This window comes from Streptomyces tauricus (assembly GCF_014650955.1).
GTDB lineage: Bacteria > Actinomycetota > Actinomycetes > Streptomycetales > Streptomycetaceae > Streptomyces > Streptomyces tauricus.
Map to the genome: position 1 here is coordinate 114,427 of NZ_BMVY01000019.1, position 47,801 is coordinate 162,227.

General features: G+C 72.1%; 36 protein-coding genes (1 of these 36 running past the window's edge). 27 read left to right on the plus strand and 9 right to left on the minus strand.

Annotated features, from left to right (window positions below):
- The 5 genes from IE278_RS25980 to IE278_RS25995 all read right to left on the minus strand — a co-directional run.
- A protein-coding gene (locus tag IE278_RS25980) for a bifunctional serine/threonine-protein kinase/ABC transporter substrate-binding protein (protein ID WP_246570651.1) crosses the window boundary here: on the minus strand, positions 1–709 show its beginning. The gene continues 1,472 nt to the left of window position 1, outside the view; only the first 709 of its 2,181 coding nucleotides appear in the window; it begins with the start codon at positions 707–709; the stop codon falls past the left edge of the window.
- Between the two features lie 16 nt (positions 710–725).
- Positions 726–2,864: a bifunctional serine/threonine-protein kinase/ABC transporter substrate-binding protein gene (locus tag IE278_RS42465; protein WP_246570652.1), complete on the minus strand. Its 2,139-nt coding sequence runs from the start codon at positions 2,862–2,864 to the stop codon at positions 726–728.
- Positions 2,864–3,766, minus strand: coding sequence for a hypothetical protein (locus IE278_RS25985; protein ID WP_189775677.1), 903 nt, complete (start codon positions 3,764–3,766; stop codon positions 2,864–2,866). Before IE278_RS25985 ends, IE278_RS42465 begins: the two co-directional genes overlap by 1 nt.
- Before the next feature lie 238 nt (positions 3,767–4,004).
- The gene (locus IE278_RS25990) at positions 4,005–5,444 is read right to left on the minus strand and encodes a sensor histidine kinase (protein ID WP_189775678.1); all 1,440 of its coding nucleotides are present in this window, start codon (positions 5,442–5,444) and stop codon (positions 4,005–4,007) included.
- On the minus strand, positions 5,441–6,160 hold the full coding sequence (locus IE278_RS25995; RefSeq protein WP_189775679.1) for a response regulator transcription factor: 720 nt from the start codon (positions 6,158–6,160) through the stop codon (positions 5,441–5,443). Before IE278_RS25995 ends, IE278_RS25990 begins: the two co-directional genes overlap by 4 nt.
- A 228-nt stretch (positions 6,161–6,388) precedes the next feature.
- Here IE278_RS25995 and IE278_RS26000 point away from each other — a divergent pair, with 228 nt between their 5' ends.
- The 9 genes from IE278_RS26000 (at position 6,389) to IE278_RS26040 (ending at position 15,637) form a co-directional block, all read left to right on the plus strand.
- Positions 6,389–7,675, plus strand: coding sequence for a ferredoxin reductase family protein (locus IE278_RS26000; protein WP_189775714.1), 1,287 nt, complete (start codon positions 6,389–6,391; stop codon positions 7,673–7,675).
- Positions 7,676–7,772: 97 nt separating this feature from the next.
- On the plus strand, positions 7,773–8,477 hold the full coding sequence (locus IE278_RS26005; protein WP_189775680.1) for an FMN-binding protein: 705 nt from the start codon (positions 7,773–7,775) through the stop codon (positions 8,475–8,477).
- Between the two features lie 44 nt (positions 8,478–8,521).
- Positions 8,522–9,253: an FAD:protein FMN transferase gene (locus IE278_RS26010; protein WP_189775715.1), complete on the plus strand. Its 732-nt coding sequence runs from the start codon at positions 8,522–8,524 to the stop codon at positions 9,251–9,253.
- Between the two features lie 488 nt (positions 9,254–9,741).
- Positions 9,742–10,392 carry a GntR family transcriptional regulator gene (locus IE278_RS26015; RefSeq protein WP_189775681.1) on the plus strand — a complete coding sequence of 217 codons (651 nt, stop codon included), beginning with the start codon at positions 9,742–9,744 and terminating at the stop codon, positions 10,390–10,392.
- Between the two features lie 70 nt (positions 10,393–10,462).
- Positions 10,463–11,212, plus strand: coding sequence for a PIG-L deacetylase family protein (locus IE278_RS26020; RefSeq protein WP_189775682.1), 750 nt, complete (start codon positions 10,463–10,465; stop codon positions 11,210–11,212).
- Entirely contained in the window at positions 11,209–12,003 is a 795-nt protein-coding gene (locus IE278_RS26025) for a 4-carboxy-4-hydroxy-2-oxoadipate aldolase/oxaloacetate decarboxylase (RefSeq protein WP_189775683.1), read from the plus strand. Before IE278_RS26020 ends, IE278_RS26025 begins: the two co-directional genes overlap by 4 nt.
- A gap of 62 nt (positions 12,004–12,065) precedes the next feature.
- Positions 12,066–13,145: a 4-oxalomesaconate tautomerase gene (locus IE278_RS26030; protein ID WP_189775716.1), complete on the plus strand. Its 1,080-nt coding sequence runs from the start codon at positions 12,066–12,068 to the stop codon at positions 13,143–13,145.
- Positions 13,146–13,172: 27 nt separating this feature from the next.
- Positions 13,173–14,207, plus strand: coding sequence for a catechol 2,3-dioxygenase (locus tag IE278_RS26035; RefSeq protein WP_189775684.1), 1,035 nt, complete (start codon positions 13,173–13,175; stop codon positions 14,205–14,207).
- 95 nt (positions 14,208–14,302) lie between these two features.
- On the plus strand, positions 14,303–15,637 hold the full coding sequence (locus tag IE278_RS26040) for an MFS transporter (RefSeq protein ID WP_246570655.1): 1,335 nt from the start codon (positions 14,303–14,305) through the stop codon (positions 15,635–15,637).
- A gap of 32 nt (positions 15,638–15,669) precedes the next feature.
- On the opposite strand, the gene IE278_RS26045 is transcribed toward IE278_RS26040, so the two are convergent.
- From IE278_RS26045 to IE278_RS26060, 4 genes are all read right to left on the minus strand, one after another.
- Positions 15,670–17,229, minus strand: a complete 1,560-nt coding sequence (locus IE278_RS26045; protein ID WP_189775685.1) for an FGGY-family carbohydrate kinase — start codon at positions 17,227–17,229, stop codon at positions 15,670–15,672.
- Between the two features lie 55 nt (positions 17,230–17,284).
- Positions 17,285–18,358, minus strand: coding sequence for a mechanosensitive ion channel family protein (locus IE278_RS26050; RefSeq protein ID WP_189775686.1), 1,074 nt, complete (start codon positions 18,356–18,358; stop codon positions 17,285–17,287).
- A 353-nt stretch (positions 18,359–18,711) separates the two neighbouring features.
- A complete protein-coding gene (locus IE278_RS26055; RefSeq protein ID WP_189775687.1) occupies positions 18,712–19,476 on the minus strand; it encodes a crotonase/enoyl-CoA hydratase family protein in 765 nt (254 codons plus the stop codon).
- A 543-nt stretch (positions 19,477–20,019) separates the two neighbouring features.
- Positions 20,020–20,982 (minus strand): lysylphosphatidylglycerol synthase transmembrane domain-containing protein, encoded by a 963-nt coding sequence (locus tag IE278_RS26060; RefSeq protein ID WP_246570657.1) that lies wholly within the window; start codon positions 20,980–20,982, stop codon positions 20,020–20,022.
- Between the two features lie 195 nt (positions 20,983–21,177).
- Here IE278_RS26060 and IE278_RS26065 point away from each other — a divergent pair, with 195 nt between their 5' ends.
- The 18 genes from IE278_RS26065 to IE278_RS26150 form a co-directional block, all read left to right on the plus strand.
- Positions 21,178–23,160 carry an ABC transporter ATP-binding protein gene (locus IE278_RS26065; protein WP_246570675.1) on the plus strand — a complete coding sequence of 661 codons (1,983 nt, stop codon included), beginning with the start codon at positions 21,178–21,180 and terminating at the stop codon, positions 23,158–23,160.
- 969 nt (positions 23,161–24,129) lie between these two features.
- Positions 24,130–25,608, plus strand: a complete 1,479-nt coding sequence (locus IE278_RS26070) for a sugar transferase (protein ID WP_189775690.1) — start codon at positions 24,130–24,132, stop codon at positions 25,606–25,608.
- An 82-nt stretch (positions 25,609–25,690) separates the two neighbouring features.
- Complete coding sequence (locus tag IE278_RS26075; RefSeq protein WP_189775691.1) at positions 25,691–27,007, plus strand: nucleotide sugar dehydrogenase; 1,317 nt, start codon at positions 25,691–25,693, stop codon at positions 27,005–27,007.
- Positions 26,997–28,268 carry a glycosyltransferase family 4 protein gene (locus IE278_RS26080; RefSeq protein ID WP_189775692.1) on the plus strand — a complete coding sequence of 424 codons (1,272 nt, stop codon included), beginning with the start codon at positions 26,997–26,999 and terminating at the stop codon, positions 28,266–28,268. Before IE278_RS26075 ends, IE278_RS26080 begins: the two co-directional genes overlap by 11 nt.
- The gene (locus IE278_RS26085) at positions 28,265–29,632 is read left to right on the plus strand and encodes a Wzz/FepE/Etk N-terminal domain-containing protein (RefSeq protein ID WP_189775693.1); all 1,368 of its coding nucleotides are present in this window, start codon (positions 28,265–28,267) and stop codon (positions 29,630–29,632) included. Before IE278_RS26080 ends, IE278_RS26085 begins: the two co-directional genes overlap by 4 nt.
- The gene (locus IE278_RS26090) at positions 29,629–31,158 is read left to right on the plus strand and encodes a Wzz/FepE/Etk N-terminal domain-containing protein (RefSeq protein ID WP_189775694.1); all 1,530 of its coding nucleotides are present in this window, start codon (positions 29,629–29,631) and stop codon (positions 31,156–31,158) included. Before IE278_RS26085 ends, IE278_RS26090 begins: the two co-directional genes overlap by 4 nt.
- A 3-nt stretch (positions 31,159–31,161) precedes the next feature.
- Complete coding sequence (asnB, locus tag IE278_RS26095) at positions 31,162–33,090, plus strand: asparagine synthase (glutamine-hydrolyzing) (RefSeq protein ID WP_189775695.1); 1,929 nt, start codon at positions 31,162–31,164, stop codon at positions 33,088–33,090.
- 98 nt (positions 33,091–33,188) lie between these two features.
- The gene (locus tag IE278_RS26100) at positions 33,189–35,408 is read left to right on the plus strand and encodes a bi-domain-containing oxidoreductase (protein ID WP_189775696.1); all 2,220 of its coding nucleotides are present in this window, start codon (positions 33,189–33,191) and stop codon (positions 35,406–35,408) included.
- Positions 35,405–37,435, plus strand: coding sequence for an alginate lyase family protein (locus tag IE278_RS26105; RefSeq protein ID WP_189775697.1), 2,031 nt, complete (start codon positions 35,405–35,407; stop codon positions 37,433–37,435). Before IE278_RS26100 ends, IE278_RS26105 begins: the two co-directional genes overlap by 4 nt.
- A gap of 14 nt (positions 37,436–37,449) precedes the next feature.
- A complete protein-coding gene (locus IE278_RS26110) occupies positions 37,450–38,973 on the plus strand; it encodes a right-handed parallel beta-helix repeat-containing protein (protein WP_189775698.1) in 1,524 nt (507 codons plus the stop codon).
- Between the two features lies 1 nt (position 38,974).
- Complete coding sequence (locus IE278_RS26115; RefSeq protein ID WP_189775699.1) at positions 38,975–40,291, plus strand: O-antigen ligase family protein; 1,317 nt, start codon at positions 38,975–38,977, stop codon at positions 40,289–40,291.
- An 8-nt stretch (positions 40,292–40,299) separates the two neighbouring features.
- Positions 40,300–41,574, plus strand: a complete 1,275-nt coding sequence (locus IE278_RS26120) for a glycosyltransferase (protein WP_189775718.1) — start codon at positions 40,300–40,302, stop codon at positions 41,572–41,574.
- Positions 41,571–42,824: a class I SAM-dependent methyltransferase gene (locus tag IE278_RS26125; RefSeq protein ID WP_189775700.1), complete on the plus strand. Its 1,254-nt coding sequence runs from the start codon at positions 41,571–41,573 to the stop codon at positions 42,822–42,824. Before IE278_RS26120 ends, IE278_RS26125 begins: the two co-directional genes overlap by 4 nt.
- Positions 42,821–43,639: a glycosyltransferase family protein gene (locus IE278_RS26130; RefSeq protein WP_189775701.1), complete on the plus strand. Its 819-nt coding sequence runs from the start codon at positions 42,821–42,823 to the stop codon at positions 43,637–43,639. The genes IE278_RS26125 and IE278_RS26130 overlap by 4 nt, the downstream gene beginning before the upstream one ends.
- Positions 43,636–44,298 carry a PIG-L deacetylase family protein gene (locus tag IE278_RS26135; RefSeq protein ID WP_189775702.1) on the plus strand — a complete coding sequence of 221 codons (663 nt, stop codon included), beginning with the start codon at positions 43,636–43,638 and terminating at the stop codon, positions 44,296–44,298. The genes IE278_RS26130 and IE278_RS26135 overlap by 4 nt, the downstream gene beginning before the upstream one ends.
- Before the next feature lie 3 nt (positions 44,299–44,301).
- Positions 44,302–45,327 (plus strand): NAD-dependent epimerase/dehydratase family protein, encoded by a 1,026-nt coding sequence (locus tag IE278_RS26140; RefSeq protein ID WP_189775703.1) that lies wholly within the window; start codon positions 44,302–44,304, stop codon positions 45,325–45,327.
- A complete protein-coding gene (locus IE278_RS26145; RefSeq protein ID WP_189775704.1) occupies positions 45,324–46,646 on the plus strand; it encodes a DUF4910 domain-containing protein in 1,323 nt (440 codons plus the stop codon). The genes IE278_RS26140 and IE278_RS26145 overlap by 4 nt, the downstream gene beginning before the upstream one ends.
- A gap of 5 nt (positions 46,647–46,651) precedes the next feature.
- Positions 46,652–47,801: MATE family efflux transporter (locus IE278_RS26150; RefSeq protein ID WP_189775719.1), on the plus strand; the 1,150-nt coding region annotated here is incomplete at its 3' end.

The following is a 47,801-nucleotide window of genomic DNA, read 5'->3' on the forward strand; positions in this document are numbered from 1 at the left end:
CGAGGCCCGCGAGGTCGGGCTGCTCGTGCACGGTCCGGTACAGGACGGCCGCCGCGTCGCCGGTGCCGAACGGACGCCGCGCGGTCGTGGCGTAGGCCAGCACGCAGCCCAGCGAGAACACATCGCTCGGCGGGCCCGCCGGGTCACCGTGCGCCCGGGTCTGCTCGGGGGACAGATAGCCGGGGGTGCCGATCACCGCGTCCGGTGCGGTCAGCGCGGTGGCGAGCGCGCCGCCCGCGATGCCGAAGTCGATCAGCCGGGGGCCGTCGAGGGCGAGCAGGATGTTGCCGGGCTTGACGTCCCGGTGCACCAGACCGGCCGCCTGTATCCCGCTCAGCGCCTCCGCCATGCACGCGCCCAGGGTCAGGACGGTGGACGGGGGCAGGGCGCCGTGCGCGTCGACGGCCTCGGCGAGGGAGGGGCCGGGCACGAACGCGGTGGCCAGCCAGGGCGCGGGTGCCTCGGGGTCGGCAGCCGTCACCGGTACGACCCAGCGCGCGTCGAGCCCCGTCGCCAGCCGCGCCTCCCGGCGGAAGCGGGCACGGAAGGCGGGGTCGGCCGCGTGTTCCGCGCGGATCACCTTCACCGCCACGAGGGCCCCGGCGGGGCTCCGCGCCAGATACACCGTGCCCATGCCGCCGGAGCCGAGGCGGGCCAGCAGCCGGTGCCCGCCCAGCGCGTCGGGATCCTGCGCCGTGAGTGCCCGCATCACCCGGTGCTCGGGTTCAGCCGGACAGGCCGGCGGCACCGGCGTAGACGAACCGCCCGCCGTCGGCCCGGTAGCGGTGGACGCTGTTCGCCTGCACCTGGAGTTCCTTGTCGAAGGAGTAGGTGGTGAGCATGCCCTTGAACCGTGCCCGGGTGAGGGCCGCGGTGAGCTGGGCGCGGCTGGGCCGGGATCCCTTGGCGGCCAGTGCCGTGAGACGGTCGATGACCAGGCGCGCGGTGTCGTAGGCCTCGGCGGCCCAGACGTCCGGGGCGTTGCCGTAACGGCGCCGGTGCGCGGCGGCGAAGTCCCGGACGGGGGCCGCCTTGGGGGAGATGTACGGGGCCAGGACCTGCCAGCCGTCCGCGTGTTCGCCCGCCGCCGCGGTGAAGACCGTCGTCGCGGAGGACGGATCGAGGAAACACGGCCCCCGGAAGCCCTGTCGCGCCAGGGCCCGCGCCACCGAGCCGGCGCGTTCGGCGGTGCCCGTGTAGAACAGGCCGTCCACCTCGTGGTCGAGCATGTCGTCGACCACGACGGCGGGATCGGCCGCGGCGGCCGGTACGGCGCGGATGTACAGCTCGCCGCGCAGGCTCTCGGCCGCGCTCTGTGCGCTCGTGACCAGCTCCCAGCCCGCGATGCGGCCGGCCCGGTCGGCCAGCAGGCCCGGGCGGCGCACCCCTTGGGCACGCAGTCGGGCGATGGTGGCGAGCGCGGTGTACGCGGCGAGCGGCACGGTACGGAAGTAGCAGCGGGCCGGGGCGAGCAGGACGTCCTGGGCGGCGCTGAACGACAGCTCGGAGACGCTGAGCAGCGGCAGTCCCGCTCCCTCGTACACCTCCAGCGCGGCGGTGACGGACTCCGCGCCGGTGGGGCCGACGACGGCGAGCACATCGCGGTCACCGGTCAGGCGCTGGGCGCCGCGCAGGGCGTTCGCGCTCCGGCCGCGGTCGTCGACGACCTCCAGTTCGAGCGGGAACGGTCTCCTCCGGCGTGCCCGGTACTCCTCGACGGCCAGCCGCACGCCCCGCTCCTGGGCCCGCCCGGCCGTTCCGCGCGGCCCACTGAGGTCCGCGTGCAGGCCAAGGACCCAGGGGCGTCCCCCTCCGCCCGAGGCGGCCCCGCCGTCCTCGCGCAGCGCCGCCCACGCGGCGGTGCCACCGCCGGCGGCCAGCAGAGCGGCACCACCGGCCAGCAGGATCCGCCGCCGCGCGGGCGCCGGGCGTGCCTCGGCGGCGGACGCGGGGACCTGGGTCGGCTCGATGCCGGGCAGGGCCAGCATCTCGGCCGACCGGTCGGCGACCATCCGCACCACCGGGTCCGGCAGCCAGTCGACGGTTCCCGGGGGAGCGTCCTCCAGCAGGAGGGTGTCGACGTCGTCCGCCGAGGGCCGCGTCGTCGGGTCCTTGGCGAGGCAGCGCTCCAGCAGGTCCCGCAGCGCGGTGTCCTCGATGCCGTCCAGAGCGGGCCGGTCGTGCACCGTGCGGTACAGGACCGCGTCCACCGCGTCGCCGCCGAACGGCAGTTGGCCCGTGGCCGCGTACGCCAGGACACATCCCAGGGAGAACACGTCGCTCGCGGGGGTGACGGGCTGGGCCCGGGCCTGTTCGGGGGAGAGGAACCCGGGGGTGCCGATGACCATCAGTTCCGAGGTCAGCTCGGTCGCGTCGGCCGCGGTGGGGCGTGCGATACCGAAGTCGATCAGCCGAGGCCCGTCGGGGGCCAGCAGGATGTTGCCCGGTTTGACGTCCCGGTGCACGAGACCCGCGCGGTGCACCGCCCCGAGCGCCCGTGCCAGGACCTTGCCCAGGACCCGCGTCGCCCTGACCGGCAGGGGTCCGCAGTGGGCGACCGCCTCGGCCAGCGAGGGGCCCGGTACGAACGCCGTGGCCAGCCAGGGTGCCTCGGCCTCGACGTCGGCGCCCAGCACCGGCACCACCCAGGGGCTGCCCACCTGCCGGGCGGAGGCCGCCTCCCGGCGGAAGCGTGCCCGGAAGTCGGGCTCCTCGGCGTACTCGGGCTGGATCACCTTCACCGCGGCGAGGTCCCCGCCCGCGGCGCGGGCCAGGTAGACGACGCCCATGCCGCCGGCGCCCAGCCGTCCCAGCAGCCGGTACTCGTCCAGGTGCGCGGGGTCGGAGGCCGCCAACCGCTCCATCACGAACCACCCTTCGTACCGGGCTCGGTGTCCTGCCCCGTGTCGCTCCCGTCGCTCCCGATCTCCTTCTCCGCCCGCAGCATCACCCGTATCAGCGGGTCCTGGACGAGGGACTGGATCTCGTCCGCGGTGCGTCCTTCGCCGCCGCACGCGGACGCCGACATCACCACGGAACCGAGCGCGGCCTGCTGCCAGAAGTACGGGTACGGTCCGCCGCGGGTCTCGCTGCGGCACTCGCCGGTCTCCAGCAGGGAGTCGTCGAGATCGACGTTGCTGCCCTCGCCCTGCCCGAACGCGTACGAGCGCAGGTTCGTCAGCCGCTCACCGGGCCGCAGCACCTGTTCCCGGCAGCCGAGTGCCTCCTCCAGCATCCCGGCCTGCTCCCACGCGGCGTCCAGGGCGGTGCGGTGCACGGTGATCGTCGTGGAGAGCCGTACCGCCCCCTTGCCGCCGCTCTTCTCGGCGGGCAGCCAGAAGTACCGGGTCCGCGTGGCCAGCACGTCCTGCGGTGTCTCCTCAACCCGCCACACGCAGTTCTCCGCGAGGTCCGACCAGCGCCCCGGGGCGGCCTCGTAGGGGACGGCCGGTCGTACGTCCGCACCGAACAGGGCCGCGTCGGGGATCAGCCGGCCGATCACGGCCTGCCCCTGGGCGGCCGTCGTGGGGTACTTGGCCGGGTCGGTCAGCGCGTCGAGCGGTCCGGAGGCGGTGGCCGGGGCGTCCGTCCCCGTTCCGGGGGAGCCGTCGCCCCGTCCGCCCTCCTTTGCGTTCCCGCCCGCAGGGGACCGCGTGCCCGCAGGGGAGCGCTCGCCGGTGGAGGACCGCGTGCCCGGCCCGTCGTCGTGGTCGTTCTCGGTGGTGCACCCCGCGACGAGCACGGAGCCGACGAGTACGGAGTTCACCGCTGTAAGAATTCCGCACACCCGCAGTCCCCTCACCCGTGCCACATCCCCACCCCCATGCCCACGCCCCGAGGCCCGTACCTCGTACCCCTACCGATGCCGAGGCAGTGCCTTCCGGTTCCCGTCACCGGGACCGGGCAGCCGGGGGAGATCGTAGAGCCAGGAGGTGTCAACAGCCCATAGGGAAAGGGCAGTTGCCGAAGACTCGCGGGTCACCGGCAGTGGCCGGGTACGGCCCTCAAGGGGTGTCGCGGACCAACGGGATCGTCAGCGTGAACGTCGTCGTCCCCGGCCGGCTCCGTACGTCGATGGTGCCGCCGTGCGCCCGGACCAGGGAACGGGCCACCGCGAGGCCCAGGCCGCTGCCGCCGCGGTCCCTGCTGCGGGCCTTGTCGATACGGAAGAAGCGGTCGAAGACGCGCTCCTGGTCCGCGGCCGGGATGCCGGGGCCGGAGTCGGTGACCCGCACGACGGCCGCACCGGCCGTGACGGACACCTCCACGGCGACCTCCGTACCGGTCGGGGTGTGCACGGCGGCATTGGTGAGGAGGTTGTCGAGGACCTGCCGGACGCGCAGGACGTCGAGCCGCAGCCGCACCGGACCCGCGCCGGCCGTGACGGTCAGCGGATGGTCCGCGTGGGTCGCCCGGAACGCGTCCGCGGCCTGCCGGACCAGCTCCGCGAGGTCGGCGTCCTCCAGCCGCAGCGGCGCGTCCACCTCGGCCGCGTCCAGCCGGGCGAGCAGCAGCAGATCGTCGAGGAGCACCCCCATCCGGGCGGCCTCGGCCCGCAGTCTGGCCAGGTGTTTGTCCCGCTCGCCGGGCTCGTTGGCCGCCGCGTACTGGAAGAGGTCCGCGTAACCGCGTACCGACATCAGCGGCGTACGCAGCTCGTGCGAGGCGTCCGCGACGAAGCGGCGCAGCCGCTGCTCGGCCTCCGTACGGACGGCCAGCGAGTCGTCGATGTGCTCCAGCATGGTGTTGAACGCGGTACGCAGCTCCTCGACCTCCGGGCCGCCGTTGCCGCGGTCGGCGCGCACCGGCAGCCGGGCCGAGTCGGTGAAGTCGTGCGAGGTGATGCCACGGGCGGTGTGCGCCATGTCGCTGAGCGGCTGCAGACCCCGGCGCAGCACCGCGCGCCCGAACACCACGAGTCCGAGGAGCGCGAGGGCGAACGCGACGACCTGGACCGTGACCAGCTGGTCCATGGTGTCCTCGATGTCCTCCAGCGGCGCCGCGGTGACCAGGACGACACCCTGGCCGATCTTGCAGGCGCGCAGCCGGTACGCGCCCTCGTCCTCGATACGCGTGGTGTGGGACATCTCCGTCGCCCCGGCCCGGGCCAGTGACTCGGCGAAGGAGGTGAGCTCGACGGTGTCCTTCGGTACGTCACTTGGTCTGCGCAGGACGGCCGAGTCGCCCGAGACGTCGTACACCGCGGTGTACCAGCCGTAGTACGGCCGGCGCTCCACCGTGCCGTGTGCCTGGGCATCCTTGGACTGGGTGGTCTGGACGAGCTTCATCTGGTCGTTGAGCTGCCGTTCAAGGTAGTCCCGCATGTACGTCGACAGCGCGGTGCCGACCACGGCGAAGACGACCAGGGAGAGCACGCCCATGCCGAGCGCGAGCCGGGTGCCGAGGCGGAGCCTGCGGTAGGTGTCGCGGAGCCGGCCGATCACTCGGTGACCTGCCGGACGACGTAGCCGACGCCTCGGACGGTGTGGATCAGCTGCGGTTCGTCGCCCCTGTCGTCGCCGCTCACGTCGGTGTCGCCGTCGAGCTTGCGGCGCAGCCGGCTGACGACCAGCTCCACCACGTTCGAGCGGCCGCCGAAGCCGTACTCCCAGACATGGTCGAGGATCTGGGCCTTGGTGAGGACCGTCGGCGACTTGCGCATCAGATAGCGGAGCACCTCGTACTCGGTCGGGGTGAGCGTCAGCAGCCGCTCGCCCCGGCGCACCTCGCGGGTGTCCTCGTCCATCGTCAGATCCGCGACCGACAGCACGGACCGCTGGAAGGCGGGTCCCGCGCTGCGGCGCAGCACGGTCCGCAGCCGGGCCATCAGCTCCTCCACCGCGAACGGTTTGACGAGGTAGTCGTCACCGCCCCTGGTGAGACCCGCGACCCGGTCCGCCACGCCGTCCCGAGCGGTCAGGAAGACGACGGGCACCATCGTCCCGGACAGGCGCAGCCGGTCCAGCACGGCGAAACCGTCGAGCCCCGGCAGCATCAGGTCGAGCACCACGATGTCCGGGTGGAACTCGGCGGCGCGCCGCAGTGCCTCCTCGCCGGAGTTGGCGGTGACCGCCTCCCAGCCCTCGTAGCGGGCGACCGTCGCGACCAGGTCGGCGATGGGCGGGTCGTCGTCCACGACGAGAAGTCGTACTTTTTCCACGTGCCCATAGTGCTTCACGTGGCCGATCGCGCCATAGCCGAGGGCGGGCCGGGACCGGATCGATAAACACTTGAAAGTTCAGCGACAGGAAAACGACAGGGTTGCCGAGGCAGGCTCGGAGTCCCAGGACCCGCGTCAAGGGATCCGAGGACCCCGATCAAGGAGTTGCCGTCCGTGACGACTGTCCAGACGACCGTTCCGCCGCCGACCGCGGCGGTGCGTCCCAAAATGGTGGCCCGCGCCGGCCTGTACGGCGTGCTGGCCCTGAACGTGGTCGTGGTGACCGTGTTCTTCATCCAGGCCGGGTTCGCCTCGAACACCCTCATCGTGCTGGGCAGACTCGCCGGACTGTACGGCGCGCTGCTGATGGCCTTCCAGCTGCTGCTGGTCGCCCGGCTGCCGTGGTTCGACCGCCGCATCGGCATGGACCGGCTGACCTCCTGGCACCGCTGGGTCGGCTTCGGCCTGCTCTTCACCCTGCTCGGACACGCCGTGTTCATCACCTTCGGCTACGCCCAGTCGTCCTCGATGGACCCGGTGAACCAGCTGGTGGACCTCGGGCAGACCGTCGAGGGCGTGTTCCGCGCGATCGTCGCGCTCGGCCTGATCCTCGTGATCGGCGGCGTCTCGGCCCGCTTCGCCCGCCGCAGGCTCGCGTACGAGACCTGGCACTTCATCCACCTGTACACGTACGTCGCGGTGGTGCTGGCGTTCACGCACCAGGTCGCGGCCGGTACGACGTTCACCTCGTCGTCCGCCGCCACGACGTACTGGTACGTGCTGTGGGGCGTGGCGCTCGGCGCGGTGCTCCTGGGCCGGTTCGTCCTCCCGCTGTGGCGCAACCTGCGCCACCAGCTGCGGATCTCCGCCGTGGTGCCCGAGTCCGACAACGTCGTCTCCATCCACATCACGGGACGCGACCTCGACCGCCTGCCGGCCCGCGCGGGCCAGTTCTTCCTGTGGCGGTTCCTCACCAGGGACCGGTGGTGGCAGGCCAACCCGTTCTCCCTGTCGGCGGCCCCCGACGGCCGGTCACTGCGGCTCACCGCCAAGACGGCCGGTGACGGCACCGCCGCCCTCCGGCATCTCAAGGTGGGCACGCGGGTCTTCGCCGAGGGGCCGTACGGCGCCTTCACCGCGATGCACCGCACCCGCTCCGAGGCCGTACTCATCGCCGGCGGCGTCGGAGTCACCCCGATCCGGGCCCTGCTGGAGGAACTGCACGGGCACGCCGTGGTCATCTACCGGGTGGGCTCGGACCGGGACGCGGTGCTCTACGAGGAGCTGCGCGAACTCGCCCACGCCAAGGGCGCCGAACTGCACCTGGTGTCCGGTCCTGTCAGCCCCGACAAGCTCGCCCCGGCCGAGCTGGCCCGGCTCGTCCCGGACATCGGCGACCGTGACGTGTTCCTGTGCGGGCCGCCGCCGATGATGAACGCGGTGCTGGGCAGCCTGCGCGAGCTGGGCGTGCCCAAGCCGCAGATCCATTTCGAGCGCTTCAGCCTGGCGGGATGAGCGCCGTCGTGAGCGGGACCCGGATGACCGCGACCGCGACCGCGACCGGGACCCGGATGACCGTGCCCGTGTGCGGGACGAGGATGAGAGAGACATCGTGAAGCGAGCAATACCTGTCCTGGTGCTGAGTGTCGCGGGTCTGATCCCGGTGTGGCGCTACGCCCCCTCGGACGGCTCGACGACGACCACCGAGGCCTCGGCGCCCGCCGCGACGCCTTCCGCGCCCTCCTCCGGGAACGGCTCGTCCCAGGTGGTCAAGGGCACGACCGTGGACACCGAGAAGGGGCCCGTCCAGGTCGAGGTGACCTTCGACGGCGACAAGATCACGGCCGTGAAGCTGCTCCGGCAGCCGAACCATCCGCAGACCGAGGCGGCCGTGCCGAAGCTCGTCGCGTCGACGCTGCAGGCGCAGAGCGCCGACGTCGACACGGTGTCCGGCGCGACGATCACGAGCGACGGCTACCGGGAGTCGCTGCAGGCGGCCATCGACGCGCACGCCGAGTCCGCCTCGGCCTCCTCCTCGCCGTCCGCGTCGGCCGCCGCCTCCCAGGTCGTGGCGGGGTCCGCGGTGAACACCGAGAAGGGCACCGTCCAGGTCGAGGTCACCTTCGACGGCGACAGCATCGGTTCGGTACGCATGCTGCAGCAGCCGAACCATCCGCAGACCGAGGCCGCCGTACCGAAGCTCGTCGCGTCGACGCTCAAGGCGCAGAGCGCCGACATCGACGCGGTGTCCGGGGCCACGATCACGAGCGAGGGATACGTCGAGTCGCTGCAGGCGGCGCTCGACGCGAGGGGCTGATGACGATGGCCGTACCGAGCGTCGAGACCTCCGCGGCCGGCCTGGTGCACCGGGTCGAGCACATCATGGGGCTGCCCGTCTCCCTGCGGATCGAGGACGGTGTCCCGGCGCGGGACGCCGTCGACGCCGCGGACCGGGTGTTCGCCTGGCTGCGTGAGGTCGACGCGCGGTTCAGTCCCTTCCTGCCCGACAGCGAGGTGTCCCGGCTCGACCGGGGTGAACTGACGGACGACCGGCTGAGCCCGGACCTGGTCGAGGTCCTCGACCTGTGCGAGCGGTACCGGGTCGAGAGCGGCGGCGCGTTCCAGGTGCGGCTGCCCGGCCGGGGGCTCGACCCCTGCGCCATGGTCAAGGGCTGGGCGGTCCAGCGCGGCGCGGAGCTGCTGCGGGCGGCGGGGGTGACGACGTTCTGCCTCAACGCGGGCGGTGACGTCGTCGCGGCGGGGCGGCCCTGGCGGATCGGGGTACGGCATCCGGAGCGGGCCGACCGCGTGTGCGCGGTGGTGGAGGTCGCGGAGGGGGCGGTGGCCACGTCCGGACGGTACGAGCGGGGGGACCACATCTTCGACGGCCGTACGGGGCGGGCGGCGACCGGGCTGCTCAGCCTCACCGTGGTGGCGCCCTCGCTCACGGAGGCGGACGCGGTGGCCACGGCGGGGTTCGCGATGGGTGTGGAGGGGGTCGGCTGGGCGGCGGGGCGTGCGGGGTGCGAGGTGTTCGCGGTGGACGCGGGGCGGGGGGTGCTGTCCAGCCCCGGCTTCCCGAAGGCACCCTGAGGGCTCCGCCGGGGCGGACGCGGGTGTGGGGGTTGATGGGGGTTGCCCGCGCCGTTCCCCGCGCCCCTTAGGGGCGATGTGCGCTGGCCGGTCGATGGGTGCGGGTTGGTCGGGGCTGGCCGCGCCGTTCCCCGCGCCCCTTGAGGGGCGCGTGCTGGCTGCCCGCTGATGGGTGCGGGCCGTGGGGGTGGGCCGCGCCGTTCCCCGCGCCCCTTACGGGGGCGGGGAACGGTGTGACGCGCGGGCGCGGCTTTGGATGCGGGGGCGCCCCGTGTCTTTCAGGGGCGCGGGGAACTGCGCGCTCAGCTCTCACTGGGGTGCGGGGAAAGGTGACCCCCGCCGCCAGGCGCCCCCAGGGTGAAGGGCCCCATCTGCGGGCCCTTTTTCGTTGGCGTCGGGTAGGTGGTCGGGGGATCACGAACAAAATTGTTGACAATCTTGTTCGTCTAGATTTAGGTTCGACACGCACCCACTCAGGGAGGGCACACATGCCGAAAGAAGCCCGTCCGAGCACCGGAGAGCAAGCCAAGCAGCACGCCCTCACACAGCTGCGGCAAGCAATCCTGCAAGGCGAGATGGCACCGGCCCAACGCCTGGTGGAGAACGAACTCGCCGACCAGTTCGGTGTGACGCGAGCCAGCGTCCGGGCCGCTCTGATCGAGCTGGAGTCGGAAGGACTCGTCGAACGGATCCTCAACCGCGGATCCCGGGTGCGGGTGGTGACCGTGGAGGAAGCGGTCGCCATCACCGAGTGCCGCATGGTCCTGGAAGGACTGTGCGCGGGCAAGGCGGCCGTCGAGGCCAGCGACGAGCAGCTCGACCAGCTGGTCGCCCTGGGCGAGGCGATGTCCAAGGCCGTCGCCGACGGCGAACCGGTGACCTACTCCGACCTCAACCACGAACTGCACGCCCACATCAGGCAGTTCAGCGGCCAACAGGTGGCCGTGGGACTCCTTGAGCGGCTCAACGCGCAACTGGTGCGCCACCGTTTCCAGCTCGCGCTGCGACCGGGGCGCCCCCAGAAATCCCTGAGTGAGCACCTGGCCATGATCGACGCGATCAGGGCCCGGGACCCGCAGGCGGCCGAAGAGGCCGTCCGCTCCCACCTCGCGGGTGTGATCGACGCGCTGCGTGAATGACGCGGCACACGCGTGACGCATGACGCCGCGGGGTGGGTCAATCGGCCTGTCCAGCAAGGAGATCGCAGGTATGACCCACGGCAACGCGCCCGACACCCCACGGTCGACACTGGTCGTCACCGCCCACGCCGGGGACTTCGTTTGGCGGGCGGGAGGAGCCATCGCCCTGGCCGCCGCCCGCGGCGAGAAGGTCACCATCGCCTGCCTGACCTACGGCGAACGCGGTGAGTCCGCGAAAGCGTGGCGTGCGGGCAAGTCCCTGGAGGAGATCAAGGCGATCCGCCGCGGCGAGGCCGAGGCGGCAGCCGCCGCGCTCGGCGCCGAGGTGGTCTTCTTCGACGCCGGCGACTACCCCCTGACCGTCACACCGGAACTGACCGACCGTCTGGTGCGCGTCTACCGCGAGGCCCAGCCCGACGTCGTGCTCACCCACCCGCTCGACGACCCCTACAACGGCGACCACCCGGCCGCCGCGCGCATGGCCCTGGACGCGCGCGTCCTCGCGCAGGCCATCGGCTACCCGGCCGAGGGAGAGATCATCGGAGCCCCGCCGGTGTTCTTCTTCGAGCCGCACCAGCCCGAGATGTGCGGCTTCAAGCCGCAGGTCCTCCTCGACATATCCGAGGTCTGGGAGACCAAGCGCAAGGCGATGGAGTGCCTGGCCGCCCAGCAGCACCTGTGGGACTACTACACGGACCTCGCCGTCCGCCGCGGTGTCCAGCTCAAGCGCAACGCCGGACCCAACCTGGGCCTGGCCCACAAGACCATGGCCGAGGCGTACATGCGGCCCTACCCGCAGGTCACAGGGGAGCTGGCATGAGCGGCGTGATTATCACCGACCCGCCGAAGGCGGACGCGAAGGACGTCGAGGCGCTCGCCGCCTACGGAGTCGCCACCGTGCACGAGGCGATGGGCCGCACCGGCCTGCTCGGCACGCGTCTGCGCCCCGTCCAGCAGGACACCCGGGTCGCGGGCACCGCGGTCACCGTGCTCTCCTGGCCGGGCGACAACCTCATGATCCACGCGGCCGTCGAGCAGTGCGGCGAGGGCGACATCCTGGTCGTCACGACCACCTCACCCTCCACCGACGGCATGTTCGGCGAGCTGTTCGCCACCGCGCTCCAGCGGCGTGGAGTGCGCGGCCTGGTCATCGACGCGGGCATCCGGGACACCGTCGAGCTGCGCGAGATGGGCTTCCCCGCCTGGTCCGCGGCGGTCAGCCCGCAGGGCACCGTCAAGGCGACCGGCGGCAGCGTCAACGTGCCGGTGGTCATCGGCGGCCAGGTGATCCGGCCCGGTGACGTGATCGTCGCCGACGACGACGGCGTGGTGTGCGTGCCCCGCGAGCGGGCCCGCCGGACGGCCGAGGCCTCAGAGGCCCGCGAGGCCAAGGAGGCCGGGGCCCGCGCCGCCTTCCAGGAGGGCCAGCTCGGCCTCGACCGCTACGGCCTGCGCGAGACCCTCGAACGCCTCGGCGTCTCCTACCGGACGTACGACGAGCACGAGCGGGAGCGCGAGCAGGACCGCGAGAGGGAGTCCGGGCGGGGGGTCGAGCAGGAGTCCGGGCGGGGGTCCGGGCGGGGGCCCGAGCGGGACGGAGCGGGGTCGTGACCGGGCCCGCCGACGCCCGTACGCACGCCCCGGTGGAAGCCCGTACCGAAGAGGTGCGCTGCATGCTCATGCGCGGCGGCACCTCCAAGGGCGCCTACTTCCTCGCCGGGGACCTGCCCGCCGAACCCGCCCCGCGCGACGCCCTGTTGCTGCGGATCATGGGCAGCCCCGACCCGCGGCAGATCGACGGCCTGGGCGGCGCGCATCCCCTGACCAGCAAGGTGGCGGTGGTCTCCGTATCGGCCGACCCGGCGGCTGACGTCGACTACCTGTTCCTCCAAGTCGGCGTCGACAAGCCGGAGGTGAGTGACCGTCAGAACTGCGGCAACCTCCTCGCGGGCGTGGGCCCCTTCGCCGTGGAGCGCGGCCTGGTCGCCCCGGGCGGTGACCGCACCTCCGTACGGATCCGCATGGTGAACACCGGGGACCTCGCCGTCGCGCAGTTCCCCACCCCGGGCGGGAGCGTCGACTACTCCGGCTCGGCGGAACTCTCCGCCGAGATCTCCGGAGTACCGGGGTCCGCCGCGCCGGTGGTCATCGAGTTCCCGCCGGGGACCGGCCCGCTGCTGCCGACCGGCCGCGCGCGTGACATCGTCGCCGGCACCCCGGTGACCTGCGTGAACAACGGCATGCCGACCGTGCTGATCGAGGCGTCCTCGCTCGGTGTCACCGGGTACGAGGAGCCCGCCGAACTGGAGGCGGACCCACAACTCGCCGCACGGCTCCGGGAGATCAGGCTGGAGGCCGGAAAACTGATGGGGCTGGGCGACGTGGAGAACACCACCGTGCCCAAACTCAGCCTGCTCGCACCCCCGTCGGACGGCGGCGCGGTCATGACGCGCACCTTCATACCGGTGCGCTGCCACACCTCGATCGGGGTCCTGGGCGCGGCGAGCGTCGCGGCCGGACTGCGGATCGAGGGCGGCGTCGGAGCGGCCGTGGCCCGACTGCCGGAGCACGGGGACCGTATGCGCATCGAGCACCCCACCGGCTTCCTCGACATCGAGACGGCCCTCGCGTACGACACCCCGGGCGCCCCGGCAGGCGTGGGCGACGCCGCACTTCCGGTCGCCCGGCGCACCGCCGTCGTCCGTACCGCACGCAAGATCTTCGACGGCACGGTCTTCCCCCGCCCTGCCTGAGCCGCACACCACCCCTGAGGAGGCCTCATGGCCCCGCCGCTCGGCGACATCGCCCACCTCGGGCACGTCGAACTGCTCACCCCCGACCTGGACGCCAGCGTCCGGTTCTTCACCGAATACCTCGGCCTGACCGAGAACGGCCGCTCGGCGGACGATACTTCCGTCTACCTGCGGACCTGGGACGACTACGAGCACCACAGCCTGGTCCTGACCGCGCACACCACCTCCGGCATCCGCCGCACGGCCCTGCGCGCCTCCAGCGAGGAAGCCCTGCGGCGCCGGGTCAAGGAGGCCGAGAGCGCCGGTCGCACCGGCCGCTGGGTCGAGGACGAGCCGGGCCTCGGCCCGCTGTACGTCACCACCGACCCCGACGGCCACGAGATCGCCCTCTACTGGGAGAGCGAGTGGTACCAGGCGCCGGACGGGCTGAAGCCGGGCCTGAAGAACCAGCCGCAGGCCAAGCCCGGCCACGGCGTGGGCGTACGCCGGCTGGACCACGTCAACTTCCTCGCCGCCGACGTCGCGCCGAACGGCGGCTTCGTCCACGAGGTGCTCGGCGCCCGCCCGACCGAGCAGATCCAGCTCGACGACGGCAGGATCGCCGCCCAGTGGCTGACCTTCAGCAGCAAGTCGTACGACATCGTCTACACCGAGGACTGGACCGGCTCGACCGGGCGCCTGCACCACATCGCGTTCGCCACGGACACCCGTGAGGACATCCTGCGGGCCGCCGATCTCGCCCTGGACACCGGCGTGTTCATCGAGACCGGGCCGCACAAGCACGCCATCCAGCAGACGTTCTTCCTGTACGTCTACGAGCCCGGCGGCAACCGGATCGAGCTCTGCAACCCGCTCACCAGGCTCGTACTGGCCCCCGACTGGCCGCTGGTCACCTGGACCGAGAACGAGAGGAAGAAGGGGCAGGCGTGGGGTCTCAAGACCATCGAGTCCTTCCACACCCACGGCACTCCGCCTGTCACTGCGCCTGTCACGGCACCGGTCACACCGCCGGTTCCTGTGATTGTTGACAAAAACGTTGACAATCCTGGAGCGGATTCCTAGCGTCGAGCGCACCACGGGGTCAGCCGCACGAGTCGCGTGCGACCCACCTCCCGAATCCCCTCCAGGCACCCGACTCCTGGACGAGAGGAACAACGATGTCCCCCTCCTCTTCCTCCTTCGCCCTGTCCGCACGCGGCAGCAGAATGGCCCTCCTGGTCCTGGGGCTCTGCTGGCTGGCCGTGCTCTTCGACGGCCTCGACATGTTCATCTACGGCTCCGTACTGCCGCACATGCTGGCGGAGAAGTCCCTCGGCCTCACCCCGGACCGGGCGGGCGACCTCGGCAGCTACGCCACCTTCGGCATGCTGATCGGCGCGCTCACCGCGGGGACGATCGCCGACCGGGTGGGCCGCAAGAAACTGATGGTCGCCTGCGTGACGCTCTTCTCGCTGGCCTCCGGCCTCTGTGCCGTGTCGAACAGCGTGGCGGTCTTCGGCCTCGGCCGGACCCTCGCGGGCGTCGGCCTCGGCGGTCTGCTGCCCACCGCGATCAGCATGGTCTCCGACTACGCCCCGCGGGGCCGCGCCGCCCTCACCATCGGCCTGCTGATGACCGCCCACCACGCGGGCGGCATCCTCTCCGCCTATGTGGCCCTGTGGATCGTGGAACCCCTCGGCTGGCGCGCCGCGTTCTGGGTCTGCGTGGTGCCGCTGCTCTTCGTGCCGGTGCTCGCGAAGTTCATGCCCGAGTCGCTGAGCTTCCTCGTCGCCAAGGGTCGCACCGAGGAGGCCCGCGCGCTGGCCGGCCGCTTCGAGGTCGAACTGCCCGCCGAGGCCGGTAAGAAGGCCGCGGGCGAGCGCTGGAACGCCCTCCTCGACCTGTTCCGCGGCGGTGAGTGGACCCAGACCCTGCTGTACTGGCTGGCCTCCTTCGGCGGTCTGCTGCTGGTCTACGGAGTCGCCACCTGGCTGCCCACGCTGATGCGCGGCGAGGGCTACGAACTGGGCTCGGCCCTGACCTTCGTGGTCCTGTTCAACCTCGGCGGCATCGTGGGCATGCTGGTCGCCGGACGGGCCGCGGACCGCTTCGGCGCCCCGCGCATCTCGTCGCTCTGGTTCGCGCTGACCGCCGCCGGGGTCTTCCTGCTCAGCGTCCACATGCCGCTGGCGCTCACCTTCGCGGTCGTCTTCCTCACCGGGGTCTTCCTCAACAGCGCCCAGGTGATGATCTACGCGACGGTCTCGATCCGCTCCACCCCCGACAACCGCGCCACCGCCGTCGGCTGGACCTCGGGCATGGGCCGCTTCGGCGCCGTGTTCGGGCCGTGGCTCGGCGGCCAGCTGCTCGCCGCCGGGAACGGCGACTGGGGTTTCACCGCCTTCGCGATCGCGGGCCTGTCGTCGATGGTCTTCATCGGCATAGCGGCGCTGCGCAGCTCGAAGCAGACGTCCGGGAGCGACACGCCCAAGGGACTCGTCACCGCCCACTGAGCCGCCGGGAGCCCGGGTGCCGTGCGGGACGCTCAGCCGTGGGCGTCCGGCCGGTGGGCGTTCCGCCGGTGTGCGGCCACCTGGTGTCCGGCCAGCGCGTGGGAGATGTCCCGCGTCGCCGGATACAGCCCGAGGTACAGCGCGTACAGCTCGTCGTAGCGGGCGCGCAGGAGCGGGTCGGGAACGACCTGTTCGTGTACGGGGTTCCAGTCGTCGATGCGCGGTGCGCCGACCGCGCCGGCGGCCAGGAACGCGGCGCCGTAACTCGCGCCGAGCGACACGGCCCTGACCTCCTGCTCCAGGCCGGTCACCGAGGAGACGATCCGGGTCCACAGTCCGCCGCGGGTGCCGCCGCCCACGGCGACGACCCGGCGGACGTCCGCTCCGGCCGCGCGCATCGCCTCGACGTTGTGCCGGACACCGAAGGCCGTCGCCTCCAGAGCGGCACGGTAGAGGTCGCCGCGGGTGTGCTCCACCGTCAGCCCGGCGATCACACCCCGTGCGTACGGATCGGCCACGGGCGTCCGCTCGCCCGCGAAGTAGGGGAGCATCAGCAGCCCCCGCGCGCCGGGCCCGGAGGCCTCCGCCTCGGCGAGCAGGGTGGTGTGGTCGGGGACCGTGTGCTCGCGTGCCCCGAACAACTCCCGCAGCCAGTCCGTGATCACACCGGACGTGGCCATGCCGCCCGCGAGGCTGCGGGTGCCGGGCAGCGCGCCGACCGTGCTCCACAGCTCGGGCACCAGCAGACGGTCGGCCAGGGTGTGGATCAGGAACATGGTGCTGCCGTACATGAGCATGAGGCCACCGGTGTGTTGGGCCCCCACGCTCAGCGCCTCCGACCAGGCGTCGATCGTCCCGGCGATCACCGGGACGCCGACGGGCAGCCCCGTGGCGTCCGCGGCCTCGGCCGTCACCCGCCCGGCGATGTCTCCGGGCCACAGCAGTCGGGGCAGCTCCAGCCAGGGTGCGATGTGCCGCGTCCACGGTGCGTACCACTCCTGGGCGACGGAGTCGTACAGCGGGACGGCCTGGCTCGCCGAGTGGTGGTCGAGCACATATGCACCGGTGAGCCGGCGGACCAGGTACGAGCTGGGCATGTGGAGGCGCCGGGCCCGCGCGACCGTTTCCGGCTCGTGCTCCGCCAGCCAGGCGATCTTGGGGCCCACGGCCTGGGTGGAGAGCAGGGACCCGCAGCGCCGCAGTACGGCGTCACGGCCCAACTCGGCCTCCAGGCGGGCGATCTGCTCGGTGGCGCGGGTGTCGACGCCGTACAGGATCGCCGGACGCAGTGGGGTGTCCGCCGCGTCGGTGAGCGTGACGCACGGACCCATCCCGCTGACGCCGACCGCGGTGACGCGGTGGGGGCCGCCGCGGCTGCCACCGCCGTCGGCGCCGTCGGGTGAGGACTTCAGCAACTCGCGGGCGAGGGAGGCGAACTCGTCCCACCACACCCGCGCGTCCATCTCGACGTGCCCGGGCCGCGGCCGGTCGACCGTGTGCGGCCGTACGGCCGTCGCGAGGACCGTGCCGTCGTCGTCGACCAGCACGCCCTTGCTGCTGGACGTACCGATGTCGACCCCGAGCACCGTCACGTCCCCGCGCCCCGCCCTTTCGTCGCCGTCCGCTCGTTCTCCGCCTTACTCCGTTCTACGGGAGGGACAGCGACCCGTCGCGCTGCGGGGGAATCGCCACGCCGTTCTGCTGGAGGGCGACCGTGCGCGCGGGGGCGGGGATGCGGATGCCTTCGAGCCGGTACCGCTTGTGCAGCCGCTTGATGAACTCGTGCTTGATCCGGTACTGGTCGCTGAACTCGCCGACGCCCAGGATCACCGTGAAGCTGATCCGCGAGTCCCCGAAGGTGTGGAAGCGGATGGCGGGTTCGTGCTCGGGCATCGCGCCCTCGATCTCCGTCATGACCTCGGTCACGACCTCCGAGGTGACGCGCTCCACGTGCTCCAGGTCGCTGTCGTAGGCGACACCGACCTGCACCATCAGGGTCATCTCCTGTTCCGGCCGGCTGTAGTTGGTCATGTTCGTGCTGGACAGCTGGGCGTTCGGGATGATGACCAGGTTGTTGGAGAGGTTGCGTACGACGGTGTTGCGCCAGTTGATGTCGACGACGTACCCCTCCTCCCCGCTGGTGAGGCGGATGTAGTCGCCGGGCTGGATCGTCTTCGAGGCGAGGATGTGGATACCCGCGAAGAGGTTGGCGAGGGTGTCCTGGAGGGCCAGCGCGACCGCGAGACCGCCGACGCCGAGGGCCGTGAGCAGCGGGGCTATCGATATCCCCAGGGTCTGCAGGACGACCAGGCAGCCGATGGCCAGGACCACGACCCGGGTGATGTTGACGAAGATCGAGGCCGATCCCGCGACACCGGAACGGGACTGGGTGACGGCGCGCACCAGACCGGCCAGGACCCGGGCGACGGTGATGGTGGCGGCTAGCATGACCAGGACCGTCAGGATCTGGTTGACGGTGTGGTTGACCTTGCCGGTCAGCGGCAGTGTCGCCGCGGCGGCGGCGACCGCGCCCGTGATCGCCGCGACCGGTACCAGCGCGCGCAGCGCGTCCACGAGGACGTCGTCGCCGGTCCACCGGGTGCGGGTCGCGTGCTTGCCCAGCCAGCGCAGGAGCAGGCGGAGCAGAACGGTCGCCACGAGCCCGGCGATCAGCCAGATGCCCGCCACGATCCAGTCGTGCACGGTGAGGTCTCGGTTCACCGACTGCCTCCCGTCGTACGGGGGAGAGGGCGTACGCCCGTTATGTGTGTCGTCACCTTGTTGCCACCTGCTGCTCGATTCCGGGAAGTGCCGGCCCGTCGGTCATGACAGGGCGTCGACCGGCGGGACTGGCTCATCTTGCTACATGCGCGTGGATGCTTCGCGGCGCGGCCGCACAGGTCAGGCCATCTCTCACGGACAACGCCGCCAACTCGGCACATCTGCGGTCTTGTTGACGCCCTGTCCGGCCGGTACGGGAGCCGGGCCCGCCTTGCCGTCCGGGGCGGCGGCCGGCCGACGAGGCCTGTCCCGGGCGGGGGTCAACTTGGCCTGGATGCATCGACTCATGTGTCTCAGGAGTCACTGAACGATCCATGGCGCCCGGCTCCCGCCGAGAACCGCGCCGCCCCCTCCACGCTTTCCGCCAGCACGCCCCGCCCGTGCCGCAGTTCGACGCTCAGGCCGGCGCGTTCGGGCAGGCCCTCCTGGTCGAGGACCGAACTCCGGTCGGCGCGCAGACAGGCCTGCGGGAACCCGGCGATCGAGGCGGCCAGTGCCTCGGCCTCCGCGCGGGCCCGGCCCGGCGGGACCACCCGGTTCGCGGGCCCCATCTCGTACGCCTCGGAGGCCGGCACCGGGCGGCCGGTCAGGATCATGTCCATCGCGCGGCCGGTGCCGACGATCCGGGGGAGCCGGACCGTTCCGCCGTCGATGAGCGGTACGCCCCAGCGTCGGCAGAAGACCCCGAAGACCGCGTCCTCCTCGGCGACCCGCAGATCGCACCAGAGGGCCAGTTCGAGACCGCCCGCCACGGCGTGGCCCGCGACGGCGGCGATCACCGGCTTCGACAGCCGCATCCGGGTGGGCCCCATCGGCCCGTCGCCGTCCTCGGCGACGCGGTTGGCGCGCTGCGTGCCGAGCGCTTTCAGATCGGCCCCCGCGCAGAAGGTGCCGCCCTCGCCCCACAGCACGGCCACCCGGGCCGACTCGTCACCCTCGAACTCCCGGAAGGCATCGGCGAGTTCGACCGCGGTGGGCCCGTCGACCGCGTTACGAACCTCGGGCCGACTGAGAACGACGGTGCTGACGCCCCCCTGCCGCTCAACCCTGACCACCATCGAGCGCCCCCTCAGTAAAACGACCCCAGCAGGCTACCCCCGGTCCCCCCAACGCCCCGCCCCCACCACACCCCGGCAACCGCCACGGCCGACAAGGGGCGCGGGGAACGGCGCGGCCAACCCCCACGGCCCACACCCGCGATACCCCGGCAACCGTCACGGCCGATAAGGGGCGCGGGGAACGGCGCGGGCACCCCAAACGGCCCGCACGCGCGATACTCCGGCAACCGTCACGGCCGATAAGGGGCGCGGGGAACGGCGCGGCCAACCCCCACGGCCCACACCCGCGATACCCCGGCAACCACCACGGCCGACAAGGGGCGCGGGGAACGGCGCGGCCAACCCAAACGGCCCGCACCCGCGATACTCCGGCAACCGCCACGGCCGACAAGGGGCGCGGGGAACGGCGCGGCCAACCCAAACGGCCCGCACCCGCGATACTCCGGCAACCGCCACGGCCGACAAGGGGCGCGGGGAACGGCGCAAGCACCCCCCCCACGGCCCGCAGACCCCACCCCCCCAGCCAGCCGCAGGCGCCCCCGTTCAGATCATCTTCAGCCGCACCAGCGCACCCAGCGTGAGCGCCCCCGGCAGCAGCGGCAGCCACACCGTGATGATCCGGTACGCGAGCACCACCCCCGTCGCCGCCGCCGCAGGCCCACCCGCCGCGACCAGCGCGATGATCAGCGCGGCCTCCACCGAGCCGATCCCGCCCGGCGTCGGCACCAGCGCGACGGCGACCGTGGCCGCCAGGTAGGCGACCGCGATGTGCAGCGGGGGCACCGGCAGCCCCAGCGCCTGGCCGACCGCCGCCAGCCCCGCCGCCTGGAAGACGGGGAACGAGAACGAGCCGCCCCACAGCGCCAGCGCGCGAACGGGCCGCGTGTGCACCGACCGGGCCTCGCCCAGCGCGGTCCGCAGGAAGGAGGACACGGCGGTGCGCACCCGCCGTACGAGCAGCAGGACCGCCGCCGCGAGAAGCACCGCCCCGCCTACGGCGAGCAGCAGCGGACCCACCGCGCCGTCCGGGAGGAGCCCGCCGACCCGCAGCGCGTCGGGGAAGGCGATCAGCAGGGCCAGCAGCAGCCCGACCCGGGCGACGGACTCGGCCAGCAGATAGAGCGCGAGCGCGGACGACGAACGGGCCAGCGGAACCCCGCACACCGTCATGAACCGCAGATTGACGGCACTCGCGCCGAGCCCCGTCGGCAGCAGGTGATTGGCCGCGCCCGCCGCGAACTGTGTCGCCAGCAGCCGCCGCCTGGGCAGCCGCTGGACGAGGGCGCCCTGCCGGGTGACGGCCGCCGCCACCCATGTCAGACAGGTCGCGGCGACCGCGGCCAGCAGCCAGGGCCACTTCGCCGAGGCGAGCTGGCCGAAGCCCTCCACGAGCACGGACCGGTGCTGTACCGCGACCACGACCACGAGGGCGAGCGGGAGGAGACACAGGATCTGCCGGACCGGAAGGCGTCTGGGGAGGCTCTGGGGGAGCCGTTCGACCGTCACATCGCCAGAGGCTTTCCGCGCCGCACCAACGTGGGGTTGCGGACACGGGGACAAGGGCTGACACGCTGCGCACGGCCTCGCGTCGCCCGCCTCGGCGGGAGCCGGGATGCCGGGAAGGTAGTTCGTTTCGGTGAGTGTCATCGCGATTCCCTTGACCTCGATAAAACTTGAGGTTCTACGGTCGTTCCCATGAGTATGGAGACGACAGCCTGGACGCAGTTGTACAGCGTCATGAACGCCCAGCGGGAGCGCCGCCCCTTCGCCCGCGCCACCCTCCGCCGTATCGCGGGATTCGCCCGCCCGCACCGGCGCCGTATCGGACAGTTCGTGGTGCTGAGCGTGGCGACGGCGCTGCTCGCCGTGGCGACGCCGGTCCTCGCCGGACGTGTGGTGGACGCGATCGTGGCCGGCGGCGACGAGGCGACGGTCGTACGACTCGCCCTGCTCATCGCGGTGATCGCGCTCGCCGAGGCGGCGCTCGGCCTGGTGAGCCGCTGGTTCTCCGCGACGCTGGGCGAGGGGCTCATCGTCGATCTGCGGACAGCCGTGTTCGATCATGTGCAGCGCATGCCGGTCGCGTTCTTCACACGCACTCGTACGGGCGCGCTCGTCAGTCGACTCAACAACGACGTGATCGGCGCCCAGCGCGCCTTCAGCAACACCCTGTCCGGAGTGGTCAGCAATGTCGTGACCCTGCTGCTCACACTCGCCGTGATGCTCACCCTGTCCTGGCAGATCACCCTGCTCGCGCTCGTCCTGCTCCCGGTGTTCGTGATCCCGGCCCGCCGGGTGGGCCGGCGCATGGCGAAGCTCCAGCGCGAGGCCGCCGACCTCAACGCCGCGATGGGCACGCGGATGACCGAACGCTTCTCCGCGCCCGGCGCCACCCTGATCAAACTCTTCGGACGGCCGGGCGAGGAGTCCGCGGAGTTCGCCGAACGGGCGCGCCGCGTACGGGACATCGGGGTCCGCACGGCCATGGCGCAGACCGCGTTCATCACCGCCCTCACCCTCGTCTCCGCCCTGGCGCTCGCGCTGGTCTACGGCCTCGGCGGCTGGTTCGCCCTGCGCGGCAGCCTGGAACCGGGCGCCGTCGTCTCGCTGGCCCTGTTGCTGACCCGTCTGTACGCGCCGCTCACCTCGCTCGCCGGGGCGCGCGTCGAGGTCATGAGCGCCCTGGTCAGCTTCGAGCGCGTCTTCGAGGTGCTCGACCTCAAGCCGCTGATCGAGGAGAAGCCGGACGCCCGCGAGGTGCCGGACGGCCCGGTCTCCGTCGAGTTCACCGACGTCCGCTTCGCCTACCCGTCCGCCGACAAGGTCTCCCTCGCCTCCCTGGAGGAGGTCGCCGCGCTCGACACCCGGGGCGGCGCCGAGGTCCTGCACGGCATCTCCTTCCGCGCCGAACCCGGCCAGACCGTCGCGCTCGTCGGCTCGTCCGGCGCGGGCAAGTCCACCGTCGCCGCACTGCTGCCCCGGCTGTACGACACCGACGAGGGCTCCGTACGCATCGGCGGCGTCGATGTCCGCGACCTGAGCGCCGAGTCGATGCGGGCGACGCTGGGCATGGTCACCCAGGACGGCCACCTCTTCCACGAGTCGGTCCGCGCCAACCTCCTCCTCGCCCGGCCGGGCGCCACCGAGGACGACCTGTGGGACGTACTGCGCCGGGCCCGCCTCGAAGACCTCGTGCGCTCCCTGCCCGACGGCCTCGACACGGTGGTCGGCGAGCGTGGCTACCGGCTCTCCGGCGGCGAACGCCAGCGCATGACCATCGCCCGGCTGCTCCTCGCCCGCCAGCGCGTGGTCGTCCTCGACGAGGCCACCGCCCACCTGGACAACACCTCGGAGGCCGCGGTCCAGGCGGCCCTCGCCGAGGCCCTGGAGGGACGCACCGCCGTCGTCATCGCCCACCGGCTGTCGACGGTACGGGCGGCCGACCTGATCCTCGTGGTCGAGGCGGGCCACATCGTCGAACGCGGCACGCACGACGAGCTGTTGGCCGCGGGCGGCCGGTACGCGCAGCTGTACCGGACACAGTTCGACAAGCCGTCGCGCGAGGGCCGGGCGGCGGTGGACGGGGACCTGGGTGACGGGAACGGTATGACGGGGATCGCGGCGCCTGCGGCTGCCGGTGCCGGTGCCGGTGCCGGTGTGGGTGCGGACGGTGCGGTGGCGTAGGGCGGCGGCGCCCGAACCCTACGAGAGGCCGGCTCAGGTCACCTCCCCCGGTGACCTGAGCCGGCCGTCGAGCAGTTCGATGACCTCGGTACCGGCACAGTCATCATCCGGACACGGACAGTCAGAACCGGCCTTTCGTGTGCGCCGCAGACCTGGTTGAAGTCGAAATCGACGGCTTGATCCATGCCATCGGCGATGACCGGAACACCGTGTGCGCACAGCGCCGGACCGGCCTCCCCGCAACGAAGTTGAACAAGTGTCAGTAAGCGGCACGGGGCTCGCGGGCCCCGCGACCGGCGCCGCGAAGTGGATCGACGGGTTCGGCGACCAGCGCTTTCACGATCGACCGGATATCACCCGTCCCGCGAGCGCGTGACCGGCCATCACTCTCCCCACGGGCCCCTGTCGACAGTGGGAGTCGACGCGCATAGCTTCCACCGGCCCCGGAAGGGTTCACAGGTCACGCGGCACGTGTTCTTCGTCAAGGCACTCTCAAGACTCAAAAGATGAGCGCAAGTTACACACATCCTCTCTACATACTGGTCCTCATGGTCTAGATTGACCGTGCTTCAGCTGTTCGGACACATGGCGACAAATAATGATCAAAAGGTTTGGCGCCACAGGTAGTCAGTAGTCGCGTCCCAGAGCCCGACGCGGCAGTGATCCATTCCCGGAGCCAGGGAGGAGCCTTCGAGTGCGGGGAGCACCCGAGGTTCCGACGGGTTTCCGCGCACCTTCAGAGCCCGGCGCGACCTTCGAGTCCGCCGTAGCCGGGGTGCGTTGACCAAGTAACGCGTGCACGGCGGAATCGTCATGCGCGGGAGGCGGGGGCCTCCCGAGGAGAGGGAACAGCGCGACACGGGGGGCGGGGCCTCCCGGGGGGAGGACCGGTACGGGGGGCGGGGGCCTCCCGGGGGGAGGGGCGGTGTTAGGCGAACACGTCGAACCACTGGGGACCTGGGGGGTTCTGTGCAGCGGGGGGATCTAGTCAACCCTTTTCCGTCGGCACGCGGGCGGCTTGCGAACGAGGCGATCGGCCGGCCCGCGAGCGACTGGGAACAGCGCTACCGCCGTACCGTGATCATCACCGATACGGTGGCGACCGCTGTCGTGGTGGCGGGGATCGGGAACTTCTTCGGGGCCCGGGACGCGGCCAACTGGCATGAGAAATGGGTGATTCTCGCCTTCGGCACCGAACTGCTGGTGCTGGGAGCACTCGCGGTGAGCCGGTCGTGGGCACCGGCCGTGCTCGGCCAGGGCGCCGAGGAATTCCGCCGGCTCGGACGCTCGCTGTTCACCGCGGCCGTCGTCCTGGCGCTCGGCGGTATCGCCCTGACCTCGCGCAACATCAAACTCTGGATCTTCGTCGCGATACCCGCGATCGCGATCGTCACCATGATCGCGAGATATCTGCTGCGCCTGAGGCTGCACAAGCAGCGCAAGGAAGGCCGGTGCCTCAGACCGGTGCTGGCCGCCGGGAGCCCGGAGACCGTGCGCGACCTGATCACCCGCGCCCGCAAGTTCCCGCACCTCGGCTGGCGGGTGGACGGGGTGTGCACGACGGACGGACTCGGCCCCGACGGCGACCAGTTGGCCGGAGTGCCGGTCGTCGGACGGCTGGCCGACGTCGCCAACCACGTACGCCGCGACGGCTACCGGGTCGTCGCTGTCACCCCGGACCCGCATTGGTCTCCGGACCGGCTGCAGCGGCTGGCCTGGAACCTCGAAGGCAGCGACGCCGAGATGGTCGTGGCTCCCGTGCTGATGGAGGTGGCCGGCCCGCGGCTGCACGTCGACGCTGTGCTCGGGATCCCGCTGCTGCGGGTCAGCATGCCGGCCTTCACCGGGGGCCGCCGGGCGGTCAAGGGCATCGTCGACCGGCTGGGCGCGGCGGTCCTGCTGATGCTGTTCGCGCCGCTCATGGTGCTCGTGGGAGTGCTCGTACTGCTGGACAGCCGGGGCGGGGTGCTCTACCGGCAGCGCAGAGTCGGCAAGGACGGCCGCGAGTTCACCATCTACAAGTTCCGCACGATGGTCGCCGGGGCCGACCGGGCCCGTACCGCGCTGGCCGACCGCAACGAGGGCGCCGGCCTGCTGTTCAAGCTCCGCCGGGATCCACGGGTGACCCGGGTCGGGGCGGTGCTGCGCCGGTACTCGATCGACGAACTGCCGCAGCTCTTCAACGTACTCACCGGATCGATGTCGCTCGTCGGTCCGCGGCCCCCGCTGCCGGAGGAGTCCGCCGCGTACGGCCCGGACATCCGGCGGCGGCTGCTGGTCAAACCCGGACTCACCGGTCTGTGGCAGATCAGCGGACGCAGCGACCTGCCGTGGGAGGAGGCGGTCCGCCTCGACCTGCGATACGTGGAGGACTGGTCGCTCGCCCTGGACACGGTGATCTTGTGGAAGACGCTACGCGCGGTGCTCTACGGACACGGGGCGTACTGATGCGCGGGGGACTGCGGCTCGAAGAGCCGGTGGGCGCACGGACCGCAGGCCGGGAGGGCCTGCCTGGGGGGAGAGACGGATCATGAAGGTCAGCGTTTTCGGGCTCGGCTACGTGGGCTGCGTATCAGCCGCGTGCCTGGCCAGCATGGGCCACGAGGTCATCGGGGTGGACGTCAACCAGGTCAAGGTCGACCTGGTCAACGACGGCAAGGCCCCGGTGGTGGAGGAACGTATCGGCGAACTCATCGCCGACGTCGTACGGAGCGGGGCCCTGAGAGCCACGGACGACGTCCGCGAGGCGGTCATGGGCAGCGAGATCTCGCTGGTCTGCGTGGGCACGCCCTCGGAGGCCAACGGCAGCCTGTGCACCACCTACCTGGAGCGGGTCACCGAGGAGATCGGCGCCGCGCTCGCCGAGCGGGGCGGACGGCACACCGTCGTGTTCCGCAGCACCATGCTCCCCGGCACCTGCCTGAACCTGCTCCTGCCGATCCTGGAGAAGTACGTCGGCGGCACCGCCGGCGTGGACGTCGGGGTCGCGGTCAACCCGGAGTTCCTGCGCGAGGGCACCAGCGTGCGGGACTTCTTCGACCCGCCCAAGACCGTCATCGGCGAACTCGACCCGGCGAGCGGCGACGCGGTGGCGGCGCTGTACGACGGCCTGCCGGGCGAGGTGTTCCGGGTACCGGTCCCGACGGCCGAGGCGATCAAGTACGCCGACAACGCGTTCCACGGACTGAAGATCGGCTTCGCGAACGAACTGGGCGCGGTCTGCCAGGCCCTCGGGGTCGACTCGCACCAGGTGATCGACGTGTTCCTGGCCGACCGCAAGCTGAACATCAGCCCCGCCTACCTGCGGCCCGGCTTCGCCTTCGGCGGCTCCTGCCTGCCCAAGGACCTGCGCAGCCTGGTCCACGCGGCGCAGCGGGCCGACGTCTCGGTGCCCATCCTGTCCCACGTCCTGCCCTCCAACTCCGCCCATCTGCAACGCGCGGTGGAGATGGTCGAGCGCACCGGCAAACGCCGGGCCGGACTGTTCGGGCTGTCCTTCAAACCCGGCACCGACGACCTCCGCGAGAGCCCGCTCGTCGAACTGGCGGAACGTCTCTTCGGCAAGGGGTACGACCTGAAGATCTACGACGCCAACGTCAGCCTCTCCCGGCTGCTCGGCGCGAACCGCGAGTACATCGAAACCCGGCTGCCGCACCTCGCGCACCTTCTCGCGGACTCCGTCGAAGAGGTGCTCGACCACGCCGAGGTCTGCCTGGTCGGCACCAGGGATCCGGCCGTCCTGTCGGCACTGCCCCATGGCGAGGGCCCCGTGCTCATCGATCTCATCCACCTTCCCGACGCCGAGGCGCGCCGGACCGAACCGGGGTACATGGGCCTTGCTTGGTAACACGTCGTCCGATGACGGGAGCGGCGCCGGCCGGCGCGCGCTGATCCTGGTGGAGAACCTGTCGGTGCCCTTCGACCGGCGGGTCTGGCAGGAGTGCACGACCCTGCGCGACGCGGGCTGGGAGGTCCACGTCATCTGCCCGCGGGGGACCAAGCGGGACACCGAGCCGGAGGCGGAGATCGACGGGGTGCGGATCCACCGCTACCCGCTGCGCGCCGCCACCGGCGGACCGGCCGGCTACCTGCGGGAGTACGGAGCGGCGCTGTGGCACACGCTCCGGCTGGCCCGCAAGGTCGGCCCGGTCGACGTGGTCCACGCCTGCAACCCGCCCGACCTGCTGTTCCTGCCCGCCCTGTGGATGAAGCGGCGCGGCGCGCGGTTCGTCTTCGACCAGCACGACCTGGTGCCCGAGCTGTACCTCTCCCGGTTCGACCGCGGCGAGGACCTGCTCTACCGCGGCGTGTGCGCGCTGGAACGGATGACCTACCGGGCCGCCGACATCGTGCTCGCCACGAACGAGAGCTACCGCGATGTCGCGGTGAGCCGCGGCGGGCAGCGGCCACAGGACGTCTTCGTGGTGCGCAGCGCGCCCCAGACCGACCGGTTCCAGCCGGTACCGCCGGAGCCGGAACTCAGGCGCGGCAAGCCCCATCTGCTGTGCTACCTGGGCGTCATGGGCCCCCAGGACGGCGTCGACTACGCGCTGCGGGCCCTCGCGAAACTCCGCGACGACCTGGGCAGGACCGACTGGCACGCGGTGTTCGTCGGCTCCGGCGACGCCTTCGACGCCATGGTGGAGCTGTCCCGGCAGCTCGGCCTCTCCGAACAGGTGCAGTTCACCGGCCGCATCCCGGACGCCGACCTGGTGCGCTACCTGTCCACCGCGGACGTGTGCCTCTCACCCGACCCGCGCAACCCGCTCAACGACGTGTCGACCATGAACAAGGTCCTGGAGTACATGGCCATGGGCCGCCCCATCGTCTCGTTCGACCTCCGCGAGGCACGCGTCTCCGCCGGTGACGCCGCCGTCTACGCGCCCGCCAACGACGAGGCCGCGTTCGCGAAACTCGTCGCGCTGCTGCTGGACGATCCGGCGAAGCGCGCCGAGATGGGCAAGACCGGCCAGGAGCGGATCAGCGGACAGCTCTCCTGGCGGAACTCGCAAGCGGCCCTGCTCGCCGCCTACACCGCTGCCTGCCGCGACCACACCCCGGTGTCGGCGGGCGGCCCCACCCGCACGGGGAGGAGGCCGCTCCGTTGAGCGACGACACGATACGCCTGGTCACGATCGGGCGGATTCTCCGCCGGCGCCGACGGCTCCTCGCCCTCCTCGTCGTGGTGGGCGCACTCGTCGGTTACGGCACCTCGGTGCTGTTCCCGCCGCAGTACACGGCGTCGGCGTCGGTCCTGCTGCCGGGGCAGTGGGAGGAACGCGAACTGCTGACCCAGGCGGAGATCGCGACCAGCTCGGTCGTGATCGACCGCGTGGCCACCGCGCTCCACTGGCAGGGCGTCAGCGGCGGCGACCTGCGGGACAAGGTGAGCGCCGCCGCCGCCGACGGGAACATCATCAAGATCTCGGGCACGGCCGACACCCCGGAGCGCGCCCAGCGGCTCGCCGACCGCTCGGCCCAGCAGTTCGTCACCTTCGCCGCGCGCGTCGCGGGCGACAGCACCGACTCCGACGCGGCCACGGGTCCCGAGGCGCTGCGGGAGCAGGTGGAGGAGACCAACCGCCGGATCACCGACCTGTCCAAGGCCGCCGATCCGGGACAGACCGTGGAGAGCGTGCAGGCCCGCACCGCGCTCGCGAACCTGCGCACCGCGCTGGAAGAGGCCATGCAGAAACTGGACGACGCCGACCCGGCGACCAACAAGGCCGGCATGGTCGTCATGGGACCGGCGGCCCGGCCGACCGGCGAGGCGCCACCGACCAGGGTCCAACTCGTCGTCGGCGGGGCGCTGCTGGCGTTCCTGCTCACCGTCGTCGCCCATCTCGCCGCCGCCCGGATGAACCGCCGGCTGCGCACCGAACCCGAGATCGCCGCGGCGCTGGGATCGACGCTGCTCGGCACCGTCGACGTGCCCGAGGAAGGCCCCGAGCACCGGCCGCAGGACAGCGGCCGGGCGGCCCGCATCCGCCGGCTGCTCGGCGTCGACACCCGGTGGGACGTCCCGGACCCGCAGTCGTACGGCGACGAGGCCGGCCGGCGGATCCGCTACCGGCGGGTGTGCGTACGCCTGCGCAACCAGCTCCCGGCCCCCCGACGGCTGCTCGTCGTCGTCCCGGACGGCGACGAGACCGCCCGCCGGGCCGCCGGACAGCTCGTCGCCGAGGCCAAGAGCGATCCGGCGCTGCGGCTGGTGGAGGTCCCGGTCTCCCAGCCGATGGTCCCCGACCGCGACACGGAGTCCGGCGTCCTGGTCGTGCTCAGCGCGGGCAGCTGGACCGCGGGGGAGCTCGCCGCCGTCGCCGAGGCCTGCGCGGACGCCGGACACGACGTCGTCGGCATCGTCGTCGCGGGCACGGTCCGGGCCAGGCCCGCGCGGCCGGCCGACCGGCCCGCGGACAACGCCCCGCTGGCGCTCGCGGTTCCCGGCAACACCACGGGAGGTTCGCCGTGACGACCAGTACGACCGCGGAGCCGCCGGCCACCACTCCGCTGCTCGACCTGCACGCGCTGGTCGTGGCGGTGCGCAGACGCCGCCGCCTCTGGAGTTCCGTGGCACTGCTGGGGCTGCTGCTCGGCGCGGCCGTGGCCGTCCTGCTGCCGCCACCGCCGAGCGCGACGGCCAAGGTGCTGGTCGTCCACCAGGAGGATCAGCCGAACGACACCGGAACCCTGATCCGTACCGACGTCGCGCTGCTGGGCACCACCCGGATCGCCGACAAGGCACTGCAGGCCCTCAAGTCCCCGGAGAAACCCGAGGACTTCATGAAGGACTACCGGGGCACCGGCCTCACCAACAACCTGCTGCAGATCGATGTGACGGGCAGGAGCGACGAGGAGGCGGTGGCCCGCGCCAAGGCGCTGGCCGACGCGTTCGTCGCCGACCATGTGCGAAGGATGCGGGAAGCCGCGCAGGCCGAGGCCAAGGCCCTGCTCGACCAGCGCGACCGCATGCGGGACGAGCTCACCGAGGTCAACAACGCGATCGGCGACCGTTCACCGGAGAGCGACCCGCAGGCGTCGGCGGGCCTTGAGTCCCTCTTCGCCCGCCGGGCCCTGCTCAACTCCCGGATCGCCGACTTCGACCAGCGCGCCGCGGACGCGCGCACCGGCACCCCCAAGGTCATCGCCGGCACCCAGATCGTGGACGCCCCGCGCGCCGTCGAGCACTCCCTGCCCAGAACCGCCCTCACCAACGCCGTGATCGGGCTCGTCCTCGGCCTCGTCCTCGGACTCGGGGTGGCCGCGGTCGGCACGGTCGTCGCGGACCGGCCCGTACTGCGCAAGGAGATCGCGGCGAACCTGGGCGCCTCGGTCATCGCCGAACTGCGTGCCGTACCCCGCTGGTCGCCCGGACTGTGGCGGCCCCGGCGGACCCGGGCGGCCCGCGAACGGCTCACCGCGACCCTGGCCCGCGCCGTACGGCGCTCCGCGGAACCGGTGTCGCTGCTGGAACTGGGCTGTGCCCGCAGCACGAGCGTGATCGCCCTGAACGTGGCCAGGGCCCTGGCCACGGAGGGGCCGGTCGTCGTCATCGACGGACTGCCCGGCCGGGAACTCGCCGACAGCCGCCAGGAACCGGGAGGTCCGACCGTCGTCAGGGGCGAGGACGTCGCGGCCGTGCCGAAACAGGCACGCCGGCTCGGCGTCGGCTCGGTCGCGCCCGGCACGGCGTGGACCGACCTGCAGTACCTCGGCGGCCAGACCGTGCTCGTCGTGCGGGCCGGGCACGGCAGCGCCGCATGGCTGCACACCGTGGCGCGCCAGCTCGCGGACCAGCGCATCCCGGTGATCGGCGTGGTCCTGATCGACCCCGATCCGCGCGACCGGACCGACGGCACGCTGTGGGACGGGCTGCACACCGCGCTGCGCGGCGCCCACGACCGGCCCGCCCGGCAGCACGGGACGGGCCAGCCGCGAACCGAACGGCCCTCCATGACGGCCGCACGTGTCCCGTACAGAGACCAGGAGGCCAGGTAGATCATGTGTGGCATCGCAGGCACGTACCGCTGGCCGGACGGCAAGGCCGTGACCGACCGGCTCACCGATGTCCTCGCCCACCGCGGCCCGGACGGCGCGGGCCGCTACAGCCACTCCGCCGGTGACGGCGAGGTGCACCTCGGGCACCGACGGCTGGCCATCATCGACCTGTCGGAGACCGGCGCCCAGCCGATGGTCTCCGACGGCCTCTCCCTCACGTACAACGGCGAGCTGTACAACGCGCCCCAGCTGCGGGCCGAACTGGCCGCCGCCGGGGCGCGGTTCCGCGGCACCTCCGACACCGAGGTGCTCCTGGAGGCCTGGCGGCGGTGGGGCACGGACTGCCTGCCCCGGCTGCGCGGCATGTTCGCGTTCGCCGTCTTCGACGAGCGGACCGGTGAGCTGGTGCTCGCCCGCGACCAGCTCGGCATCAAGCCGCTGTTCCTGCTCCGGCGCGGCGGGGGCCTGATGTTCGCCTCCGAACTCAAGGCGCTCGCCGCCGTGACCGGCGGCTCGCTGGGGGTGGACCACGCGGCCCTGGTGGCCTCGCTCCTCTACTACTGGGTGCCGGACTCGCGCTGCGCGTTCAGCGAGGCGGAGAAGCTGCCCCCGGGAAGCTGGCTGCGGTGCCGCCCCGACGGCCGGACCGAGCGCGGCCGGTACTGGAACCTCAAGGACGTCGCCGCCGAGGGCCAGGAACGGGCCCGCGGCGGCGAACTGCCGGACCTGGCCGCCGTCGTCGAGGAGTCGACCCGGCAGCACCTGCTCTCCGACGTCCCGGTGGCGACCTTCCTCTCCGGCGGACTCGACTCCAGCTACCTCACCGCGCTCGCGGCCCGCGACCGGCCCGGGATCTCCGCCTACACGATCGGATTCCGCGCCGAGGACGCCAAGTTCGAGGCCATGCCCGACGACCTGCGCTACGCCCGGCAGGTCGCCGAGCGGTTCGGCGTCGACCTGCACGAGATCGAGATCGCCCCGGACGTACTCGACCTGCTGCCGCGCATGACCCACCACCTGGACGAGCCGATCGGCGACCCCGCCGCGATCAACACCTTCCTGATCTGCTCGGCCGCCCGCGAGGCCGGGGTCAAGGTCATGCTCTCGGGCATGGGCGCGGACGAACTGTTCGCCGGCTACCGCAAGCACCTGGCCAACACGCTCGCGCTGCGCTACCAGCGCGTACCGCGGCCCCTGCGGCGCGGCCTGTCCAGGGCGGTGAACCGGCTGCCGGTCGCCACGGCCCGCCGCGGCTACCGGTCGGTGCGCTTCGCCAAGCGGTTCCTCTCCTTCGCCGACCTGCCGGAGGAGACCGCGTTCCGGCGCAGCTACACCATGTACGACCAGGACGAACTGCTCGCCCTCGTCAACCCGGACCTGGCCGGAACGGTCGACGACGTGCTGACCGAGCACGCGGACGTCTACGAGGACAACGACCTCGACGACTTCGTCAACCGGATGTGCCTGGGCGACGCCCGGATGTTCCTGCCGGGCTTGAACCTCGCCTACACGGACCGCTCCAGCATGGCCGCCTCGACCGAGGTACGGGTGCCGTACGTGGACGTCGAGGTGGTCAGGGCGGCGTTCGCCGTACCCGGCGACCGCAAGATCGTCGGACGGCAGGGCAAGGCCGTCCTCAAGGAGGCGGCCACCTCGATCCTGCCCCGGGAGATCGTCTACCGGCCCAAGGGCTTGTTCAGCGCCCCGCTGCGGGCCTGGATGAGCCGGGACCTGGCACCGCTGGTGCGCGAGGTGGTCAACGACGGCGTGCTCGTCAACTCCGGGATCCTGCGCCGCGACGCGCTGGCCCGCATGGTCGCCGAGGACGCCGCGGGACAGCGGGACTTCTCCAAGCACCTGTGGCACGTACTGACCCTTGAGTACTGGTACCGCGACGCGACCTCCGGCTCCGACCGGAGCCAGGCGGCCTGACGGCACGACAGCACTGCGGCGCGACGGCACGACAGCGAAACGGCTCGACAGCACCACGGCACGACGGCTTGACGGCGTAGAAATCAAGAGGAGCTCGGGTGAAACAGGTTGTGCAGAACTACAAGAGCGGCGAACTGGCGCTGCTCGACGTGCCCGTGCCGGGGTGCAAGCCCGGCGGAGTGCTGGTCCGCAGCGCCTACTCGCTGATCTCCACCGGCACCGAGCTCATGAAGGTGTCCGAAGCCGGTATGTCGATGGTGGGCAAGGCCCGCTCCCGGCCGGACCAGGTGGCCAAGGTCATGCAGAGCGTGGCCACCAACGGCGTGCCCGCCACCTACCGCAAGGTGATGGGCAAGCTGGACTCCTACACCCCGCTCGGCTACTCGCTGTGCGGTGTGGTCGAGCAGGTCGGCCCCGGGATCGACGACGTGAAGGTCGGCGACCTCGTGGCCTGCGCGGGCAACGAGCACGCGCTGCACGCCGAGCTGAACTGGGTGCCGAAGAACCTCTACACCCCGGTACCGGACGGCCTCGCACCACGGCACGCGGCCTTCGGCACCGTCGGCTCGATCGCCATGCAGGGCGTCCGCCAGGGCGAGCCGCAACTCGGCGAGGTGGCACTGGTCATCGGCCTCGGCCTGATCGGGCAGCTCGTGGCGCAGCTCCTCACCGCCTCGGGAGTACGTGTCGTCGGCGCCGACCCCGACCCGGCGCGCTGTGAACTCGCCGAGCGCCTGGGTGCCGCGGCCTGCGGTGATCCCGCGTCCGCGGCCGTGGAGGCGGCCGTCGCCGAACTCACCGACGGCCACGGCGTGGACCAGGTGTATCTGGCCGCGGGCGGCGGCAGCAACCAGCCCGTGGAGCTGGCCGCCCGCCTCGCCCGGGACCGCGGCCGGGTCGTCGACATCGGCAAGTGCCGCCTCGACCTGCCGTGGAACGCGTACTACGAGAAGGAACTGGACGTCCGGTTCTCCCGCAGCTACGGCCCCGGGCGCTACGACCCGGCCTACGAGCTGGAGGGACGGGACTACCCGATCGGCTATGTGCGCTGGACCGAGCGCCGTAACCTGGCGTGCTTCCTCGACCTCCTCGCCCGCGACCGCGTCGACGTGGAGCCCCTGATCTCGCACGTCGCCGACTTCGACGACGCCGTCGGGACGTACCAGCGCCTGAAGGACGGCGAGTTGAAGGCCGTGGCCGTGCTGTTCCGCTACCCCGGCCCCGCCGAGGACCAGGCCGGGCAGGAGGTCCCGGCCGCGCCAGCCGAGGTGACCGTGCCCGCGGTGCGGCGCGGCGGCACGGCGCCCGCCCCGGCCCGGTCGGCCCACGCGCCGGTGCGGGTGGCGTTCGCCGGAGCGGGCAACTACGCGACGTCGATGCTGCTGCCGCACCTGGCGCAGCGCGACGGCGTCGAGCTGTCCACGGTCGTCACCACGACGGCCCTGTCCGCGGCCAACGCGAAGCGGAAGTTCGGCTTCGCCGAGGCGAGCACCGACCTCGACGCCGTGCTCGACGACAAGTCGATCGACGCGGTGTTCGTCGTCACCCGGCACAGCTCGCACGCCGAACTGACCCGCAGGGCCCTCCTGGCCGGCAAGGCGGTGTTCGTGGAGAAGCCCCTGGCGCTCTCCGAGGACGAACTGGCCGGTGTGCTCGCGGCGGTGGAGGAGTCCGGCAACGACCGGCTGCAGGTGGGCTTCAACCGCCGCTTCGCCCCGCTGCTCCAGGAGGCCAAGCAGCGGTTCGGCGCCCGGACCGGTCCGGCGAACCTGCGCTACCTGGTCAACGCGGGCCGCCTGCAGCACGGCAGCTGGTATCTCCAACAGGGCACCGAGGGCTCCCGCTTCACCGGCGAGGGCGGCCACTTCATCGACACCGCGAGCTGGCTCCTCGACGCGGACCCGGTATCGGTGTACGCCACCGCCGCGCCCGGCAACGAGGACCTGCACGTGGTGCTGCGCTACCCCGACGGGTCCACCGCCACCATCAGTTACGTCACCACCGGCGCACCCGGCTTCCCCAAGGAGACCCTGGACCTCGTCGCGGACGGCAAGGTCCTGCGGTTCGACGACTTCGTCCGTGCCTCGCTGTACTCCGACGGCGGGGCCGGGGGGCGCAAGCGGTGGGTCAGTTCGCGGCTGCCCAAGGCCCGCGACAAGGGCCAGAACGCCGAACTGGCTGCGTTCATCAGGGCCGTGCGGAGCGGCGGGCCGATGCCGGTGCCGCTGGAGTCACTGGTCGCCACCACGGCGGCCACCCTCGCCGTGCCGGCCGGCCTGGCCGGCGGCGCGCCGGTGACCCTGGCGAGGGCGCGATGACCGTGAGTACCACCGCGGGCTGGTACCTGCGGCGACTGTCCCGGATGGGACCGCTGGAGGTCGCCGGCCGGGCGGGCGACACGATCCGCCGACGGCGATGGCGGGCGGAGCCGCCGCACTGCCCGGCCGTGACCGGCGCCCGGTTCACCGCGGTACTGCCCGCCGGGATCATCGCCGCGATACCCCCGGACGCCGCGAAACGCCTCGTCGCCGAGGCGGACCGGCTGATGGACGGCCACGCCGAGTTCTTCGGGGTGGCCCGCGACGACCTGGCCGACCCGGACTGGTGGTGGGACCCCAAGACCGGTCGCCGGGCCCCGGGGGGCTACGCCTTCGACGTGCCCTACCGCAGCGAGGACGCGGCCGGGGACATCAAGCAGATCTGGGAGCCGTCCCGGCACCAGTACCTCACCGTGCTCGCCGCCGCCTACGCGATCACCGGGGACGAGCGGTACGCCGAGCGCGTGGCCGGGCATCTGCGGTCGTGGTGGGAGGTCAACCCACCGCTGCACGGCGTGCACTGGATCAGCGGTATCGAGCTGGGCATCCGGCTGCTGTCCTGGGTGTGGATCCGCCGGCTCCTCGACGGCTGGGCGGGAGCGGCCGGTCTCTTCGAGGACAACCCGGTGGCGCGCAACCAGATCTGGCACCACCAGCGCTGGCTCGCCGCCTTCCCCAGCCGGGGCTCGTCGGCGAACAACCACGTCATCGCCGAGACCGCCGGACAGTTCGCGGCGGCCTGCGCGTTCGGCTGGTTCCCCTCCTCCGCCCGGTGGCGGGCCGACGCGCTGCGCTCCCTCGACCGGCAGCTGCGCGCCAACACCTTCCTCTCGGGCCTCAACCGCGAGCTGGCCAGTGAGTACCACGGACTCGTCCTGGAACTCGGCCTGGCCGCGCTCGCCGAGGCGGACGCCGCCGACGTACCGGTCCCCGCGACGGTCCGCCTGGTACTGCTGCGGATGACCGACGCGCTCGCCGCCGTCGTGGACGACCGGCTGCGGCCACCACGCCAGGGGGACGCGGACGACGGGCACGGTCTGGTCGTGGACGGCGCGGGCACCGACCGCTGGGGCTCGCTCCTGGCCACCGGGGACGCCGTGTTCGGCCGGCTCGACTGGTGGCCGACGGTGACCGGCACCGACGTACGCACCCCGCTGCTGACCGCGCTCATCCGCCCGTACGCGAAGGCCCAGCCGTCCTCGAAGGATCAGCCGTCCTCGCAGGCCCAGCCGCCCTCGGGAACCGGCACCGCACCGGCTGTGACCCGCCCCGTGACCCGCCCTGCGAGTCGCCCGGCCCACTTCGCCGACGCGGGCATGACCATCCTCCGGAGCCCCGCCGGGATCTGGTGCCGCTGCGACGGCGGCCCGCACGGTTTCCTGTCCATCGCCGCGCACGCCCACGCGGACGCGCTGTCCGTGGAGGTGCGGCACGACGGGGTCGACGTCCTCGCCGACCCGGGGACGTTCTGCTACCACGGGCAGCCCGAGTGGCGGCAGTACTTCCGCTCCACCCTCGGCCACAACACCCTGCAACTGGACGGCGTCGACCAGTCCGTCTCCGGCGGCCCGTTCCTGTGGACCCGGCATGCCCGCACCCGCGTCCTCGGCACGGACACCTCCGACGAGGGGGTGAACAGCTGGTGCGCCGAACACGACGGCTACCAGGGCTCGGTGCACCGCCGCCGGGTGGAACTCACCTCGGCGACCGGGGAGTTGCGCGTGGTCGACGAGGTGCGCGGCCCCCGCCGGGCCGCGCGACTGGCCTTCCACCTCGGGCCGGCGATCACCGCGGACCTGGTGGAGAACAGGGCCGTACTCACCTGGACGCGGGACGGCGAGAACCGCTCGGCGGTCCTCGACCTGCCCGGACAGCTCGACTGGCGGGCGCACCGCGGCGAGAGCGACCCGCCGCTCGGCTGGTACTCCGCCGGCTTCGGCCGCAAGGAACCCGCGACCACGCTCGTCGGCACCGGCTTCGCCGACAGCACGGCGGAGTTCACGACCGTACTCGGGTTCCGCGACTAGGGAGGGGAGGACGCGTGCGATTCAAGTGGCGCAAGCGGGCGTTGCCGGTGGCGGCGCTGGCCCTGCTGGCGACCGGGTGCGTGAGCACGCCCGGCCCTCCGTCGGAGCCGACCGCCGCGCCGTCCACGTCCGGCGCCCGGTCCGTGGCCGGGGTGTGCGCCAAGCCCGCGGCCGGACCGGCGAAGGCTCCGGCGGGCGCGGTGACGGTCGACCCCGCGAAGGTCGGCGACCTGGCCGCGAAGACCAGGAGCAGCCCGGCGAACACCACGTTCTGGCTCAAGCCCGGAACGCACCGACTCGAAGCGGACCGCTACGCCCAGGTCATCCCCAAGAAGGGCGACCGCTACCTCGGCGCGCCGGGCGCCGTCCTCGACGGCCGCAGGACCAACCAGTACGCGTTCGGCGGCACCGCCCGTGACGTCACCATCCGCCATCTGACCGTGCAGAACTTCGTCGCGCCGCACGACGAGGGCGTGGTCAACCACGACTCGGCCGACGGCTGGGTGATCGAGCACGCCACGATCCAGCGCAACTCCGGCGCCGGACTGATGGCCGGGGCCCGCCAGCAGGTCCGCGCCAGTTGCCTGCGCGCCAACGGCCAGTACGGCATGAACGCCTACAAGGCAGGCGACCCCCTCAAGGACCTGGTCGTCGAGGGCAACGAGATCACGGGCAACAACACCGGTGACTGGGAGCGGCGCCGCGAGGGCTGCGGCTGCACAGGAGGCGTCAAGTTCTGGGCCGTCGACGGCGCCGACATCCGCGGCAACTGGGTGCACGACAACCGGGGCGCCGGACTGTGGGCGGACACCAACAACAACGACTTCCGCATCGAGAACAACGTCCTAGAGGACAACGACGGCGCCGCGCTGATGTACGAGACCAGCTACAACGCGGTCATCCGGAAGAACACGATCCGGCGCAACAACTGGGTCGAGGGCCGCAGATACGCCGAGCGCGGCGACAGCTTCCCCTTCGCCACCGTCTATCTGTCCGAGTCCGGCGGGGAACCCCGGGTCCGCGCCCGCACGGACAAGATCGAGATCTACGGGAACGTACTGGAGGACAACTGGTCCGGAATCACCCTCTGGGAGAACGCCGACCGGTTCTGCAACAGCCCCGCCAACACCTCGTCCGGTGACTGCACGCTGCTGGTGCGGGACACCGACCGCTGTGTGCGGCCGGCGATCGCCAAGGCACCCCTCTACGGCGACTGCCGGTGGAAGACCCAGCGGGTGGACATCCACGACAACCGCTTCACGCTGGACAAGTCCGTCGTCAAGTGCACGGCGAAGTGCGACCGCATGGCGGTGCTGTCCAACTACGGCACCTATCCGGAGTGGTCGCCGTACAAGGGCGAGCGGGTGGCCGAGGCGATCACCCGCAAGCAGCACAACCGCTGGCACGACAACGTGTACGTCGGACCCTGGCAGTTCGTCGCCCACGACCCCAGCCGGGTGCTCGACTTCGGCCAGTGGCAGGGCACGCCCTACCAGCAGGACACCGGCAGCACCCTCGACCCGCGGGCCGGTGGTTGAGATGACCGGGGACCTGCGGCGCGGCACACCGCCGGGCGAAGCGGACGCGGCGGGGAGGGCTGCCACGACCGGCACGCGGACCGGCGCCGAAGCGCGCCCGCCCGGCACCCCGAAGCTCGTCGGGGTCGTCTGGAGCCTGCTGATCCTCAACACCCTGGGCTCCGCCGGGGCGAAGACCATCGTCCCGCTGCCGCGCTCGCTCATCCAGCTGGTCACCATGGGCGCGCTGGTCGCCGCGTTCACGCTGGCGCTCGCGCTCAATCTCCGGCTGCGCATCCGGGCCAGCGCCTTCGTGCTCCTGCTCACCCTGCTGCTGGTGCCGAGCCTGATCTCCAGCCTGCAACTGGAGTCCGGGCTGGGCGCGCTGTTCCGCTGCACCCGCCTCGCCCTCTTCGTCGGCACGCTGTGGCTGCTCAGCCGCTGGTGGGACGGCAACCTGACGTTCGTACGGCACCACATCCGGATGTACTTCGCGGTGCTCGGGTCGGTCGCCGCGGGCCTGGTCGTGTCCCCGGGCGCGGCCATGCCCGAGCTGTACGGCGGACGGCTGGTCGGCGCCCTGTGGCCGCTCACCCCGCCGCAGATCGGCCAGTACGCCGCCGTGATCGTCGGGCTGACCGTGCTCCTCGTACTGGGCCGCAAGGCCGACCGGACGAGCGCGACGGTCATCATCGTGCCGTCCCTCGTCCTGCTCGCGCTCACCCACACCCGTACGGCCACCATCGGCATGCTCATCGGGCTGGTGCTGGCGATCGGCTCGCTCGTCCTGACCAGCGCCGCCGCCCGCCGCTTCTTCACCTGGGCGGTGCTCGTCGCCGTGGTGGCCGCGGTGGGTTTCGCCCCCGCGCTGCGGGCCTGGTTCCTGCGCGGACAGAGCCAGGAGAACCTCACCAGCCTCACCGGCCGGGCCAAGGTCTGGGACGCCCTGCTGGCGGCACCCCGGACGAACGGGGAGAAGTCGTTCGGCATGGGCCTGGGCGACAAGTCGTTCGGCGGGCTGCCCATCGACAACAGCTGGCTGGCCGTCTACCACGAGCAGGGCTGGATCGGCGTGACCCTCGTGGCGGCGGTGTTCGTCGTACTGGGCGGGGTCGCGCTGCTGCGTCCGCCGTCCCTGCCGAGGGCCTGCGCGATCTTCCTGATCAGCTACTGCGCGATCGCGTCGTACACCGAGGCCGGTCTCGGCGACGCCTCGCCCTATCTGCTCCATCTGGCCCTGGCCGCATCCCTGTTGGCGGTACCCGCACCGCCCGCGGCCCAGCCGAAGCCCGCCGTACCCCGACGACATGTCCCGCGATGGGCCAGGGATGCCAGGTGACCTCGACCATGCACGTCCTCGTGGTGCACAACCGCTACAACTCGGCGCAGCCGAGCGGGGAGAACAACGTCGTCGACCAGGAGGTGGGGCTGCTGCGCGCGGCCGGCCACCGGGTCGGCCTGTTCGAGCGGCGCAGCGACGACATCGCCGGCCGCTCCCTGCTGGGCAAGGCCGCGCTGCCGCTCCTGGTGCCATGGAACCCGGCGGTCCGCTCCGAGCTGGCCGACCGGCTCCGTACCGAGCGGCCGGACGTGGTGCACATCCACAACGTGTTCCCGCTCCTGTCGCCCGCGGTGCTCGCCGCCTGCGCCGACGCGGGCGTGCCCGCCGTCGCCACGCTGCACAACTACACCCAGGTCTGCCCGCCCGGCACGCTCCAGCGGGACGGCCGGCCGTGCACCGAGTGCGTCGGATCGTCGCCGCTGCCCGCCGTCCGGCACGGCTGCTACCGCGGCTCCCGGCTGGCCACGGTGCCGCTCGCGGTCAGCCTGTCGGTCAACCGGCGGCGCTGGTGGTCGGGCGTGGAGCGGTTCTTCTGCATCTCCGCGGCGCAGCGCGATGTCCTGGTGGCGTCCGGCATGCCCGCCGAACGGCTCGCGGTGAAGCACAACTTCGTGCCCGAACCGGACGCCCGTCGCACGGGCCCCGGCGAGCACCTGCTCTACCTCGGCCGGCTCGCCGAGGCCAAGGGCGTACGCCTGCTGATGGCCGCGTGGGACGAGCTCGCCGCGAACGGGGGAGTGGGCGTACCGCTCGTGATCGCCGGCACGGGGCCGCTGGAGGCCGAGGTGACCGCCTGGGCGGCGGGCCGGGACGACGTGCGGTACGTCGGCCTGTACGACCCCGCCCAGTGCCGGCGGGCCATCGCGCGGTCGGTCGCCGTGGTGGCCCCCTCGACCTGGCTGGAGGCGTTCGGCCTGGTCGTCGTGGAGGCGATGGCGGCGGGGGTCCCGACCGTCGCCGCCGCGCACGGGGCGTTCGTCGAACTCCTCGAGGACGGGGTGAGCGGGCTGTTGCACCAGCCGGGCGAACCCGCCTCGCTCGCCGCCTGCCTGCGCCGGATCACGGCCGGGCGGGAGCGCAACCAGGAGATGGGCCGGGCGGCCCGGCGACGGTACGAACAGGGCTTCAGCCCGGCCGTCGGCCTCGACCGCCTGGTGGAGGGGTACCGCACCGCGATCGCGGGTCGGTCCGGCGACGGGGAAGGCCCGTCGCCGCTACGTGACGGAAACACTGGCTCGCGCCGGGGGAACCAGCGCGAGCGGGATGGGGGCAGTAGATGACACGATGCCGACTCTGCGGCTCGGCGGCGCTGGAGAGCGTCGTCGACCTGGGAGCGACCCCGCCGTGCGAGAGCTTCCTCGCCGCGGACCAACTGGACCTGCCGGAACCGGCGTACCCGCTGCACCTGCGGGTCTGCACGGACTGCTGGCTCGCGCAGATCCCTCCGCTGATCACCCCGGAGGACACGTTCAAGGAGTACGCGTACTTCTCCTCGTACTCGACCTCCTGGGTGGAGCACGCGCGGACGTTCGTCGCCGACGCCGTGGAGCGGGTGGGGCTCGGCCCCGACTCCTTCGTGGTCGAGGTCGCGAGCAACGACGGCTATCTGCTCAAGCACGTGGTGGACCGGGGGATCCGCTGCCTGGGTATCGAGCCGTCGGTGAACGTCGGCGCCGCGGCACGTGACGCCGGGGTGCCCACGCTCACGGAGTTCCTGTCCCCGGAGACCGGCGCCGCCGTCCGCGCCGAACACGGCCCGGCGAACCTGGTCGTCGCCAACAACGTGTACGCGCACATCCCCGACGTCGTCGGATTCACCCAGGGACTGCGCGCCCTGGTCGCCGACGACGGCTGGGTCTCCATCGAGGTGCAGCACCTGCTGACCCTCATCGAGGAGAACCAGTACGACACGGTCTACCACGAGCACTTCCAGTACTACACGGTCGCGTCCGCGATCCGGGCCCTCGCCAGCGGCGGACTCGCCCTCGTGGACGTCGAGCTGCTGCCCACGCACGGCGGCTCCATCCGGCTGCTGGCCCGCCCCGCCGAGGTGGCGGGCGAACCGTCCCGGCGGGTGGCCGACGTACTGGACCGGGAGAAGGCCGCCGGGCTCCAGGAGCTTTCCGGGTACACCGAGTTCTCCGCCCGGGTCGCCAAGGTCCGCCGCGACCTCCTGAAGTTCCTCATCGAGGCGGCCGAGCGCGGCGAGAGCGTCGTCGGCTACGGCGCCCCCGGCAAGGGCAACACCCTGCTCAACCACTGCGGCATCCGGCCCGACCTGCTCGCGTACACGGTCGACCGCAACCCCTACAAGCACGGCAGGTTCACCCCCGGCACCCGCATCCCGATCCTGGCGCCCGAGCAGATCGCCGCCGACAAGCCGGACTACGTCCTCGTCCTGCCGTGGAACCTGCGCACCGAACTGGTCGAGCAGCTGTCCTTCGTGCACGAGTGGGGCGGCCGGCTGGTCTTCCCCATACCGGAACTCAGCATCGTCGAGGACGCTGCCGTGAAGGAGATCGCAACATGAAGGTCGTTCTGTTCTGCGGCGGTTACGGGCTGCGCATGCGCAACGGAGCCTCCGACGACACGCCCAAGCCGATGGCGATGGTCGGCCCCCGGCCGCTGATCTGGCACGTCATGCGCTACTACGCGTACTTCGGGCACACGGAGTTCATCCTGTGCCTCGGCTACGGGGCCCACCACATCAAGGACTTCTTCCTCAACTACGAGGAGACGACGTCCAACGACTTCGTCCTGCGCGGCGGGCGCACCGAGCTGCTGTCCACCGACATAGCCGACTGGACGATCACGTTCGCGCAGACCGGCATCGAGTCCCCGATCGGGGAGCGGCTGCGCCGGGTGCGCCACCACCTGGACGGCGACGAGATGTTCCTCGCCAACTACGCCGACGTGCTCACCGACGCCCCGCTGCCCCTGATGATCGACCAGTTCGCCCGGCGTGACGCCGGCGCGTCGATGATGGTCGTGCCGCCGCAGTCCTCGTTCCACTGCGTGGAGCTGGGCGAGGACAACCTGGTGGGCGGCATCACCGCGGTCAGCGAACTGCCCCTGTGGGAGAACGGCGGCTACTTCGTGCTCCGCCAGGAGATCTTCGACCACATCCCGGAGGGCGGCGACCTGGTGGCCGACGGCTGCGCCCAACTCGCCAAGCAGGGGCGGCTGGTGGCGCACCAGCACCGCGGTTTCTGGAAGCCGACCGACACCGTCAAGGAGAAGGCCGCGCTCGACGAGGCCTACGCCCGGGGCGAGCGCCCGTGGGCCGTGTGGGAGCGGGACGGCGTGACCGCGCACAGAGCCGGCGTCGGGGCGGGGACCGCGTGATCGGGCTCGGCACCGGACGCCTGGACCGGATCGTCGCGGTGGGCGCGCACTGCGACGACATCGCCATCGGCGCCGGCGGCACCCTGCTGACCATGTGCCTCGCCCGGCCGGGTCTGCGCGTCGACGCGCTGGTCCTCACCGGCGGCGGCACCGACCGGGAGCAGGAGGAGCAGGCCGCGCTCGCCGCCTTCTGCCCGGGCGCCGACCTGCGGCTGACCGTGCTCAAACTGGCTGACGGACGGCTGCCCGCACAGTGGGAGGAGGCCAAGGCCGCCGTCGAGGAGCTGCGCGCCCGCACCGAACCCGACCTCGTCCTCGCACCCCGCACCGACGACGCGCACCAGGACCACCGCGGCCTGGCGCGACTGCTGCCCACCGCGTTCCGCGACCACCTCGTACTCGGCTACGAGATCGTCAAATGGGACGGCGACCTCGGCCGGATGGCGGCGTACCAGCCGCTGACGCCCGAGACCGCCGAACAGAAGGTGCGGCTGCTGCAGGAGCACTACCCCTCGCAGCGGCACCGCCCCTGGTACGACCGCGAGGCCTTCCTCGGCCTCGCCCGCATCCGCGGCATCGAATGCCACGCGCGTTACGCCGAGGCGTTCGCCGTCCACAAACTCACGCTCGACCTGGGCACTTTCACACTGGGGGAATGAACCTTGCGCGTACTGCTGACCGGACACCAGGGCTATCTGGGCACCGTGATGGCCCCGGTCCTCAGCTCCGCCGGGCACGAGGTCGTCGGTCTCGACGCCGGCCTGTTCGCCGACTGCGTCCTCGGCCCGCGGCCCGAGGACCCGCGGGGGCACCGGGTGGACCTCCGCGACGTCACGGCCGACCACGTGGCCGGGGTGGACGCCGTGATCCACCTGGCCGCGCTCTCCAACGACCCGCTGGGAGCACTGGCGCCGGACCTCACCTACGACATCAACCACCACGCCTCCGTACGGCTGGCACGCCTGGCCCGCGAAGCCGGAGTACGACGCTTCCTGTACGCGTCCACCTGCTCGGTCTACGGCGCGGCCGGCGGCGACGAACTCGTGGCCGAGGACGCCCCGTTGCGCCCCGTCACCCCGTACGCGGAGTCCAAGGTGCGGGTCGAGGACGACCTGCACACGCTCGCCGACGACGACTTCAGCCCCGTCTTCATGCGCAACGCCACCGCCTTCGGCTTCTCGCCCCGGCTGCGCGCCGACATCGTGCTGAACAACCTGGTGGGCCACGCCCTCCTGTCCGGCGAGGTCCTCGTCCTCTCCGACGGCACGCCCTGGCGACCGCTGGTGCACGCCGCCGACATCGCCCGCGCCTTCACGGCCGCGCTCACCGCACCCCGGGAGGCCGTGCACGACCGGGCGTTCAACATCGGCAGCGAGACCAACAACGTCACGGTCGCCGAGATCGCCGACCAGGTCGCCGAGGCGGTGACCGGCGCGAAGGTGCGGATCACCGGGGAGAACGGCGCCGACCCGCGCTCGTACCGGGTGGACTTCTCCCGGTTCCGCGCCGCGATCCCCGGCTTCGACTGCGAGTGGACGGTGAAGCAGGGCGCGCACGAACTCGCCGACGCCTACCGCAAGCACGGGCTGACCCGGGAGGACTTCGAGCGGCGCTTCACCCGTCTCGCCGTGCTGCGCGCGGCCTCCGAGGCCGGCTCCGTCGACGACACCCTGCGGTGGCGCCGATGACACCGAACGGCGAGCAGTCGACGAGCACGCCCGGCGAGCAGCCGCTGACCACGCCCGGCGAGCAGATGCACGCGCTGGTGGAGCGGCTGTACCCGCTCTGCCGGAGCATCACGGGCGACGGGGTGCGCGCCACCCTGGAGATCGTCGACGAGTACGTTCCGCTGCGGGTGCACGAGGTGCCGACGGGCACGCAGGTGCTCGACTGGACGGTCCCGCAGGAGTGGAACATCCGGGACGCCTACATAGCCGACGCCGAGGGCAACCGGGTCGTCGACTTCGCCGCGTCCAGCCTGCACGTACTCGGGTACAGCGTGCCGGTGGCGAGGACCATGCCGCTGGCCGAGCTGCGCGAGCACCTGTACACCCTGCCTGACCAGCCGACCCTGATCCCGTACCGGACGAGTTACTACGAGCCGAAGTGGGGTTTCTGCCTCGCCCAGGAGACCCTGGACGCGCTCCCCGACGGCGACTACGAGGTCTGTATCGACTCCACCCTCGCCGACGGCCACCTCACCTACGCCGAGCACGTGATCCCCGGCCAGGTCCCCGACGAGGTGATCGTCTCCTGCCATGTCTGCCACCCGTCGCTGGCCAACGACAACCTGGCCGGCATCGCGGTGGCGACGTTCCTGGCGCGACAACTGGCCGAGGAAACGCCGTACTACACCTACCGGTTCATCTTCGCGCCCGGCACCGTCGGGGCGATCACCTGGCTGGCCCGCAACGCCGAGCGGATCGAACGCGTCAAGCACGGCCTCGTACTGGCCTGCGCGGGCGACTCGGGCCAACTCAACTACAAGCGGAGCAGGCGAGGCGACGCGGAGATCGACCGGGTGCTGCGCCATGTGCTCAGCGCCTCCGAACGCCCGCACCGCATAGCGGAGTTCACCCCGTACGGCTACGACGAGCGGCAGTACTGCTCACCCGGGTTCGACCTCGGCGTGGGCTCGCTCAGCCGGACCCCGTACGCGGGCTATCCCGAGTACCACACCTCGGCGGACAACCCGGACTTCGTCTCCCCGGAGGCGATGGCGGACACGCTCGCCGTCTGCCGCGAGGCGTTCGCCGTCCTCGACCGCAACCGGACTTACGTCAACCTCAGCCCTTATGGGGAACCGCAGTTGGGCAGGCGCGGGCTGTACGACTCGCTAGGTGGCCGCAGTGACGCCAAGCAGGCGCAGATGGCGATGCTCTGGGTGCTCAGCCTCTCCGACGGCGAGCACAGTCTGCTGGACGTCGCCGAACGGGCCGCTCTGCCGTTCGACACCGTCGCCGTCGCGGCCGACGCCCTGCACGGCGCCGGGCTGATCAAGGCATGACGCCGATGGCCACCGAGGGGGACAAGACGCCGGCACCGGCGGACCGGGCCACGGACGCCCGCCGGTCCGCCGACCGGTCCGCCAGGAAGGGCATCGTCGGCCGGCTGTCCTGGGGACTGGCCGACCAGGCGGCCTCCAGCATGACCAACTTCGCGGTGGGCATCTACGTGGCACGCTCGCTGGGGCTGACCGCGTTCGGCGTGTTCAGCCTGGCCTGGCTGACCTACGGCGTGGTGCTCAACGTCGCCCGAGGGCTGGCCACCGATCCGCTCGTGGTGCGCTTCAGCGGCGTACCGGAGGCGTCCTGGCGCGCGGCGACGGCCCGTTCGTCGGGCGCCGCGCTCGGCGTGGGCACCGCGCTCGGCGCGGTGTGCCTGCTGGTCGGGCTCGGTCTCGGCGGCCGGGTGGGACCCGCCTTCACCTGCCTCGGCGTCGTCCTCCCGGCGCTGCTCCTCCAGGACGCCTGGCGGTTCGCGTTCTTCGCCGCGGGCGCCGGCCGCAAGGCGTTCCTCAACGACCTCGTGTGGGGCGTCGCACTCGTCCCCGCCATGGTGATCGCGGCCCGCGTGGACACCGTGGGCGCCTTCGTCCTGGCCTGGGGCGCGTCCGCCGCGGTGGCCGCCGTCTACGGCTGCTTCCAGTCCGGCATCCGCCCCCGGCTGACCCAGGCGCGCGGCTGGCTGCGCGAGCAGCGCGACCTCGGCTACCGGTACCTGGTCGAGAACGTCAGCCTCAGCGGCGCGAGCCAACTCCGGGCGTACGGGCTCGGCGTGATCGTCGGCGTCGGCGCGGTGGGCGCGGTCCGGGGCGCGGAACTCCTCCTCGGCCCGTTCCTCGCCCTCCTGATGGGCCTCTCCCTGGTCACCGTCGCGGAGGCGGCCCGCGTACTGCGGCGGGCCCCGCACCGACTGAGCAGATTCTGCCTCTACCTAGGCGGCGGACAGGCCGCCGCCGCGCTGCTCTGGGGCGGCGCCCTGCTGCTGATGCCGGACCGGGCGGGTGAGTTCGTGCTCGGCGGCGTCTGGGACTCCGCCTCGCAGCTCATCGTCCCGGCCACGCTCGGCGTCGCGGGCGCCGGACTCGGCAGCGGCGCGGCGGCCGTGCTGGGCGCGCTCGCCGTACGCCGTCCGGTGGGTGTGGTCACCTGCATCACCT

Bases quoted from the DNA above. Each gene is read 5' to 3' on its own strand.
- IE278_RS42465 (WP_246570652.1), bottom strand. From the start codon at position 2,864: ATGGAGCGGTTGGCGGCCTCCGACCCCGCGCACCTGGACGAGTACCGG.
- IE278_RS26000 (WP_189775714.1), top strand. From the start codon at position 6,389: ATGGTGGCCCGCGCCGGCCTGTACGGCGTGCTGGCCCTGAACGTGGTC.
- IE278_RS26015 (WP_189775681.1), top strand. From the start codon at position 9,742: ATGCCGAAAGAAGCCCGTCCGAGCACCGGAGAGCAAGCCAAGCAGCAC.
- IE278_RS26020 (WP_189775682.1), top strand. From the start codon at position 10,463: ATGACCCACGGCAACGCGCCCGACACCCCACGGTCGACACTGGTCGTC.
- IE278_RS26025 (WP_189775683.1), top strand. From the start codon at position 11,209: ATGAGCGGCGTGATTATCACCGACCCGCCGAAGGCGGACGCGAAGGAC.
- IE278_RS26030 (WP_189775716.1), top strand. From the start codon at position 12,066: ATGCTCATGCGCGGCGGCACCTCCAAGGGCGCCTACTTCCTCGCCGGG.
- IE278_RS26035 (WP_189775684.1), top strand. From the start codon at position 13,173: ATGGCCCCGCCGCTCGGCGACATCGCCCACCTCGGGCACGTCGAACTG.
- IE278_RS26040 (WP_246570655.1), top strand. From the start codon at position 14,303: ATGTCCCCCTCCTCTTCCTCCTTCGCCCTGTCCGCACGCGGCAGCAGA.
- IE278_RS26055 (WP_189775687.1), bottom strand. From the start codon at position 19,476: ATGGTGGTCAGGGTTGAGCGGCAGGGGGGCGTCAGCACCGTCGTTCTC.
- IE278_RS26065 (WP_246570675.1), top strand. From the start codon at position 21,178: ATGGAGACGACAGCCTGGACGCAGTTGTACAGCGTCATGAACGCCCAG.
- IE278_RS26075 (WP_189775691.1), top strand. From the start codon at position 25,691: ATGAAGGTCAGCGTTTTCGGGCTCGGCTACGTGGGCTGCGTATCAGCC.
- asnB (WP_189775695.1), top strand. From the start codon at position 31,162: ATGTGTGGCATCGCAGGCACGTACCGCTGGCCGGACGGCAAGGCCGTG.
- IE278_RS26105 (WP_189775697.1), top strand. From the start codon at position 35,405: ATGACCGTGAGTACCACCGCGGGCTGGTACCTGCGGCGACTGTCCCGG.
- IE278_RS26115 (WP_189775699.1), top strand. From the start codon at position 38,975: ATGACCGGGGACCTGCGGCGCGGCACACCGCCGGGCGAAGCGGACGCG.
- IE278_RS26120 (WP_189775718.1), top strand. From the start codon at position 40,300: ATGCACGTCCTCGTGGTGCACAACCGCTACAACTCGGCGCAGCCGAGC.
- IE278_RS26125 (WP_189775700.1), top strand. From the start codon at position 41,571: ATGACACGATGCCGACTCTGCGGCTCGGCGGCGCTGGAGAGCGTCGTC.
- IE278_RS26130 (WP_189775701.1), top strand. From the start codon at position 42,821: ATGAAGGTCGTTCTGTTCTGCGGCGGTTACGGGCTGCGCATGCGCAAC.
- IE278_RS26145 (WP_189775704.1), top strand. From the start codon at position 45,324: ATGACACCGAACGGCGAGCAGTCGACGAGCACGCCCGGCGAGCAGCCG.